The organism is Amycolatopsis sp. cmx-11-32 (assembly GCF_047608695.1).
Classification (GTDB): Bacteria; Actinomycetota; Actinomycetes; order Mycobacteriales; family Pseudonocardiaceae; genus Amycolatopsis.
This window is the reverse complement of record NZ_JADNQN010000020.1, coordinates 1-57,671: the sequence shown is the minus strand read 5'-3', so window position 1 is coordinate 57,671 and position 57,671 is coordinate 1. Positions and strand designations below refer to the sequence as shown.

44 protein-coding genes, 1 tRNA gene and 1 pseudogene (1 of these 46 running past the window's edge) are annotated in these 57,671 nt (G+C 67.7%); 20 read left to right on the top strand and 26 right to left on the bottom strand.

Going from position 1 to position 57,671, the window contains the following annotated elements; all coding sequences use genetic code 11:
• Both ACM6LR_RS37165 and ACM6LR_RS37160 read right to left on the bottom strand, forming a co-directional pair.
• Positions 1-2,229: the 5' portion of an ATP-binding protein gene (locus tag ACM6LR_RS37165; RefSeq protein ID WP_414945462.1), read on the bottom strand. 213 nt of this gene lie to the left of the window's left edge; only the first 2,229 of its 2,442 coding nucleotides appear in the window; the start codon lies at positions 2,227-2,229; its stop codon lies beyond the left edge, outside the window.
• A gap of 215 nt (positions 2,230-2,444) precedes the next feature.
• A complete protein-coding gene (locus tag ACM6LR_RS37160; RefSeq protein WP_414941852.1) occupies positions 2,445-3,563 on the bottom strand; it encodes a BTAD domain-containing putative transcriptional regulator in 1,119 nt (372 codons plus the stop codon).
• Between the two features lie 207 nt (positions 3,564-3,770).
• Here ACM6LR_RS37160 and ACM6LR_RS37155 point away from each other — a divergent pair, with 207 nt between their 5' ends.
• On the top strand, positions 3,771-4,802 hold the full coding sequence (locus ACM6LR_RS37155) for a hypothetical protein (protein WP_414945461.1): 1,032 nt from the start codon (positions 3,771-3,773) through the stop codon (positions 4,800-4,802).
• Complete coding sequence (locus tag ACM6LR_RS37150) at positions 4,802-6,031, top strand: hypothetical protein (protein ID WP_414941854.1); 1,230 nt, start codon at positions 4,802-4,804, stop codon at positions 6,029-6,031. The genes ACM6LR_RS37155 and ACM6LR_RS37150 overlap by 1 nt, the downstream gene beginning before the upstream one ends.
• Before the next feature lie 14 nt (positions 6,032-6,045).
• Here the strand turns inward: ACM6LR_RS37150 and ACM6LR_RS37145 are convergent, their stop codons facing one another.
• The 4 genes and pseudogenes from ACM6LR_RS37145 to ACM6LR_RS37130 all read right to left on the bottom strand — a co-directional run bounded on the left by ACM6LR_RS37145 (position 6,046) and on the right by ACM6LR_RS37130 (position 9,614).
• Positions 6,046-7,431: a serine/threonine-protein kinase gene (locus tag ACM6LR_RS37145; RefSeq protein WP_414941855.1), complete on the bottom strand. Its 1,386-nt coding sequence runs from the start codon at positions 7,429-7,431 to the stop codon at positions 6,046-6,048.
• Between the two features lie 27 nt (positions 7,432-7,458).
• A pseudogene (locus tag ACM6LR_RS37140) lies at positions 7,459-7,760 on the bottom strand (DUF2238 domain-containing protein).
• A 203-nt stretch (positions 7,761-7,963) separates the two neighbouring features.
• Positions 7,964-8,893, bottom strand: a complete 930-nt coding sequence (locus ACM6LR_RS37135) for an SMP-30/gluconolactonase/LRE family protein (RefSeq protein WP_414945460.1) — start codon at positions 8,891-8,893, stop codon at positions 7,964-7,966.
• A 79-nt stretch (positions 8,894-8,972) separates the two neighbouring features.
• Positions 8,973-9,614 (bottom strand): TetR/AcrR family transcriptional regulator, encoded by a 642-nt coding sequence (locus tag ACM6LR_RS37130; RefSeq protein ID WP_414941858.1) that lies wholly within the window; start codon positions 9,612-9,614, stop codon positions 8,973-8,975.
• A gap of 76 nt (positions 9,615-9,690) precedes the next feature.
• On the opposite strand from ACM6LR_RS37130, the gene ACM6LR_RS37125 reads away from it, so the two are divergent.
• Positions 9,691-11,463, top strand: a complete 1,773-nt coding sequence (locus ACM6LR_RS37125) for an AMP-dependent synthetase/ligase (protein WP_414941859.1) — start codon at positions 9,691-9,693, stop codon at positions 11,461-11,463.
• Positions 11,464-11,593: 130 nt separating this feature from the next.
• Here ACM6LR_RS37125 and ACM6LR_RS37120 read toward each other — a convergent pair whose 3' ends face one another.
• From ACM6LR_RS37120 to ACM6LR_RS37110, 3 genes are all read right to left on the bottom strand, one after another.
• On the bottom strand, positions 11,594-12,367 hold the full coding sequence (locus ACM6LR_RS37120) for an isocitrate lyase/PEP mutase family protein (RefSeq protein ID WP_414941860.1): 774 nt from the start codon (positions 12,365-12,367) through the stop codon (positions 11,594-11,596).
• A gap of 230 nt (positions 12,368-12,597) precedes the next feature.
• Positions 12,598-12,852 carry a hypothetical protein gene (locus tag ACM6LR_RS37115; RefSeq protein WP_414941861.1) on the bottom strand — a complete coding sequence of 85 codons (255 nt, stop codon included), beginning with the start codon at positions 12,850-12,852 and terminating at the stop codon, positions 12,598-12,600.
• Between the two features lie 127 nt (positions 12,853-12,979).
• Positions 12,980-13,135, bottom strand: coding sequence for a hypothetical protein (locus ACM6LR_RS37110; RefSeq protein ID WP_414941862.1), 156 nt, complete (start codon positions 13,133-13,135; stop codon positions 12,980-12,982).
• Between the two features lie 264 nt (positions 13,136-13,399).
• Here ACM6LR_RS37110 and ACM6LR_RS37105 point away from each other — a divergent pair, with 264 nt between their 5' ends.
• Positions 13,400-13,732: an effector-associated constant component EACC1 gene (locus ACM6LR_RS37105; protein ID WP_414941863.1), complete on the top strand. Its 333-nt coding sequence runs from the start codon at positions 13,400-13,402 to the stop codon at positions 13,730-13,732.
• A 157-nt stretch (positions 13,733-13,889) separates the two neighbouring features.
• Positions 13,890-14,111 (top strand): hypothetical protein, encoded by a 222-nt coding sequence (locus tag ACM6LR_RS37100; protein ID WP_414941864.1) that lies wholly within the window; start codon positions 13,890-13,892, stop codon positions 14,109-14,111.
• A 256-nt stretch (positions 14,112-14,367) separates the two neighbouring features.
• Here ACM6LR_RS37100 and ACM6LR_RS37095 read toward each other — a convergent pair whose 3' ends face one another.
• Positions 14,368-15,612 carry a PucR family transcriptional regulator gene (locus ACM6LR_RS37095; RefSeq protein WP_414941866.1) on the bottom strand — a complete coding sequence of 415 codons (1,245 nt, stop codon included), beginning with the start codon at positions 15,610-15,612 and terminating at the stop codon, positions 14,368-14,370.
• An 88-nt stretch (positions 15,613-15,700) separates the two neighbouring features.
• Here ACM6LR_RS37095 and ACM6LR_RS37090 point away from each other — a divergent pair, with 88 nt between their 5' ends.
• Genes ACM6LR_RS37090 through ACM6LR_RS37080 form a run of 3 tightly spaced genes read left to right on the top strand, consistent with a single transcriptional unit; the run spans position 15,701 to position 18,938 of the window.
• A complete protein-coding gene (locus ACM6LR_RS37090) occupies positions 15,701-17,194 on the top strand; it encodes a flavin-containing monooxygenase (RefSeq protein WP_414941867.1) in 1,494 nt (497 codons plus the stop codon).
• A complete protein-coding gene (locus ACM6LR_RS37085; protein ID WP_414941868.1) occupies positions 17,191-18,090 on the top strand; it encodes an alpha/beta fold hydrolase in 900 nt (299 codons plus the stop codon). The genes ACM6LR_RS37090 and ACM6LR_RS37085 overlap by 4 nt, the downstream gene beginning before the upstream one ends.
• On the top strand, positions 18,087-18,938 hold the full coding sequence (locus tag ACM6LR_RS37080; protein ID WP_414945459.1) for an SDR family NAD(P)-dependent oxidoreductase: 852 nt from the start codon (positions 18,087-18,089) through the stop codon (positions 18,936-18,938). The genes ACM6LR_RS37085 and ACM6LR_RS37080 overlap by 4 nt, the downstream gene beginning before the upstream one ends.
• Here ACM6LR_RS37080 and ACM6LR_RS37075 read toward each other — a convergent pair whose 3' ends face one another.
• Together ACM6LR_RS37075 and ACM6LR_RS37070 are read right to left on the bottom strand one after the other, a co-directional pair.
• On the bottom strand, positions 18,939-19,595 hold the full coding sequence (locus ACM6LR_RS37075; RefSeq protein WP_414941870.1) for a TetR/AcrR family transcriptional regulator: 657 nt from the start codon (positions 19,593-19,595) through the stop codon (positions 18,939-18,941).
• Positions 19,596-19,830: 235 nt separating this feature from the next.
• Complete coding sequence (locus ACM6LR_RS37070; protein ID WP_414945458.1) at positions 19,831-21,141, bottom strand: lipase family protein; 1,311 nt, start codon at positions 21,139-21,141, stop codon at positions 19,831-19,833.
• 223 nt (positions 21,142-21,364) lie between these two features.
• Between ACM6LR_RS37070 and ACM6LR_RS37065 the strand changes: the two genes are divergently transcribed.
• Positions 21,365-21,724 (top strand): helix-turn-helix domain-containing protein, encoded by a 360-nt coding sequence (locus ACM6LR_RS37065; RefSeq protein WP_414941872.1) that lies wholly within the window; start codon positions 21,365-21,367, stop codon positions 21,722-21,724.
• A 343-nt stretch (positions 21,725-22,067) separates the two neighbouring features.
• On the opposite strand, the gene ACM6LR_RS37060 is transcribed toward ACM6LR_RS37065, so the two are convergent.
• The gene (locus ACM6LR_RS37060; protein ID WP_414945457.1) at positions 22,068-24,911 is read right to left on the bottom strand and encodes an ATP-binding protein; all 2,844 of its coding nucleotides are present in this window, start codon (positions 24,909-24,911) and stop codon (positions 22,068-22,070) included.
• Positions 24,912-25,328: 417 nt separating this feature from the next.
• Here ACM6LR_RS37060 and ACM6LR_RS37055 point away from each other — a divergent pair, with 417 nt between their 5' ends.
• The gene (locus tag ACM6LR_RS37055) at positions 25,329-26,540 is read left to right on the top strand and encodes a hypothetical protein (RefSeq protein ID WP_414945456.1); all 1,212 of its coding nucleotides are present in this window, start codon (positions 25,329-25,331) and stop codon (positions 26,538-26,540) included.
• Positions 26,541-26,877: 337 nt separating this feature from the next.
• On the opposite strand, the gene ACM6LR_RS37050 is transcribed toward ACM6LR_RS37055, so the two are convergent.
• On the bottom strand, positions 26,878-28,866 hold the full coding sequence (locus ACM6LR_RS37050; protein ID WP_414941875.1) for a tetratricopeptide repeat protein: 1,989 nt from the start codon (positions 28,864-28,866) through the stop codon (positions 26,878-26,880).
• 243 nt (positions 28,867-29,109) lie between these two features.
• Positions 29,110-30,267, bottom strand: a complete 1,158-nt coding sequence (locus tag ACM6LR_RS37045) for an MFS transporter (RefSeq protein WP_414941876.1) — start codon at positions 30,265-30,267, stop codon at positions 29,110-29,112.
• A 69-nt stretch (positions 30,268-30,336) separates the two neighbouring features.
• On the opposite strand from ACM6LR_RS37045, the gene ACM6LR_RS37040 reads away from it, so the two are divergent.
• Positions 30,337-31,080, top strand: a complete 744-nt coding sequence (locus ACM6LR_RS37040) for a helix-turn-helix domain-containing protein (RefSeq protein WP_414945455.1) — start codon at positions 30,337-30,339, stop codon at positions 31,078-31,080.
• A gap of 54 nt (positions 31,081-31,134) precedes the next feature.
• Here the strand turns inward: ACM6LR_RS37040 and ACM6LR_RS37035 are convergent, their stop codons facing one another.
• On the bottom strand, positions 31,135-32,292 hold the full coding sequence (locus tag ACM6LR_RS37035; RefSeq protein ID WP_414941878.1) for a Cys-Gln thioester bond-forming surface protein: 1,158 nt from the start codon (positions 32,290-32,292) through the stop codon (positions 31,135-31,137).
• A 324-nt stretch (positions 32,293-32,616) separates the two neighbouring features.
• On the opposite strand from ACM6LR_RS37035, the gene ACM6LR_RS37030 reads away from it, so the two are divergent.
• Both ACM6LR_RS37030 and ACM6LR_RS37025 read left to right on the top strand, forming a co-directional pair.
• Entirely contained in the window at positions 32,617-33,801 is a 1,185-nt protein-coding gene (locus tag ACM6LR_RS37030; protein WP_414941879.1) for a PQQ-dependent sugar dehydrogenase, read from the top strand.
• Between the two features lie 384 nt (positions 33,802-34,185).
• Complete coding sequence (locus ACM6LR_RS37025; RefSeq protein WP_414945454.1) at positions 34,186-35,478, top strand: SON protein; 1,293 nt, start codon at positions 34,186-34,188, stop codon at positions 35,476-35,478.
• 307 nt (positions 35,479-35,785) lie between these two features.
• Here the strand turns inward: ACM6LR_RS37025 and argG are convergent, their stop codons facing one another.
• A complete protein-coding gene (gene argG, locus ACM6LR_RS37020) occupies positions 35,786-37,234 on the bottom strand; it encodes an argininosuccinate synthase (RefSeq protein WP_414941881.1) in 1,449 nt (482 codons plus the stop codon).
• A 724-nt stretch (positions 37,235-37,958) separates the two neighbouring features.
• On the opposite strand from argG, the gene ACM6LR_RS37015 reads away from it, so the two are divergent.
• Both ACM6LR_RS37015 and ACM6LR_RS37010 read left to right on the top strand, forming a co-directional pair.
• Entirely contained in the window at positions 37,959-39,527 is a 1,569-nt protein-coding gene (locus ACM6LR_RS37015) for a molybdopterin-dependent oxidoreductase (RefSeq protein ID WP_414941883.1), read from the top strand.
• An 88-nt stretch (positions 39,528-39,615) separates the two neighbouring features.
• The gene (locus ACM6LR_RS37010) at positions 39,616-40,287 is read left to right on the top strand and encodes a fasciclin domain-containing protein (RefSeq protein ID WP_414941884.1); all 672 of its coding nucleotides are present in this window, start codon (positions 39,616-39,618) and stop codon (positions 40,285-40,287) included.
• A gap of 71 nt (positions 40,288-40,358) precedes the next feature.
• On the opposite strand, the gene ACM6LR_RS37005 is transcribed toward ACM6LR_RS37010, so the two are convergent.
• The 6 genes from ACM6LR_RS37005 to ACM6LR_RS36980 all read right to left on the bottom strand — a co-directional run bounded on the left by ACM6LR_RS37005 (position 40,359) and on the right by ACM6LR_RS36980 (position 44,727).
• Complete coding sequence (locus tag ACM6LR_RS37005) at positions 40,359-40,664, bottom strand: hypothetical protein (protein WP_414941885.1); 306 nt, start codon at positions 40,662-40,664, stop codon at positions 40,359-40,361.
• Complete coding sequence (locus tag ACM6LR_RS37000) at positions 40,661-41,062, bottom strand: Asp23/Gls24 family envelope stress response protein (protein WP_414941886.1); 402 nt, start codon at positions 41,060-41,062, stop codon at positions 40,661-40,663. The genes ACM6LR_RS37005 and ACM6LR_RS37000 overlap by 4 nt, the downstream gene beginning before the upstream one ends.
• Positions 41,052-41,618 carry an Asp23/Gls24 family envelope stress response protein gene (locus tag ACM6LR_RS36995; RefSeq protein WP_414941887.1) on the bottom strand — a complete coding sequence of 189 codons (567 nt, stop codon included), beginning with the start codon at positions 41,616-41,618 and terminating at the stop codon, positions 41,052-41,054. The genes ACM6LR_RS37000 and ACM6LR_RS36995 overlap by 11 nt, the downstream gene beginning before the upstream one ends.
• A complete protein-coding gene (locus ACM6LR_RS36990) occupies positions 41,609-42,190 on the bottom strand; it encodes an RNA polymerase sigma factor (protein ID WP_414945453.1) in 582 nt (193 codons plus the stop codon). Before ACM6LR_RS36990 ends, ACM6LR_RS36995 begins: the two co-directional genes overlap by 10 nt.
• Before the next feature lie 154 nt (positions 42,191-42,344).
• The gene (locus ACM6LR_RS36985; protein WP_414945452.1) at positions 42,345-43,523 is read right to left on the bottom strand and encodes an FAD-dependent monooxygenase; all 1,179 of its coding nucleotides are present in this window, start codon (positions 43,521-43,523) and stop codon (positions 42,345-42,347) included.
• Between the two features lie 58 nt (positions 43,524-43,581).
• Complete coding sequence (locus tag ACM6LR_RS36980; RefSeq protein WP_414941890.1) at positions 43,582-44,727, bottom strand: CaiB/BaiF CoA transferase family protein; 1,146 nt, start codon at positions 44,725-44,727, stop codon at positions 43,582-43,584.
• A gap of 74 nt (positions 44,728-44,801) precedes the next feature.
• Between ACM6LR_RS36980 and ACM6LR_RS36975 the strand changes: the two genes are divergently transcribed.
• From ACM6LR_RS36975 to ACM6LR_RS36960, 4 genes are all read left to right on the top strand, one after another.
• Entirely contained in the window at positions 44,802-45,116 is a 315-nt protein-coding gene (locus tag ACM6LR_RS36975; protein WP_414941891.1) for a TetR/AcrR family transcriptional regulator C-terminal domain-containing protein, read from the top strand.
• Between the two features lie 75 nt (positions 45,117-45,191).
• Complete coding sequence (locus tag ACM6LR_RS36970; RefSeq protein ID WP_414945451.1) at positions 45,192-46,289, top strand: alanine dehydrogenase; 1,098 nt, start codon at positions 45,192-45,194, stop codon at positions 46,287-46,289.
• Positions 46,290-46,344: 55 nt separating this feature from the next.
• Positions 46,345-46,470, top strand: a complete 126-nt coding sequence (locus ACM6LR_RS36965) for a hypothetical protein (RefSeq protein WP_414941893.1) — start codon at positions 46,345-46,347, stop codon at positions 46,468-46,470.
• A gap of 584 nt (positions 46,471-47,054) precedes the next feature.
• Positions 47,055-47,128, top strand: a tRNA-Ile gene (locus tag ACM6LR_RS36960).
• Between the two features lie 751 nt (positions 47,129-47,879).
• Here ACM6LR_RS36960 and ACM6LR_RS36955 read toward each other — a convergent pair.
• From ACM6LR_RS36955 to ACM6LR_RS36945, 3 genes are all read right to left on the bottom strand, one after another.
• Positions 47,880-49,586 carry an arabinofuranosyltransferase gene (locus tag ACM6LR_RS36955; RefSeq protein WP_414945450.1) on the bottom strand — a complete coding sequence of 569 codons (1,707 nt, stop codon included), beginning with the start codon at positions 49,584-49,586 and terminating at the stop codon, positions 47,880-47,882.
• Between the two features lie 172 nt (positions 49,587-49,758).
• Positions 49,759-51,609: an FG-GAP-like repeat-containing protein gene (locus tag ACM6LR_RS36950; RefSeq protein WP_414941897.1), complete on the bottom strand. Its 1,851-nt coding sequence runs from the start codon at positions 51,607-51,609 to the stop codon at positions 49,759-49,761.
• 137 nt (positions 51,610-51,746) lie between these two features.
• Positions 51,747-52,232 (bottom strand): hypothetical protein, encoded by a 486-nt coding sequence (locus ACM6LR_RS36945; protein WP_414941898.1) that lies wholly within the window; start codon positions 52,230-52,232, stop codon positions 51,747-51,749.
• A gap of 361 nt (positions 52,233-52,593) precedes the next feature.
• On the opposite strand from ACM6LR_RS36945, the gene ACM6LR_RS36940 reads away from it, so the two are divergent.
• A complete protein-coding gene (locus ACM6LR_RS36940) occupies positions 52,594-56,508 on the top strand; it encodes a hypothetical protein (RefSeq protein WP_414945449.1) in 3,915 nt (1,304 codons plus the stop codon).
• Positions 56,509-57,671 lie beyond the last annotated feature (1,163 nt).

Here is a 57,671-nt window from a genome sequence, read left to right as displayed (position 1 = left end):
CCTGTCGCGGGCCGTCACGCGCTCTCCCTGCCGGTGCAGCAGCCTGCCGCTGGCCTGGAGCGCGCGGGCCTGGCCCATGAGCGCGCCGTGGCGCCGGAACAGCTCGAGCGCTTCTTCGCACTGTCCGAGCGCGGTACCGAAAGCGTTGAGCGCGGCCAGGTTCTTCGCCGAACGCAACAACAGATACGAATAGTTGGTGTCGTCGACGGGCGTGTGCGGGCCCACTTGGATTTGCCTGAAGTAGCGGACACAGAGGTCGAACTCCGTGGCGGCTTCGTCGAAATCCCCGTTCGTGTGCCGGTAGGTGGCCCGCATCGCCCGCGCCACGTGGAGGCCGAGAGGATAGTCGGCCTCGGTGAACAACGTCACCGCTTCGTCGAACGGTCCTCGGGAAGCCGGCGTGCTGCCGCCATGGAGTCGCGCGCTCGCCAGATAGACCCGCGCCCAGCCCTGTTCCCGCAGATCGCCCGCGTCCACCGCGGCTTCCCACGCCTGCTGGGCCATCCGGACGGCGTCGTCCGGGTGACCCATGAGGGTGGACAGCACCCAGGCCAAGAAGTTGCGCTGCACCGCTTCGTCGCGCTTACTGCCGATCGCGAGTGCCGATTTCAGGGCGAGCTCGAACACCTCCTGCCAGGTGCTCGCGGTGCCGCCGATCTCCGAGTACCAGTGCATGGCCTCGGCCAGTTCGAGGACCTGCCGGTGTTCGCCGCGTGCGGCGGCACTTCTCAAGGCGGCGGACCAGTTCTTCGTCTCCACCTCGAGCCAGCGGCCCGCGCCGGTGTGGTCGCCGAACGACGAGGTCGTCACCGCGGGCGTGGTCACCTGGTCGGACGGCTGGAAGTACCGGCCCGCGGCCGTCGCCGTCCGCACCAGCCAGCGGTTGAGCCGGTTCTCGGCCTCCTGCACGGCTTCGGAGGTCTCCTCCCGGGTGAGTCGTTCCGTCGCGAACACCCTGAGGAGGTCGTGGAACTGGTACCGGCCGTCGTGGAACGACGTCTGCAGCAGACTGGCGTCGGCCAGTTCCTCCAGGAAGATCGCCGCCTCGTCCTCGTCCGGCGAGTCGACGAGTTCCTTCGCCGCCCCCACCGAGAAGTCGGCGGCCGGGACGAGCGAAACCCGGCGGAAGACCTTGGCCGCGGTCGGGGTGAGCTGGCGGTAGGACAGTTCGAACACGCTGCGGACGTCGAGATCGCCCGCGGTGAGCGTCGTCAGTCGCCTGCCTTCGTCCCGGAGCTGGTCGACGAGCCGGGAAAGCGGCCACACCGGACGGCTCGCCAGCCGGTTGCCCGCGATACGGAGCGCGAGCGGCAGGCGTCCGCACAGTTCGACCAGCTCGATCGCCGCGGCGCTCTCCCGCGCCACCCGAGCCTGTCCGACGATGCTGGTCAGGAGTGCGACGGCGTCGTCCCGCCCCAGCACGGTGAGCGGGATCCTGCTGGTCCCTTCGAGGCCGACCAGCATCTGACGGCTGGTGATCAGCGTCAGACAACGCCGCCCGCCGACCAGCAGCGGACGGACCTGCGCTTCGTCGGCGGCGTCGTCGAGGACGATCAGGGTGGCGCGCTCCTTCAGCAACGCCCGGCACAGGCTCATCCGGTGGTCGAGTTCGGCCGGGATCTGGACCGCGTCGACACCCAGTGACCGCAGCGCGAGGTGCAGCACGTCCGCCGGTTCGCTCGGCTCGGACGACATCCCGCGCAGCTTCAGGAAAAGCTGGCCGTCGGGGAAGTGCCCGGCGAGTTCGTTGGCCGTCCTCACCGCGAGGCTCGTCTTGCCGGTGCCGGGCGGCCCGCTCAGCACCGCCACGTGCCCGGAGCGCCGGCGGCCGCCGTCCAGTTCGCCGGCGAGAGCGCGCAGCGCGCCGAGATCGGGTTCGCGCCCGGTCAGATCGTCGAGGTCGGCGGGCAGCACGCCGACCGCGGGAGGACCGTAGAGCTGGGCCGGTGCGGTCACGGGTGTCGTCACCGCCGCCCGTGACCGGCCCCGTTTCGCGACCTTCTGCAGCTGAGTCAGCTCGTCGTCGGTCAGGGCCAACGGGGCGGCGAGTGCCTCTATCGTGCGACGTTGGGGGCTTTTGGCGACGCCGCGCTCCATGTCGCTGATCGCGCGGACGCTGACGCCCGAGCCTTCCGCGAGTTCTTCCTGGGTGAGGCCGGCACGAACGCGGTAGTGATGCAGAAGCGCCTTGAAGGTGGCTGAACCGTCGCTCAAGGCCGCGTTCGTCATGCCGGAATTATCCACGCGGACGGGGCCCGCTCAAGGCTGGCCCGGCGTGATCCAGAACGCCGAACCGGTGCGTTAACCCGTCTGGACGATCAAGTTTCGGCGAGGTGAAATGCGGCTGAAGGGGACTTTCCCCGCGTCTGACGCGGTGAAGGGCGCTTTCCCCGCATGGCATGCGGGAAAAGTCCCCTTCAGCCCTGCCGGGCGGACCACCGGAGTTACGAGCGGGTGGTCCCGTCCACCGCGCTGACCGGCGCGCCGCCGTTCGTCACCGCCAGTACCGTGTCGCCGCAGCGGACCAGGTCACCGGTGGCGAGCGGGACCGGCCCGGTGATCCGCTCGCCGTTGTGGAAAGTTCCGTTGCGGGAACCGAGATCCGTCAGAACGGGATCGCCCGCCTCGATGGTGATTCCGGCGTGCTCGCGGGACACGGCGCCGTCGTGGCGCAGTGCCACGTCGGCACTCGCGTCGCGGCCGATGACCAGGCGCCCCAGCGTGGGCAGTTCACGCAGGCGGGCCCGGCCGGCGCCGTCGACCCAGGTCAGCGCCGGTTGCCCGGATCCGGCGGCACCGGGCGCGGCGACTCGCAGCAGTGTCGCCGTTCCGGCGTGGGCGAGGACAGCGCGTTCCAGTTCCCGCAACGCCGGACCCGGATCGACGCCCGCTTCCTCGGCCAGCACCCGCCGCGCCTGCCGGAAGCGGTCCAGCGCCTCGGCTTGGCGTCCGTCCTGGTAGAGCGCGACCATCAGCTGACCCCAGAACCGTTCCCGCAGCGGATGATCCGCGACCAGTTCCTCGAGTTCCCGCACCAGTCCGGGCACGTCCCCCGCGCGCAGGTCCGCGGCGATCCGCGCCTCCAGTGCCTCCCAGCGCATTTCCGCGTAGAGAGTGCGCGCGGGGTCGAGAGCGGTGTGGTCGGGCAAGTCGGCGCAGAACGGGCCCCGCCACAGTTCGAGCGCCTGCCGGTAGCCGGCCGCGGCGCCCCCGGTGTCACGGGCCCGTTCGGCGGCCCTCGCCCGGCCGATCCGGTCTTCCGCCTCGCGCAGGTCGGCGCGGACGCCGAGAAGCTGATAGCCCGCTGGTCCGTGCCGCAGGGATTCTCCGTGCGTACCAAGGGTTTGCCGCAGATTGTGCACGTGGACCTGTACGGTGGAGCGAGACGCGGGCTTACCGGTGTCGGAGTAGATCGCCTCCGCCAGTTTGGCCGCGCTGACCGGCGCTCCACCGGAGGCGGCCAGCACGGCGAGCACCGCGCGGGGCCGCAGCCCGCCAGGGGTGGCGGGCACGCCGTCGACGGCCAGCTCCACCGTTCCCAGCAACCGCACCTCCACTGTCACGGGCACGATCATCACACGGCCTGGGCCGTGTTTCGCAAACTGGGGTTGGCAGGTTGGGCGAGGGCACGCGCGTGCGTTTTTCCGGCCGGAGGTCTCGGTTTGCGGAGGCGGGCCGTTGAGACGGCTGGATGAGGGGTCAGCCGAAAGCGCGCTTCGAAAGACACGGCCTAAAGCGATCTTGAAGCGAGATGGGTTTAACTGACCGCCATGACCACATTGACCGCACTCGAGAACGTGGTGGACCGGCACGGGCGCGACGCGCTGTCCGACTCGATCGTGCTCACCGGCGCGCTGCGCAGTCTTCCCGACCCGCCACCGGACGCCGAGATCAGCGCGCTCGCCGCGGCGGCGGGCGCGGGCGCGGCCGAGCGGATGCGCGCGGTACTCGAATCCGGAGGTGGCCCGGCCGAAGCGCTCCGGGTCGCGACAGCGGCTTGCGGCGCGGCCCCCGGGGCGGAATGGGCTTGCGGACAACTCGGCGCGGCCCTCGGCTATCTTCCAAGGGACACCGGCGCCGACGAGCCGACCACCGCGTTGACCACCGTCCTGGCCGGGGAAAAGCCGAAGCGCGGCAAGCGGATCGCCGTGATCGCCGGTGTCGTCGTCATGGTGGTCGCCCTCGTCGCGGCGGGCGTGACGCTCGCGCTCAGCGGTGGCGACGAGCCGAGCGCCGCCGACAAGCCGCCGGTCGCGCCGCCGTCTTCGTCCGTGCCTTCGTCGGGGCCGCTGGGGTCGGCGCCCCAGTCGGAACCCTCTCCGTCACCAGTTCCCGAGGAAGCGGCCGCGGCCTTCGAGGATCCGGAGTTGCTCGCTGCGGCGAAGCCGTACCTCGATCGTCCCGACGTCCGTTGCAAGCAAGCCGAATCCATCGTGAGTGTCCGGGAAACCGTCAACTGCGACCTGGGTTCCGGCATCATCGCCAGCTTCCGCGTGCTGTTCTTCCCCAAGCAGCTCACCTCGCTGCGCAAGGTGCTGCAGACCGACAACGACGGCGCGCGGCCCGGCTCGATCCGGACGCTGCGCTGGGAGTACGTGCCGGGACAGCCGGGAATCCGCGCGGGTATCCCGGTCGGCACCCCGCGCGAAGGGCACGGCACCCGGATCCGGTTCCTGGAGCCGGAAAACGGCTACGCCCGGCTCTATTTCGACGAAGACTCCACCGGGGTCGCCGTCTACATGCAGGCGGGCACCGACGATCAGCAGGTGCTCCGCAAGTTCTGGGCGGATCCGGACGCGTGATGGACGACCACGACCCCCGCCTCGCCGAAGTCGCGCGCCGCTTCGGGCGGCACGCGCTCACCGATCCCGTGGCGCTCCGGTCCGCGCTGGAACAGTCCGGAAACGCCTTCAGCCCGGCGGAAATCGACGCGCTCGTGGTCTCACTGCGAGGTCCGGGAACGCTGGAAGCGTCGTTGCCGCACGATCCCGACCCGACCGGGCCGCCGCTGAACCCGACACTCGCGGAGAACCGGCTCACCTGGGGCGGCCCTCAGAACCGCTCGACACGGCAGCTTCCTTCTCGCGGACGCAAGAAGTGGTGGTTCTTCGGCGCCGCCGTCCTGCTGGTGGCCGCGATCGCGACCGGAGCGGTGATCTTCGTCCAGGGCAAGGAAGAACCCGCGGCACCGCCGCCGGACCGGTACGCGCTCGACCAGGTCGCCGGCCGTTACCGCGCACTCGGCGCCCGTCTGCTCGACGGCGCGGTCCGGTGCGCGCAGCAGGCCGCGAAACCCGGCGAGACGGAACGAGTCGGCTGCGATGCCGGGCTGTACGCGCTCACGCTGGTCACCTACGACGTGCCGGGCAGGCTCACCGAGTCGCGGAAACTCGCCGACACCGCCGGTGCGGTGCGTTCGGCGAACAGCGCCGGCCCGGGCGCGGCGTTCGCGATGCGGGAACTGGCCTCCGGCGAATCGTCGATCTACTGGGACGTCGACAGCCCCCGCGCGGTCAGCGCGACACTGACCGCGGCCAAGACCGGGCTCCCGGCCTTGGCCGAGTTCTACGACGCGCGGAAGTTCGGGGTGTTGAAACGTCCGGAGGTGCCGGGGGCCGCGTTCTCCTCCGGCACACTCTGGGAACTCGCGCAGGCGCACGTTCTCAACGAGCGGTCGGCGGACTGCAGGGCGGTGCCCGCCACCACCGGCACGGCCGAGACGGTCAAATGCCCGCTGGCCGACGGCGCGATGCTGGTGTTCAGCACCGCGTCCGACCACGAGGCCCTGATCAAGCTGCGCACGGAGAATTCCTCCAACGGCGGTGTGGTGCCCGGCACCGTCGAGGTGAGCACCTGGAACCGTCACGGCGGTCCGGTCGTCGGCCAGTTCATCCGGTTCGTCACGGCGGACGACCGCAGCCCCACCCTCTATTTCGACGACGACGCGAAGCTGGTCTACGGCTACTACTTCGGCGCACCTGGTTCTGCTCCGGAGGCGCTGCTGGAGCGCTGGCAGCGTGGCTCGCGGTGAATCAGCCCTCGCGGTTAATGAGGCAAGCGGAGTGCCGCGAAGAAGTCCTCGACGGCGCGGAGATCGGCGGGGTAGGGCGTGCCGACCTTGCCGTCGAGCACCGAGACGGTCGCGTGTTCGTCGTCGGTCCAGGCGTACCGGGTGGTCGTGCCGAGCACCGTGCACACGAGCGTGCCCTGGTGCCCGTCGCGTGACCAGGACTGCTTGGCAGGCAGGTCGCCGGGGCATTTGCCCGCGGTGAGCCCGGCCGGATCCGTTCCCGCGCCGGTGCGCAGGTAGGCGGTGGCCGCGTCGGCGTCGTCGAGCGCGGAGATCCGGAGCTCGCCGGTCTCGCCGCCGGTCTGGCAGACGACCTGCGCGCGGACGCCCTCGCCAGCCGCCGTCACCGGCGCGCAGGTGAGCCCGGTGGGCGTGCTGCGGCCGACGCGGTCGGCGGCGGGCGGTCCCGTCGACGTCAGGAAGACCGCCGCCAGGACGATCGCGACGATCAGCGCGGCTCCGGCCACGAGGCCCGCCACCAAACCGGTCCGGCGGCGGCGAGGCGGCTCGACGGCGACCGCGGCGAGTGGCGCGTCGGCGCGGATGGCCCGGATGCGGTCGCGTACTTCGCGCACCGTCGGACGGTCACGAGGATCCTTGGCCAGCAACGATTTCAGCAGGCCGTTGACCGTCGCGGTACGCGGATCGTCGACCGTGAGCTGCGGGATCGGTGCCCGGTCGTGCGCGACGATCACCTCGGGCTGGCTGCCGCGATAGGGCAGCTCACCGGTCAGGGTCACCCACAGCAGACAACCCACCGCGTAGACGTCCGAAGCGGCGGTGGCGGGTTCGCCGCGAAGACGTTCGGGAGCCATGTAGCCGACGGTGCCGATCACCCCGCTGGTCTCCGCGCCTTGGTCGATCTCGGCGGAACGCGCGATGCCGAAGTCGCACAGGTAGGCGAAGTCCTCGTCGTGGTGCTCGGCACGGGGCCGCAGCAGGACGTTGCCGGATTTGACGTCACGGTGCACGACGCCGATGGCGTGCGCGTCGCCGAGCGCGGAGACCACCTGATCCACCACCGACAAAGCCCGGTCCGGGCTCATCGGCCCGGCTTCGAGCACCTTGGCCAGGTCGGGCCCGTCGACCAGCTGCATCGCCAGGTACAGGCAGCCGTCCACCTCACCGTGGTCGTGGATCGCGACGACATGCGGCGAATCGAGCCGGGCCAGCGCCGCCGCCTCGCGGCCGAAGCGCTCGCGGTAAACCGGGTCTTCGGCGTAATGGGGCGGCAGGACCTTCAACGCCACCGGCCGTCGCATGCGGTGCTGCCACGCGCGATAGACCACGCCCATACCGCCGCGGCCGATGATCCCGTCGATCCGGAATCCGCCGAAGTCCTCGCCGACCCGCGGCGTCATACGGTTCCCCCAGTCACGCGGGCCACTCTAACCCGCGGTGAGGTGCCGATCGTGAACCCGGCGCCAGACGAGCAGGGAAAGGACCGCACCGCAGAGGCAGAGGACCATGTCCCACTGCGTGTCCCAGACATCTCCTTGCGTGGCGAGGAAATCGTCCGCGCCGACCCGGCGGCCAGCGCGCTGAACCATTCCACGAACTCGACACAGGCGGCGATCGCCAGGCAGACGCATACGGTCAGGAACGTGACCCAGCCACCGGGCCGCAACGGGGTCCGGCGCAGCAACACCTCGCGCACGGCGATCGGGGGCCCGGCCAGTCCTGTACCCATTCCCCGGCAGGCGCTTCCGTGTAGGTGTACTGACCGCCGTCAGGGGAAAACGTTTGCGCAGCGCCACCACCAGCGGCAGCCCGATCAGCACCCAGACGACTTCCCCTGCAGCGACGTGAACGGCTCCGCCGGTATCTGATGTCCCCAATGCGACATGGGGGACAATGACCGCGAGGCAGCGGGGCGGCGCAGCGGGTAATCCGTCACTCGCCTCGGCCAGGGGGGACGAGCCGTCGCACCGCACCGTCGAATCCGGTGCTGTACAGGCTTTCCGGGTCCCAGCCCGGTCCGGCGCCGAACCGCACGGACGAGCCAAGGTGGACGCCCGTCGCGATCGCGCAGGTCGCGCCGGAGTCCGGGTCGACGCGGTACACGATGCCGTGTTCGCCCGCCGTGTAGAGCCGCCCGTCGGGGCCGATGGTCAGGTCGTCGATGATGTTCAGTGGCCACGGTGCCTGAAGCCGGATCTTCTTCGCGGGCGCGGAGGGGTTCGCGAGGTCGATCGCGGCGATCTGGAAGTCCGGGCCGCCGGTGTTCGCCACGTACAGGGTGCGGCCGTCGTTGCCGACGACCATGCCGTTGGGGCCGAGCAGGTCGGGCCCGTACCGTTCCGGGGCCGACGGATTCTCCTCGCGTACCAGCCAGAGTCCACGCTTCGGCCCGATCAGGGTGCTGATCACCGCGTCGCCGTTGGGCAGCACCGTGCCGCCGTCGGGCATCGTGAGACCGGTGGCCCACGTCCGCCGTTGCCCGGTGTCGAAGTCGTAGATGTCGATGGTGCCGGTCTTCAGGCCGAGGACGCCGTCGAGCGTCTCGTGCCCGGTGTTGACGTACAACTCATTGCCGCGCACCGAAAGCGCGCCGGGGCCGGATACCGGCAGCAGGGTGTCCACCGCGCCGTCCGGGGTCACGCGCTCGATGGACCCGTTGTCCGCGAACAGGGTTTTGGAGACCAGCAGGCCGCCTCGCCCGTCGAAGGCGAGGTTCTCCAGCGGGAGACCGAGTCCGGTCGCGACGGTGCGCACCTGCCACGGTCCGCAGGCCGACGCGGCCGCGGCCGGGGCGCTCGGTGCGGTGAAGGCCGCCGCCATCACGATCGTCGCGGCGACGACGCCGCGGATACGCCCGGTCATGAGCCTCCACATCCACCGAACTAGTACATATGTATCAATCAGCTTGAGACGGGAGTATTGATCAGACGGCGGGAACGTGTCAATCGACGAGCGGGACGCTGGTCCGCCGTCGCAGGTCGTCGGCGTCCATGGCGAAGGCGAGGAAGAGCCCTTGCAGTGCGCGCTTCGTGAGCTCGGCGTCTTCTTCGGTCGGCTGCGGGTTGGCCAGCCGGTGCAGCGCCAGGCCGTCCAGCAGGGCCATGAAGGCCTTGGCCGCGCGCCGGGAATCGGCGATGCCGAGGGAGGTGAGCAGGGGAGCGGCGGACGCTTCGAAGGTGCCCATCGCCTCGTCGACCACGTCGCGCATGGCCGGGTTCCTGGCGGCTTCCATGTACAGCTCGTACTGGGCGACGGTCACGCCGAACTTGCCCGCCACCAGGGCCTGGGTGAGCCGTTCGCCGACCTCCAGCACGGATTCCGCGTCGCGCACGATGTCGGCGAGCAACTCGCGCACGACCTCGATCCGCTCGTGGATGTGGAACCGCAGGGCCTCCGCGATGAGTTCCTCGCTGGTCGCGAAGTAGTACCCCGCCGCGGCCTGCGGCAGCCCGGCGCTGGCGGAGACCGCGCGGTGGGTCACCGCCTTGACGCCGCCGTCGCAGATCAGCCACATCGCGGCCCGGAGCAGCAGTTCGCGGCGCTCTCGGCTCCGCGCCTGCTGTTTGCCGCGACTACCGGTCATTGACTTCCCCTTCGGTCGAACCGATACTAACGTCTCACTCTTAATTGATACGTTTGTATTAATCTTGGGAGGACGGATGAGCGTCGGCGCGGCCGAACTGCGGGAGATCCCCAGCCTGTGCCACGTTTTCCAGCGCACGATCGCGGAGTTCGGCGACGTGGTCGCGCTGCGGACGCCGGACGACGCGGTGTCGCTCACCTGGCGGCAGTTCGGCGAACGAGTGCGGCGGCTGGCGGCGGGGCTGCACGCGCTCGGCGTCCGGCGCGGGGACACCGTGGCGCTCATGCTGACCAACCGGCCAGAGTTCCACCTGGTCGACGTCGCGGCGTTCCACCTTGGCGCCATCCCGTTCTCGATCTACAACACCAGTTCCGCCGAGCAGATCGAGTACCTGTTCGCGAACGCCGGCAACCGGATCGTGGTCTGCGAGGAGCGGTTTCTCCCGCGGGTGCGGAAAGTGGACCGCGTCGTCTGTGTGGACGGCGCCCCCGAGGGCGTGATTTCCCTCGCGGAACTGGAAAACACCGAACCGCCGGAATTCGATTTCGACGCTACGTGGCGCGCCGTCGGCCCTGACGACGTCCTGACACTGATCTACACCTCCGGCACCACGGGACCGCCGAAGGGCGTCGAACTCACGCATCGCAACCTCGCCTACAGCATGGGTGCGGCGCTGGAGTCGCCGGATATCGCCGGCGCGGTCGACAACGGACGCGTGCTCTCGTTCCTGCCGGACGCGCATCTCGCCAACCGGTACTTCGCGCACTACTTCCCGATCGCCTCCGGGGCGACGGTCACCTGCGTGGCGGATCCCAAGGCCGTGGTGGCCACCCTGCCCGCCGTCCGGCCGACGGTGTTCCTCGGCGTGCCCATGCTCTGGTACAAGATCAAGGCAGGGGTCGAACAGGCGCTCGCGGCGCAAACCGGGGTCCGGCGGTCGATCGCCGGATGGGCGCTCGGCATCGGACTGTCCACGGTGCACTGTGAACGCCCTTCCCGCTGGTCGCGGCTGCGGCACCGGCTGGCCCGGCGGCTCGTCCTCGACCGGGTGCTCGCCAGGATGGGGCTGGACGCCTGCGTGCTCCCGATCAGCGGCGCCGCCCCGATCGCGGTGGACACACTGGACTTCCTGATGGCCGTCGGCCTGCCGATCTGCGAGGGCTGGGCGATGTCGGAGACCTCGGTCCACGGCACGATCAACCCGCGGCACGCGATCCGGCCGGGCACGGTCGGCAAGGCCCAGTACGGCGTCGAACTACGGCTCGCCGACGACGGCGAGTTGCTGATGCGCGGCCCCGCCGTGATGCGTGGCTACCGGAACGACCCCGAACGGACGGCCGAGGCGATCGACGGCGACGGCTGGCTGCACACCGGCGACGTCGCCACCATCGACCCGGACGGTTACGTGTCCATTGTGGATCGCAAGAAGGAACTGATCATCAACGCGGCAGGCAAGAACATGTCGCCGTCCGCCATCGAGAACACGCTCAAGTCGGCGGGTGCGCTGATCGGTTCGGCCGTCGTGATCGGCGACCGTCGGCCCTGCGTGGTCGCGCTGATCACCCTCGATCCGGACGCGGCGGCGGCCTTCGCCGAGCGTCACGGGCTCCCGGCCGATCCCGCCTCCCTTGCCGGGAACGCGGTCATCCGCCAGGAGGTCGCCGCCGTGGTCGAACGGGCCAACATCAGACTGTCCCGCGTCGAACAGGTCAAGGACTTCACCGTGCTGCCGGTCCACTGGGAACCGGGCGGCGCCGAGCTGACGCCGACCATGAAACTCAAGCGTGCCTCGATCGCGGAGACCTACGCCACCGAGATCGACGCGCTGTACGGAGGCCCCGCGCGGTAGGCGTGTCGACCGCGCGCCGGAACCACGGCCCGGCGGGCAGACCGTCGACCTGCGCGGCGCCGGCCGTTCCAGGCCCATGCGTTCGACGACGGTGCGCCGTCGAGCTACCCCATTCCGGGCAGCGCTGAGGTCAGTTCAGCTTGCGGGTGTCGGCGGGCAGGCCGCCGCCCGCGTAGACGTCCTCGGCGAGCTTGGCCAGCGCGGTGAGGGCGACGTTCTGGCTCCACGGCCCGTAGGACACGCGGGAGACGCCGAGGTCCCGCGCGGTGGCCAGCGGGATCGAACCGGGGATGCCGATCAGGTTGACCTTGCGCTCACCCAGCGCCTCGACCAGCCTGCCGACCTGGGTTTCGTCGAGCTTGCCGGGCACGAAGAAGTTCGACGCGCCCGCGTCCAGGTACGCGCGGCCCCGGGCGATCGCCTCGGTCAGCGCCTCCTCGGGGTCGCCCCCCTTGAGGAAGGCGTCCGTGCGGGCGTTGACCACGAAGTCGACACCCGCGGACTGAGCGGCGGCGACGGCGGCCTCGACGGCCTTCACCGACTCGTCCAGCGGCTTCATCTGGTCTTCGAGGTTGCAGCCGACCGCGCCGGCCTCGATCGCGCGGGCGACCGTGCCACCCGGGTCGCCGTAGCCCGCCTCCAGGTCAGCGGTGACCGGCAGGTCGCCAGCCGTCCGGACGATGAGGGCGACCTCGGCGACCATCAGGTCGCGGGGGATCTTCTCGCCGTCGGGATAGCCGCGGGAGGCGGCGATACCGTGACTCGGGGTGGCGAGCGCCTGTGTACCGGCGGTCTCGGCGACGACCTTCGCGGTGATCGCGTCCCAGACGTTGACGACGAGCAGCAACTCGGGGTCGGCGTGCAGTTCCTGCAGCCTGGTGGCCTTCTCAGCGGTGGAAACCATGTCCCCAATCTAGAGGCCGTGACCGGTGCGGGCTGTGCCGGTAGGCAGGCGAAGACCACTCCACCCTGACCCGAATCGCCACTCACGACCCACCGACCCGCATAACCACTGTCCCCAATGCCGCATTGGAGACGCTCAGTGTCCCCGATGCCGCATTGGGGACATCGGCCCGGCGGTGCCGCTGGGGACATACGCCGTCCGGCTCTGAGCTGCCCCGGCCAGCTGAATCGTCACTCGTAGCCAACCGCTGCCCGAGCTGTCCTGAAGGCCGCACGGGTGACCCCGCGAGCACTCACGAAGCCGCGGTAAGCGCTCCGAGCCCGCGTCCGCCAGTCGGCCTGGTTCGGCGTCCCGCCCGCCCAGCGCCGTCCGATCCGGTTCAGCGGGTCGCGATCGGACACCCAGAGCGAGTCGGCCTGCCGCCGCGCGAAGTCCTGGTACACGGCCGAATTCGTCGTACTCGCCAGCTCGGCGAGGAAGCGCATGAAGATGCCCTTGAACTGCTTTTGGTTGTCGTCACTGGAGTTCTGCCGGTATCGCGGGATTCGGTGAGTGCACCACTTCTGGTCAGGACCGGGCCGGTCACCGCCGCGTCGGCCAGTCGCCGTCCGCCTAATTCGTGCCGTCGCAGACCTTCGGGTGAATCCATTCCGTACAAGTGACCCAGGCGGCGTCTCCGCACGCGCGGATCAAGCCGCGCCGGTGCTTGCCGGGATCGGTCCAGGTGCCGGGAATGCTCGCCTTGCCCAGCAGGCCTTCCCAAGTCATGTCGCCGTCCCATGACCGGTCGAGTCAGATCGAGTCGCCTGCCACCGGTTTCGCCGCCGGTACGGGAATCGCTGTCAGGCTCAGGGAAAGGACGAGATGGCTCAGCGAGAACAGCATTTTCCGCACTCGGGATGTCTTTCGTGGTCCGGGTTTCATCACCGGCCGGTCAACGGGAACCACCGGTCAGGTCTCGGGGCGGGATTCTTGTTACGCCCTGAGCCCAGGCCGCGATGTCTACGGAAGTCACTTTCGAGTGGAGGTCCCGTGGAGCTGACGATCAACGCCGCCGGCGACGAACAAGGGCTGAAAGAGTTCTACGACTGGCTTCGTGAGGACGCCGACGTGCTCCGCTCCGCGACGATCAGCTCGGCGGGGTCGGTGGATTCGGATCATATAGGGGCCTTCGAGGTCATCCGCATGTCCATCGGCTCGCTGACCGGGCTGGCCAATCTCGGCATCGCGTGGGGCAATTTTCTCCACTACCGCAAGGAAACACCCCCGTTCACCATCGCGATCGAAGGTGAGCCGACGGCCGAGCAACACGCCATGCTCCGGAACCTGGACCTTCCGCTGGCCGGTCCGGAGGACGTCGAGTGACCGATCGGAAGTTCCGGCGCCGTAACGCATTCCCTGGTGATCGCGACTCCTACGGCGAAGGAGATTAGGTGCCGGTGAAGCGTTTCGCGGTGGCAGTGGTGGCGCTGGTCTTCGCGGCGACCGGCGGAAACCGGTCTCGCCGACGAACGGGGCGACCGTGGACACCGCGCGACATCTCGAGGTCAGCGTCCCGGAGGGAGCGGTGAATCACCCGGCGATGTTGTCGGTGGTGTCCACCGCTGTCCCGCCGCCCGAGCGGCCGGGCTTCGTTCTGGCGTCCCCGCCGGTGGTCCACCGGGCGCGCTACCCGTCGTGCTGCACCACGACGCCGAAACAGGTTGATATCCGGTCGAAGTCGGTGATCCGGGGAAGCCGGTGACGGCGGAACGGGCCAGCCTGTCGCCGTTCGCGCTGGGCTGGATCACCGACGCGGTCGGCTGGATCACCGATCATCTGGTGGGCCACGGTGATCCGCCGACCTGCCTGGCTGGGGCACCGCCGTGGGCGCGGATGGCCGCCTCGAAGGTCGACCTGGTGACGTCTATGCCGGCGGCTGGCGACAAGGCCCGGCCCTCCCGTACGGGCACGGCTTCCGGCTCTCCTCGTCCTCCAACGAGCAGTTCTGACACGGTGCGTCACGCGCCATTTCCCAGCCACCGCAGCGTCTCCAGCGCGACGGCCACGTTCACCGCGTTCTCCGCCAACGGCCGGGGGAGCAGTTCGTCGGCGCGCGCCAGCCGCCGGACGACGGTGTTCCGGTGGGTGTAGAGCCGTTCCGCGGTGCGCGTGGTGTTGCCCAGTTCGCGCACGTAAGCCCGGACGGTCTCCCGGGTCTCGGCGTCCGCGTGCCGCAGTTCACCGAGGGTGTCGGCGACGAATTCGTCGGCTTGCGCCGGGTCGACGGTGAGCAGTGCGAGCAGCTGGATGTCCTGGTACCGCGCGATCTGCTGCGGTGAGGTGAGCCGGGCGAGCATCCGCTGGGTGGCGGCGGCGTCCAGATGGCTGCGGCGGAAGCCGTCGATGCCACTGCCGGGTCGCCCCAGCGCCACCCGGACGTCGGGATGTGGCGCGAGGTCTTCGGCGAGCCGGTCGGCCCGCGGCGGGGTCCGGCCGGGCAGCCAGACCCACAGGGCGGCTGCGCTGGCGACGACGGTCAGCCGGTGTGAGGCGCCACTCGCCCGCATGAGCGTTTCCGCGGCGCTTTCGAGCTGCTGGGACGACGGCGTGGCCGACCCGCTCCACACGATCGCTGCCGTATGCGGACCGGCGAGCGGGTAGCCAAGCTGGGCTTCGGCCCGCGAGCGGCTGATGGGCGCACCTTCGAGCAGCAGCGTGACCGCGGCGCGGCGTTCGGCGTGGGCGCCACGGGTCAGCTCGGTGCGTTCGGCGGCCATCCGCTCGGACACCGCCGCCACGGTGTCCTCGATGAACGTGGTGATGGACAGCGACGAGACGTCCAGCAGTTCGCGGAGCAGGACGGGATCGGCGGTGAGATCGAAACAGATCTCGATCCACCGGCGCCAGGCCACGCCCTGCGCCCGCCGGTAGGCGTCGAGGCCGCCGGAATCGAAGCCCCGGCGCACCATGTCGCGCGCGCCGTCCAGCACTTCCTGGCTGAGGTTGGCCAAGACCCGCTTGCCGGGATGTTGCACGTTGGCGGCCGCCCAGTGCAGCAGATTCGCCAGATTCGCGCGTTTGGTCCCCTCGGTGAGCACGGGGTCCTCGGCGACGGCGCGCATGCTGCCCCCGCCGAGCGAGGCCTCGTGCAGTTCTTCGATCCACTCGGCGCGCGGATGCAGGACGATCTCCGCGCCGCGCCGGAAGAGAGCGCGCGCCTCCGGCGACAGGGTCGGCCACGGCGTTGCGGCACTTTGCACCATGGGCCCATGATGATGGTGCAGATAGTGCTAGCGCAATCCCTCGGTGGACCCGCATCGTGGGGTATCCGAGACGAGGCTGGAGTACCGCATGACGACGAGCACACCCGTCGAGCACCTCGACGTGGTCATCATCGGTGCCGGAATTTCCGGGATCGGGGCCGCGCGCTACCTGACGACCGGGCTCCCCGGCAAGAAGTTCGCCATCCTGGAGGCCCGCGGCGCGTCCGGCGGCACCTGGGACCTGTTCCGCTATCCCGGCATCCGCTCGGACTCCGACCTCCACACCTTCGGGTACGAGTTCAAGCCGTGGCGGGACAAGCAGTCCATCGCCGACGCGCCCCGCATCCTGTCGTATCTGCGCGAAACGGTCACCGAGAACGGCCTCGAACCCAGCATCCGCTACCACCACAAGCTGCTCTCGGCGGCCTGGTCGAGCGACGAGGGGCGCTGGCTGCTCGAGATCGAGCGGACCGACACCGGTGAGCGCACCCAGCTGAGCGCGGGCTGGGTGTTCAACGCCGGCGGCTACTACCGCTACGACGAGGGCTTCACCCCGGACTTCGCGGGCCGTGACCGCTTCACCGGCACGATCGTGCATCCGCAGCACTGGCCGGAAGGCCTCGACTACGCGGGCAAGCGGGTCGTCGTGATCGGCAGCGGCGCCACGGCGGTCACCCTGATCCCGGCGATGGCGGGGACCGCGGCGCACGTGACGATGCTGCAGCGCACCCCGACCTACGTGATGCCGGTGCCGCGCGAGGACAAGATCGCCAACGGCCTGCGCAAGCTCCTCGGCGACGAGCGGGCCTACTCGCTCACGCGCCGCAAGAACATCCGCAAGGGACTCGCGGTCTGGCAGTTCTGCCAGAAGTTCCCCAAGACCGCCCGTTCGCTCATCCGCTATGTCAACAAGAAGCAGCTTCCCAAGGGCTATCCGGTCGACGAGCACTTCAACCCGCCGTACGACCCGTGGGACCAGCGGCTGTGCGCGGTTCCGGGAGGCGACTTGTTCGCCGCCATCCGCAGGGGCAAGGCCGATGTCGTCACCGACAAGATCTCGACCTTCACCGAGAAGGGTGTCCTGCTCGAATCGGGCCGTGAGCTGGAGGCGGATATCATCGTCACCGCCACCGGCCTGAACCTCCAGGTGTTCGGCGGGGCGACCTTCAGCGTCGACGGCAAGCCGGTCGTCATGCCGGAAACCGTCGCGTACAAGGGAATGATGCTTTCGGACGTGCCGAACGCGGCTTTCGCGATCGGCTATACGAACTCGTCGTGGACGCTCAAGATCGGCCTGCTGTGCGAGCACTTCTGCCGCCTGCTCGCCCATATGGACGCCCAGGGCTACGACGTCTGCCGTCCCGTCCTCGCCGATCCGGACATGCCGACGAGACCTTTCCTGGACTTCGCCGCCGGGTATGTCCAGCGTGCTCTCGACCAGCTGCCGCGCCAAGGCGACCGCATGCCGTGGCTGACCTCGATGAGCTACCACTCCGACATCAAGTTGCTGCGCGCGGACGACATCACCGACCCCGAACTGCACTTCTCCCGCGCCGAGGTCCGGGAACCGGTGAGCTCGTGACCGACCACTTCGCCGACCTTCCCGGCGGCCCGCGGCTCTGCTACCGCGAGGACGGACCCGCCGACGGCACGCCCGTGATGCTGATCGCCGGGCTGGGCCTCGACCTCACGTCGTGGCCGCGGGAAATGATCGACGGGTTCACCCGCCGTGGTTTCCGCGTCATCCGGTTCGACAACCGGGACGCGGGCTGCTCCGACCGCATCAAGGCGCCGAATCCCGGCAAACTCCGGCAACTGCTGGCACGGCCCCTGCCGGATGCTTACGACCTGGGGGACATGGCGGCGGACACCGTCGGCCTGCTGGACCACCTCGGCGTCGGGGGAGCGCATCTGGTCGGCATGTCGATGGGCGGCATGATCGCCCAGACCGTCGCCGCCCGCAACCCCGGCCGCGTCCTGTCGCTGACGTCGATCTTCTCCACCACCGGCCACCGCCGGGTCGGGCGGCCGGCGCGGTCGACGTTGCTGCGTATGGCGAGGCGGCCCGCCCAGACGGTCGAAGAGTCCGTGACCGGGCATCTGGCGATGATGGGCCACCTCGGCTCGGCCACCTTCCCGCTGGACAAAGACGTCGAAACGGCCTGGGCGACCGGACTGTGGGAACGGGCGGGCGGGAGGCGGGCACGCAGCGGCATCGCCCGCCAGATCGGCGCGATCCAGGCCAGCGGCGATCGCACCGCCGAACTCGGCCGTGTCACGTGCCCGACGATCGTGGTCCACGGCGACACCGACCGCATGGTCCACCACACCGGCGGACGGGCCACCGCGAAAGCCGTGAACGGCGCCCGCTACGTCGAAATCCCCGGTATGGGCCACCACATCGCGCCGGACCTCGTCGACCGGCTCGTCGAACTCACCGCCGGACTGGCGCTGGACCCCACGGGAGAGCAGCGATGAGCAGCGTTCGCGGCAAGGTCGCCGTCGTCACCGGCGCCGGTTCCGGCATCGGCCGTCAGCTGGCCCTCGAACTGGGCAGGCGCGGAGCACGTCTCGCAGTGTCCGATGTGGACGAAACCGGTCTTGCCGAGACCGTCGCCGAGGTCAAGGCCCTCGGCATGGAGGTGCGGGGCGCCGCGCTGGACGTGAGCGACCGCGTGGCCGTCCAGGAGTACGCGGCCACGGTCGCCGGGCGGTTCGGTGTGGTGCACCAGATCTACAACAACGCCGGGGTCGCCGGTGGCGGGCAGACCGTCCTCGACGCCGAGTGGGAGCTCTACGACCGGACGCTCGCGGTCAACCTCTTCGGCGTCATCAACGGCACCAAGGCCTTCCTGCCGCATTTGATCGACTCCGGTGAGGGCCAGGTCGTCAACATCTCCAGTCTCAACGGCTTCATGGCCCAACCGACGCTCAGCGCCTACTGCGCCAGCAAGTTCGGCGTCCGCGGGTTCACCGAGGCACTGCGCACCGAGATGATCGCGGGCGGGCATCCGGTGCGGGTGACGGTCGTCCACCCCGGCGGGGTCAAGACCGGCATCGCCTCGTCGGCGTTGAAGGAAGCCCAGGCCCGCGGAATCGAGCCGACCGCCGAGCAGGTGGAACGTGTCCGGCTGTACAACGAAAAGCTGCTGAAGATGCCCGCTGACCAGGCCGCCCGCATCATCGTCGACGGGGTCGAAGCCGGGAAGCCGCGTGTGCTCGTCGGAAACGACGCGAAACTGGTAGACAAGCTCGTCCGGCTGCTCCCGCGCCTCTACCCGAAGCTGATCGTCGACTTCGAACGGCGGCGGTTCGCCCGCCGGTGATCAGGCGTCGACGCTCCGGTGCCCGAACAAGCCGAGCAGCCAGGTGTAGCGGACGGCTTCGCGTGCTTGACCGTACGCGTCCTCGGTGCCGTTCCAAATGGCTTGCGTGATCAGTTCGATCGTGGCGGCGACGACCGTCCGCGCGGTGAACGGCGGCGGTGACGGCAGCGCGGGATCGGTGGCACGCATCCATTTCGCCGTCCGGTCGAAGACGGTCTCCCCCGCGCGCAAGGTTCTCTCCCGCGCTTCGAGGCCCGCGTCGCCGAGCGCGTAGATCTCCAGCAAGACGGCGCGGACGGCCGTCGGGCGGCGATGCACGTAGTCGACGAGGAAATCGCAGCAGGCGGCCACGGCGTCCAGCGGAGTCGCGGCTTCGGCGCCCGCCGCGACACCCTGCTCGATGAACTCGGTGGTGATCTCGCGATAAGCGGCGAGGAACGCGTCCTGCTTGTCGGCGAACTGCTCGTAGAACGACGTGCGCGAAACGCCCGCGGTGGCGGTGATGTGGCCGATGGTGGTGGCGACGTAACCGCGTTCGCCGGTGTTCTCCAGGACAGCCTCGATCAGCCTCGCGCGCTGGGTGCCTGCGACCTCGTCACGGCTGAGGTTGTGCGGCCCCTTCGGCAGTTTGCGGGTGGCGCGGGCTTGCTCGGTCACGTGCGGCACGGTACCGCTTCAGGTGGTGCAGACAATGGTCTCGTGAGTGGTACTCACCGCAGTGGGTCTCGTCGCGCCTACCCCGGTGGCCGTGTCGCGAAAGCCACTTTCAGGACATCAGACGTCGCGAAAGTGGCTTTCGCGACACTCGGGGTGGGGGCGAGTCACGCCAGCCGCACTCACAACTGTGCCCGACCGTGGGGCACGGCCGGGCACAGTCAGTGGGCGAGCGCGGTCAGCCGACCGGCACCTCCGGCGCCAGTGAGTTGCCGGGTGCGATCTTCCCGCAGGTGGACGGCGCGGACTTGCCCGCGAACCGGTCGTTGAGCCAGAGGATGGCCTGCGGCGCCCAGGCGACGGCCGCCCCGACGTGGCTCAGCGTGTTGTACTGGTCGTACCTGATCGACTTGTTGCCGGTGTCGCAGTACTGCCGTGCCAGGGAGCGCACGTCACCCGCGACCATCACGCCGTCACCGGTGCCGATACCCGGCGGGTTGCCGAAAGTGCCTTCCACGACGCCGTTGTTCCCTTGCGCGATGAAACCGGGGATGGTGGGCGTCGGCGCCGAACCGAGATTGACCTTGTTCACGGCCTCGATGTACGGGAGCACCGTGTTCGGGTTGATGTATTCGGGCTTGACTAACTTTTCCCACGTCAGCCCGGGATAACGGCCGAGCGCGTCGACGATCGACGCCTTTTCCATGTCCTTGAGCACCTGGCGGCCGTAGGAATTCGCGTACGGCGTGAGATCGATGTCGAAGGACCGGGTGACGCCGATGAGAGCCATCGGGATGACCCCCGTCCACGCGAGGCTTCCGTTGACGTATTCGAGATTGTGCGACGGCTTGACGAGCACGCCGCCTTCGGTGAATCCGACGAGGTTCTTGTTGACGTCGAGCGCGTAATCGGGCGCGAGCGCGGCGGCCCAGCCGGTCGCGATGGCACCACCCGAATAGCCGAGGAGCCCGAACCGGGTCTTGTCGTTCATTCCCGTCTCCGGTGCCCGTGTCGCGGCGCGGATCGAGTCCAGCGTGTTCGTCCCGTATTCCGGCCCCGCCGCGAAGTTCGCGTCCTGGCCTTCGGTGTCGGGGATGACGACGTTGTAGCCCTGCAACAGGGAAGGAGCGATGAGGAGAGACTCCGCGTTCGCGATCAGGCCACCGAGCGAGACGTCACCGGCGATCGCCCGTGACGGGCCGTGCTCGGGGTTGAGCGAATCGTAGAACGACTGGTACGAAACGGCTTTGGTGCTGTCACCGGTGAGGCTGCGTACCACGGAGGTGACGTTGGCGGACGGCTTTCCGAGCGCGTCGGTGGTCCGGTAGAGCAGCTGGGTCACCTTGAGCGGCGTGGAAATACCGATGACGTGGTAATTCAGCGTCCGGGTTTTCAGTACGGTTCCGGGGCTGTATGACGACAGCGGTTCGCTGCCGTCATAGCTGTAGAAGGGATCTGTCCTGGGGGCGGCTGTGGCGGCGGGCGCGGCGGCGAAAGTCAAGATGAGCGCGAGCACGAGGGCCAGCAGACGAGCGGGCTTTCTGATCATGACTCCTCTTTGAATCATGAAGTGGATCACGTTTTGGATGTCCGGAACCTACCAGCCGGTAACCGGTGATGTACAGACGCGTACATGATTATTGACGCGACCTTGATGTCTGTTTTGGCAATGCTCGAGCGAAGAGAACCTGTACGGGTGCTGGATTTGCGAGGGTAGGCGCGCGACTGTGGTGGGGGACGGGTCGTACCAAGAGCGGGGTGGTGGCCTTGAGATGACGGACCCGGGCGATTCCGACGCCCGTGGAGAGGGTCGTGAACTTGAGGTCGACGCCGAGTTGGTGCGAGCGTACGAAGGCGGCGCCACGATCACGGAACTCGCCGCCCGCTTCGGGATGACCTACTACAAGGTGCGCGCCTTACTCATAACGGCTGGAGTAGAGCTGCGACAAGTGGGGCCGACGACGCCGCCGGCCCCACCGGGCCTCGTCGAGGCATACCTCGGCGGAGCGAACATTCACGATGTGGCGAAGAGATTCGGGCTGAGCTTCGGGGTCGCCCGGCGGATGCTGCTGCAGAACGGGGTGCGGCTCAGACCCAAGGGAGGTGGCTCGAAAGGTAGCGGTCGCCCCTAGTGTCACTATCCGTGTTCACCACCGGCCTGTGTCGCCTCAATATGTGCGCCACCAGTCGTTGAACACCAGCACGGAGGCGGTCGCGAGCAACATGGTCATCGCAGGCATGGAACGCAGGAACTTGTTCAAGTGCAATCCTTTTCGGGGGTTCGGGAGGCACGCCATCCGAGTCGATCAACTCGGATATGCCTGAGCAGCGTAGGGCCGCCGAGTTGTCTTACGCAAGCATCAACTGTGGAGTCTTGACAGGAGGCGCTCTACTGAAAGTTGCGTCATCGCACGCGCTAGCTGCGGCTATCAACCGAAAGACGGGCGCTCGCTACCTCACCGCGAACGGGCGAATTCACCGATCTGTGTACTTCTTGCCTGCCCGGCGGGCCGGCGGCAGCATCGCGACCGTGTCCTCGTCGCCTTTCCGTGTCGCTGGAATCGTGCCAGGGAGCCCAGCCACTTTCTTGCCTAGTTCGGCGATCCGCTGCTCCAGTTCGGCCGCCTTCACATGCCGCCCCCGATCGCGGTAGAGACCTGCCGCGCGGTCGAGAACCTCCCGTGCATCCGGAGAGTTCCCTCGCTCGGCGAGGATGCGTCCCAGGGTGGCGAGCGCCCGAGCCTGACCCGTCGCGTGGTGGGTGCGTTCGGCGAGATCGACGGCGTGATCCGCGTACTGGAGTGCCTCGCGGTCCTTGAGTTGCGCGTGCGCGAGAGAGGCGAGCACCGTGTACAGCTTCATGGTCGCCGGTAGATGGTGGATCTCGTCGGCCAGCAGCAAGGCCTTGTTGCCGTGCAGCGTGGCCTCGTCGTACCGGTTCAGGTGGGTCAGCACGCCCGCCAAAGCCGTGTGGACGGCCATCTGCCCGGAAGTGTCGCCGGTTTCCCGGCGATGTCCCAGCGCACGTCGATAGTGTTCGACGGCGGTATTGTGCTCTCCCGCGACTTCGAGGGCGTTTCCCAGTCGATGTTCCGCGGTACCGAGGTGGCCCGAATCACGTACGACGTGTGCCAGTTTGAGGCAATCGCGATATCGGGTGATCGCCTCGTCCTTGCGGCCGGCGTGGTGGTGGCGCCTGGCCATGTTGAGGAGGACGGTGAGCCTGCCGAAATCGTCGCCCTGTTGGAGTACGAGGTCATACGCCATCTTGAGATAGCGATCCGCCGTCCGGTCATTCCCGAGGAGCATGTGGACCTGACCGAGGTCGTTGAGCGTGCTCGCTTCGGCGACCGGATCCCCGGTGGCCGAAGCCGACCGGGCGGCGATCGTCAGCCCGTTCACGATGTCGTCGTAGAATCCGTACCTGTCGTAGATATCGCTGGTGACATGGGGGATCCGCCAGGCGTACTCGTGGAGTCCATGGACGTGAGAGTCCTCCACCAGCGCGTTGAGGTTGCTCCTCGCGTTCAAGCACCACTGGCGGGCGGCGGCCGGTGATTCGAAGTCCAACGGCATCGCGCCGGGCTCGACAGGAGGCATCGGTGGACGAGGTTTATGGGGATAGACTGTCATATGGGCGTTGAAGGCAGTGTGCAGGTAGAACGACAGCAATCGCCGCCGAGGGCCGTCCCCGTCACTTTCGCGGTCGGCGAGGGTCGCCGCGTACCGGTGGAGGATGTCGTGCATGCGATAGCGGTCGAGATCGCCGGGATGCTGGATCAGGTGCGCGGAGAAAAGCGCGTCGAGTGACCTTCGCGCGGCGGCGACGCTGATCGCTCCCGCCGAGGCGAGCGCCGCCGGACTCATCTCCGTGCCGGGGTGCAGGCCGAGAAGGCGGAACATGCGCTGCTCGGCCTCCTCGAGCGCGTTGTAGGACCACGAGTACGCGGACTGCAGGTGGATTCCGGCACCGTCCCCGTCGTCGCCGATCGTCAGGAGGGTCTCCGCGTCCTTCAGCTGATCAGCCAGTGTGTGCAGGCGCAGTCCGCCGCGGGTCGCCGCACGGTCGGCCACGATGCTCAAGGCGAGCGGGATGCCGTCGCACAACCGCGCGAGCGCCTCGAGGACTTCGGGTTCGTGCTGCCCGCGTTCTCGCATGCGGTGCGACAGCAGTTCGCACGACTCGGCAGGCGACAACGGTTCGAGTGAGATCGACGGGACGTTGTGCAGGGCCGTCAGTGGGGTCAGACGCCGTCGGGAGGTAAGGATCACCGTGCACGAGGTCAGCGTGTCCAGCAGCGGTTGGACGTGGCCGAAGTTCTCCACATTGTCCAGTACGACGAGTGCGGGTCGCAGGGAAAGGAGTGTGGTGAGCTTCGCCATTCGCCCTGCCGGGCTGACGATTCGGTCGACGGCGAAGTCGAACACCGCCGAAAGCAGGATATCCACGACGTCGGTGGCTTCCAGGCGCGGAGTCCGGCTGAACCCGTGCAGGTCGATCATGATCGCGCCGTTGGCGAAACGGTCGGCGGCGCGGTGGGCCCAGTGCCCGATGGTCGTCGTCTTGCCGACCCCGGGCGGGCCGGTCACGCAGACGATCGTCGCCAGTGGTTCGCCCGTCGCGCCGATGGCCAAGGAGTCGAGATTCGACAGGATGTCCTCGCGGCCCACGAAGCGGTCGATATCACGCGGCAGTCGCCGTAGTGGGACGACGCTTTCCTCGACTTGCTCCGGTTTTCTGTCAGCGTTTCCGGCGTTGATATGAATGGATTTTGGAATCGGGGGCCTGAGCGCTTCGTGGAAATCACGGAGTTCATCCGCGGCCTGTTCGTCGCCCTCGGCGCGGAACGCTCGATACTTCCTCAAGTAGAACGCCGGGATTTCCCCGCGACGGCCAGTCGAGTTCAGTGCCTTGATTCGAAGTTTGGCGAAGCCGAGTTCTTCCGGATGGTCGTGATCGAGGTCCTCGAGACGGTGCAGGGCGGCGATCGATTGTTCGGTGGCGATCAGTTTGTCGAGCAGGAAGGCGTTCGCGGGAATCCAGTCCGTCTGGATGAACGACGTACGCCAGTCCTCGGCAGGGCGCGTCGTGAGATCGGCCAGCGGATGCTCTCGCCACAGTGCCACCGCCGCGGCCGCGGTTTCGCACGCACGTCGAAGTTTCCCGCTGTCGCCGAGCGCTCTGGCGTTCGCCATCGTCGTACGGAAGGCCACGTAGTCGATCAGTGAGGGATCGACGTCGAGGGTGTACCTGCCGTTCGCGGTGACCAGTGCCGCCGGTGCGTGCACTTCCCGGAAAAGGTGACGAAGGCGTGTCACGTATTGGTACATCGTAGATCGAGGGTCGCGTGGACGTTGTTCTTGTTCGTCCCAAACCCATTCGACTACGTTTTCTATCGAAAGGCGACGGCCTGGTCGGGTGAGGAGTGCCGCGAGTATCCCCTGTTCGCGCGGCCGTCCCCAATTCGCGGCCATATTCCCGTGCATTCGCACCGTAGTCTGCCCGAGAACTCCGAAGGCAACTTCCATGGAGGCCCCCTTCCCATCGGCAGTGCGTGCTGCCGCCCCTCGCCTCGCTCTCCAGTTTCACATTCTTTTCCGTTTCGAACCAGGGTGACCTGTGTGGACCGGACGATCGGTGATCGTTTGTCAGGAGTTTCAACCGCCGGGCGAAAGGTCGGTGTCAGGGGACGGGGCCACTCTCCTTCCCACGTTCACCGACGAAAGGGGAAGTTCGTGAGCAGGGAAATGTGGATTCGGGGGCCGGTCGGGGCGGGTGCGGAGGCACGGGTGACGCGAGCCGGGTGCCGGACGGCGCTCGTCGTCGTCCCGACGATGACCGCGGGTACCCGGCTGCTGGACATCGTGCCGTTGCTCGAATCGGACCATCGGGTGCAGGTGGTGTTCACCGTTCCGCACACGACCGATCACTGGCCGGGGGTCGAGGAGTTCGTTCGCGAGCAGCACGGCCTTCTCCTGCCGTGGGAGCAGGCGGTCCAGCACACGTTCGACCTCGTCCTCGCGGCGAGCCATCGCCATCTCGAGCAACTCCGGGGGCCGATCCTGCTGATCGGGCACGGCGCGGGGACGATGAAGTCGCATCGCTACAGCCGAAAGGCCGAAAGGCCGTCGTTGCCCGCCACTGGCCTGGACCGCGAACTCCTGACCTATCGGGGCCGGATCCTGCCTGCCGTCCTCGCGCTGGCCACGGAGGACGAGAGGGCGGCACTCGGTTCCCTCTGCGCGGAAGCATTACCCGCCGCCGTCGTCGCCGGTGACATCTGCCTCGACCGGATGGCCTCGGGGACGGAGTTCCGTGAGCATTACCGGCGGGAACTGGGGCTGAGTCCGCGGCGACGGCTGGTCACGATCAGTTCGACCTGGTCGTCCGACTCGATCTTCGGCCGGGTGCCGAGTCTGTGCCGGGCGGTTCTGGACGCCCTCCCTCCTGCCCGGTACGCGGTGTCGGTGGTATTGCACCCGAACGTGTGGACCGTCCACGGGCGCAGGCAGGTGACGGCCTGGCTGTCCGACTGCGTCGAGGCGGGGCTGCTGCTCATCCCGCCGGATCGCGGCTGGCAGGCGACCATGATCGCTTCGGACTGGGTGATCGGTGATCACGGATCGACCACCGCGTACGCCGCCGCGATCGGCCGCCCGGTCACCCTGGCCACCGAGCCGGGGGGCGGGCTCCGCGAGGGCAGTATCGCCGATCTCGTCCGGGAGCACGCTCCGCCTCTGGACGGGGGGTCGTTGCCGGAGCAGGAAGCCGAGGCGGTTCGCCGCCGGGATCGACTGTCTTCGGTCGTGGCGCGGGCGATCAGTTCCAGACCGGGTGAAGCGGCCGCGATCCTGCGGTCGGCGATGTATCGGCTTTTGGGAATTCCGGAACCGGACGCTCCGCCGGTCGTCCCGATGCTGCCCGCGCCTCGTCCGATCGAGATGTGAAGCCATGACCATCTTGGGTTCCGTTCACCGCCTGGTCTTCGGCGTGGCCAGGATTCGCTTGTATATCGACGATTTTGCTGGCGATGCCCTCATTGTCGCGGTCGACGCCGTACCAGAGGGGTGGGCTGCCGTCGGAGACGTTCTTCTTCGAGAAGACTGCGAGACAGCCGACGAGGCGCAGTGTGTCGCCAGCGGCGCTCTGCGCCGCTGGCCCGGTGCGAGTTCCGCGGTCGCCGCTCATCCCGGCGGTTACGTCATCGCCACCCGCACGACGGGAATCACCGCGGTGGCAACGGAACCACGGCGGTCGCCGGAGCGCTGGAGCACCCGGTTGAGCTCAGTCGCCGAGTTCGACGGTTCGGGGATCACCCAGTTCGGCGTAGAGGGTTCGAGCTTCGGCGAGATGGCCGGCGCCCTCCTTCTCGCGGCCGTTCTGCAGCTCGATCTCTCCGAGGGTGGCGAGGATTTCAGCTGTGTAGTAAGGGGAATCGAGTGCGCGTACCGTCCGTAGCGAGTCGGCCAGCCGGGCGATCGCGTCATCGGCGTTCCCTTCCGTGGCATGGATCTTGGCGAGCGCCATGACGGATCGGGCGTGCTGGGCGGCATCACCGAGTTCGGCCATCATGGTCGCCGCCGCGGTCAGTTCGATCATGGCTTCGCTGTGCCTGCCGAGCTTCGCCAGTACCTCACCCTGGCGGCGTCGGCACAACGCGACGCCTCGGGGGATGCCCAGTCGCTCCTGCAGGTCGGCGGCCTGGCGGTAGAAGTCGAGCGCGCCGTCGAGATCCCCCTGCCCTCGTGCGGCTCTGCCGAGCTGTGAGAGCGCGGTCGCCTGGGTCGGGCCGTCGTCCTCACGCTGTCCCAGGCGAAGCGCGACAACGTTCTCCTCGGCAGCCTTGTCGTACCACCCGAGTCCGGCGTAGGCGAACGCGAGCTGGCACCTGAGCCGTGCTTGCACCAGTGGCAGATTCACCCGGGTCGCGGCCAGGATGCCGCGTTCGAAGGTCGCGATCCACGACAAATAGTCCCTGTGGTGCAGGAAGAAACCCCACGACGCTTCGCAGAGTTGCCAGACGATGTCATCCCACTCCTGCTCCACCGCCAGAGTGAACACCGAGCGGATCACGGGCAGCTGGTCCCGCCACCAGGCGAGTCCTTCGGCGCGCCCGGCGAAATCTTTCGATCGTGCTTTACGTGAGGCGAATCTCGCACGGTGGGGATGGATGACCTCGTCGGCCGCCAGCACCCGGTCGAGATACCAGCGGGCGAACGAGTGGGCCAGCCGATCCCGCTCGTCGGCCGACAACGAGACGGCGGCGCGCGTGCGCGCGTCACTGCGCAACACCATGTGCTGGATCAGCCGGTCTTCGCCGGTTTCGGAAAGGAGGTTCGCCTCGATCAGTTCGTCGATGTCATCCTCGACCGCGCCGGCCGGACGGCTGAGTGCCGCGGCCAAGGCTTCGGTGGAGAAGTACGGACCTGGGTGCACACCACAGGCGAGGTACACGCGCGCCGCGCTCTGAGGGAGCCCTTCGTAGACGACCTCGAAGATCGCGTTCAGCGAAAGTGCCTTGTCCGCCGCCCGTTCCGACGACGTCCAGCGTCCGTAGGCGGCGGCTTCACGGGCAAGGCTGCGCCGGGGCCGGGTCCTCAGCCTCGCCGCGACCAGCGTCAGCGCCAGCGGGAGACCGCCGCAAGAGGCCGCGATCTCGCGTGCGGCGGGCGGATCGGATCGGACGCGTTCGGTTCCGGCGTACCGCTCGAACAACTCCCGGGCCTGAGGCTCGGTGAGGGGCGGGAGATCGACGAACTGTGCCCCGTCGATGCCGAGATCGGTGAGCCGCCATCGGCTGGTGACGACGACGACCGCCGCCTGGCCGGCGGGGAGGAGCGGGCGGACCTGGGCGACGGACGCGGCGTCGTCGAGCAGGACTGCGATCCGCCGCGACGCGGTGGCGGTGCGGAACGCGGCGGCTCGCTGATCCAGGCTCATGGGGATCTCCGCGGGCGAAGTCCCCAACGCCGTCAGGAAGCCGTACAGGACTTCGCTGGGGTCTTCCGGTGGCTGCTCGCGCGCGCCGCCGAGGTCGCTGTACAGGATGCCCTGTGGGAACTCGTCAGCCTTGCTGTAGAGCCAATCCAAGGCAAGCGAGGTTTTGCCGACACCACCCACTCCGCTCACCACCACCAGATGCCGTCCAGTGCCTTCGCTCCAGAGCCGGTCCAGTTCGGCGGTGAACCGCTCACGCGCTTCGAACACCACTGGAGGAGCGGGAACCTGCCATGGCCGCTCCGCGGGAAATCCGGGGCCGGCCGGGGCGGTCATATTCTGACCCCACCGCTTTTCCAGGCTGCTTCCAGCTGATGCAGGCGCCGTCCTGGGTTGTTCATGCGGTGTCCCCCCGTTTGGTATCAGTAGGCCAGTCTCTCCAATGGTGCGGTTGCAGGCGAGAAAGTGTGGGACGCGCCATCTTAACTCAAGGGGTGATGCACGTGCGTCAGCACAGGCGTTTCCGGCCGATCGCTTCGAAAACCGTAGCCTGTCCATAGTGGACCAACGAATTCGTTGTCATCGTGTCAGGTTCTCCTGTCGATATGCTTTCACGCCTTCGAGGGGTTCCGACAATGAACGGGTCACGAGCCAGCACAAAGCGGGCAGTGCGATCAGTGGCAGCAACGCCGTTCGAAGGGACGTGTGGTCGGCGATGGTGCCGAGGAGGGGGCTCGCGAGGCCGCCGATGCTGACGGTCAGACCGAGGGTGACGCCACTGGCGGTGCCGACCCGGTTGGGGAGGTAGTCCTGCGACAGCGTGATCTGCAGGGAGAACGGGACGTAGAGGCCGACGGCGGCCAGGAGGACGAAGGCGAAGAAGCCAGGGCCGGTGATGAACACGACGCCGCCGACGGCGAAGACGGTGCCCAAGTACGACCAGCGAACCAGGGCGATCCGGCCGCAGCGCTCAGCCAGCCTGCTGCCCAGCAGCGTGCCCCCGGCCCCACCGAGGTAGAGCAGGAACAGCGCGGCACTGCCCGTCGTCGTGCCACCGCCGACCCGTTGCTGCGCGTAGAGCGAGACGAAAGTGCTCAGCCCGACGAAGACGATCGACCGGAAGACGACGGCCAGCGACAACTTCCCGAACGATCGCCAGTCGTCGGTCCTCACGATGACGGCACCGTGACCGCCTGCCGGGCCGGGCCGGGTTAGCGCACGCAGTACGGGCAGGCAGAGCACGGCACCGGCCATGGCCGGGACGACGAGCAGCGGGGACGCCGTCAGGCCGCCGATCGCCATGACCGCGGTGACGAGCAGGGGAGCGGCCGCGAAGCCGATGTTCCCGCCGAGGGAGAACCAGCCCATCGCCGTATGGCTGCCACCGCTCGCGCTCCTCGCGGCCCTGGCTGCTTCGGGGTGGTACGCGGCGACACCGATTCCGGACACCGCGACGAAAGCCAGTGTCAGCGCGTAGGACTCGACGAGCCCGCCGAGGCCGATACCGAGACCGCCGAGGATCGTGCTCGACGGGAGCAGCCAAGGCATCGCCCACCGGTCGGTCAGCGCGCCGAACACTGGCTGAGCCACCGACGACAGCAGTGACGCCGCGAGAACGATGCCCGACACCGCCGCGTACCCATAAGCGCGCTCGGCGGCGAAGAACGGCACCAGCGCGGCCACCGAACCTTGGTACACGTCGACGCAGGCGTGCCCGGCCGACAGAAGAATGATCACCCGGTTTTTCCCCACCCCGCCATGTTCGGCGCGGGCCGCCGTGTCGCGCTTCCGATAAAATGACAAACAATGACGGAAATCCGCCACTTGCCCGCCGCGCCGACACAGGTCCGTTCCCTGGCCTCCGGCACGGCGATCGACGCGCACCGCCACGACGACCACCAGGTCGCGTACGCCGCCCGAGGCGTCCTGGCCATCACCACAGACAAGGGTTCCTGGGTCGCTCCGGCCACCAGGGCCGTCTGGATACCCGCCGGGACCGCGCACGCCCACCAGGCGCACGGCGACCTCGAACTCCATCTGGTCGGCCTGCCCGCCATCGAAAACCCGTTGCGGCTGAACGAACCCGGCGTACTGGCCGTCGGACCGCTCTTGCGCGAGCTGATCCGCGCCTACACCGGCCGGCCGCGCGAGGACACCCCGGAACGGCGGCGGCTGCGCGCGGTCTTGCTCGATCAGCTGCGCGCCTCACCGCAGGAGCCCCTGCACCTGCCGACGCCGGAGGATCCGCGGCTACGCGAACTGTGCGAGATCTTGAGCGCCGATCCGGCCGACAACCGGACGCTCGCCGCCCTCGGTGCCAGGGTCGGGGCGAGTGATCGCACCCTGGCGCGGCTCTGCAAAGCCGATCTGGGCATGACGTTCCCGCAATGGCGCACCCAGCTGCGGCTCTACCGCGCGCTGGTGCTGCTGGCCGACAACACCCCCGTGACCGCGGTGGCGCACGCCTGCGGCTGGTCGTCCACCAGCGCGTTCATCGACGTCTTCCGCCGGGCCTTCGGGCACACACCGGGCGCGCACTACGACCGGTGAACGAAGAAACGGAGCCGGTCCACAGTGGACCGGCCCCGTTCTTCGGTTCGCTTCTTACGCCTCGCTACGGCGACGACGCACCAGCAGCACCATCAGCGCACCCGCGCCGAGGAGTGAGCCGCCGATGACCAGCGGCAGGGTCGCGGAAGCACCGGTGTTCGCCAGCTCGTCGCCGCCACCCGACTCGGCGCCACCGGGCGTGGAGGGGGCGGGGGCTTCGGTCGTGGGCACGCCGCCCTGCTTCCAGCTCACGGTCGCGTTCGCGACGACCGAGGTCTTCTCGGACTCCGCGACAATCAGCGACTGCGCGGGGACCTTGGCGTAGTTCTCGCCGACGAACAGGCGGCCGGTGTCGAGGTGGCCGCTGACCTTCAGCGTGAACGAGCCGTTGCCTTCCTTCGCGTCTTTGGGGACGTCGATGAAGACCTTGGTGCCGTCCTTGATGGCGGCGGCCTTGATCTCCTTGCCGTCGGCGTCGGTGACCTTGACGCCCTCGGGCAGCTTGCTGGTCAGCTCGGTGATGTCACCGGTGGTGGCGACGCTGAACGGGCCGATCTGGGTACCGGGCGTGCCGTTGGCCTTGGCCGGGCCGATGTCGAGGGTCGGCTTCGGCTGGCGGCCGATGCCGGCGTTGTCCTTGCCGGTGAGGTAGTCGTAGAGCGCCAGCACGTCGGCGGACGCTTCGGCATTCCCATCCATCAGCGGCTTCTCGCGGTTGAAGTTCTTGCCATCGCTGAAGTGCCAGACGGCGGCCTGCGTCGCGGTAACGGCCTCGCCGAGGGACAGTCCGCCGTTGAGCTTGGCCCCGTTCTTGCCGAGGGTGCCTTCGAGGGCTTTCAGGCCGGCCGCCGGGTAGCCGTGGTGCAGCACCCAGTTGATCTTCTCGCTGTTCTTGTTGAACGGCGAAGCGGTGTCCGGATACTTGTTCCACGGGCGCTCGATCATGTCCTGGTCGGTGCGCATGCCGACCTCGACCTGGACGCAGTACATCCTGAGCTTGCTGCCGTCGGAGAGCTTGAGCTCGAACAACTCCGGGACGTAGTGCTTCTTGTCCCCGAAGTTGACGCTGTAACCCCTGTCGCCCGCGCGATCGACGACCCGGCCCCGCGCCGCGCCGTCATCGGCGAGAGCGGCCGGAGCGGCCATCGTCAACGCGACGGCCGCGGAAGCCACCGCGATCCCGCCGCGAACCAGAACTGACCTGCCGTGCATATGTCTCCTATCCCGATACGGACCATGAATGCCAGTGCCGCGTGCGACCACAGGCGCCGACCGCAACGGCTCGCCCAGATGGGGGATAAGTACTCCCATCGAGCGAGAGCGGAGCATACAGAGGTCACACGTGTGGCTACTCCGGGGTATGGCCGATGTCCGAATTGCCCCGAAAGAAGGATGAACATCGCGAGAACGTTCTCGGTTGAGTAGGGAACGAGGTCCGAGGGAAAGAAGCCGACGAAAGCTCGCGGATGGAGGTACCACCACTGCTCCGGCCGCTGTTGAATTGGACCAGACCATTCAACGGTGATTGGAGTCCACATGACGCGACGGCATCTTCGCCAGGGGTTGTCCCTGGTGGCCGGGTTCGCCTTGGCGGGAGCACTCCTCCCGGCGGCGAGCAGCGCGGAACCGCGGGAAGCAAGGGGTGTCCCGCTCGGCGAGCTGACCGCCACGGCGACCCAGGTCGCTTCCGGACTGGTGAACCCGACCGCCATCACGGCGCTCAACGACGGGAGCGGCCGGATCCTCGTCGTGGAGAAGCGGGGGGTCGTCCGGGCCTACCATCCCCGGACCGGCCTCGCCGCCAGGCCGTTCCTGGACATCAGCGACAAGGTGAACGGCGGGGACGTCGAGCGCGGGTTGCTCGGGTTGGCCATCGCGAAGGACAGGCGCGTCTACGTCGCCTACACCCGCAAGTCCGACAGCGCGGTGACGCTGTCGCGGGTCCGGCCGGACACCGGCGAGGTCACCGAACTGCTGACCCAGTCGCATTCCGAGTTCCCCAACCACAACGGCGGCCAGCTGGCGTTCGGTCCGGACGGGTTCCTGTATTGGGGGATCGGCGACGGTGGCGGCGGGGGTGACCCGCTGGCCAGCGGGCAGCGGCTGGACACGCTGCTGGGCAAGATCCTGCGCGTCGACGTCAACCGTGCGTGCCGTCCGCTGCGGTACTGCGTCCCGGCGGGCAACCCGTTCGTCGGTGTCGCGGGCGCGCGTCCGGAGATCTGGTCGTACGGGCTGCGCAACCCGTGGCGGTTCTCCTTCGACCCCGCCGACGGCTCGCTGTGGATCGGCGACGTCGGTCAGGGCCGGTTCGAGGAGGTCGACCACATCGCGAAGGGCAAGGGCGGCGCGAACTTCGGCTGGTCCTGCAAGGAGGGTCCGGTCGTGTTCGACGAGACGCGGTGCAAGGACGGCGTGACCTACACCGAGCCGGTCTTCCACTACATCTCCGGCGCGGAGGGCTGCGCGGTGATCGGCGGACACGTCTACCGCGGCAAGAAGTACGCCTCGCTCGCCGGTGGGATCTACCTCGCCACCGACTTCTGCCAGGGCACCGCCTGGGCCGTCCGCAAGAAGATCGACGGGACCTACGAAAGCGCCCGGATCGGGGAGTTCCCGCTCGAAGCCACCACGTTCGGCGCCGACCAGAACGGTGAGCTGTACCTCGCCGACGAGACTCCCGGCGGGCTGCACCGGATCTCGTTCCAGCGCAAGCGTTAGTCAGGGAGGGCGAAGGTGTTCGTGGGCGAGGCCGGAGGTGGGTCTCGTAAGTGCCGAGTCACGTGTCTCAGCCCAGCGCGAGCGCTGCGAGGCTGATGCCCCCAATGCCACATTGGAGACGTTCAGCGTCTCCAATGTGGCATTGGGGCCTTCGAGACAGCTGAGCCCGGCGCGGCCGGGGGCTCACCCTCGCCGCGCGCCGACGACGGCGACGGCTCGGGCCACGGTTAAGGACCCACAGCAACAACCTGTTCGCGAAGGCCGTCCGATTCGCGCTGAGCACCGGCTCCCGCGCCCTACCGATTCACCTGATCGCGTTTCATCAAGTTTTCATCCTTCCTCCCTAGCGTGACGTCGTCTGGTGATTTCAGCGATGGAGGCGACGTGGAGCAATCATTCCCACCCGGAGGCGCGCAGTGGCCGCCGCCGCAGGGCTGGGTTCCCCAACCGGTACCGGCACCACCCGCCAGGAAACCCCGGCGGTGGCTGCTGTTCGGCGGTATCGCCGGGCTGGTGCTGGTGCTCCTCGCCGGACTGACGACCTGGCTGCTGTGGCCCTCGAAAGCGGGCCGTGAGCCCTTCGAGCAGGCGCTGGCAGGCCTTTCCTCGGCGCCGGCGGTCCGGAACAGCACCTCCGCGGTCGGCGGGATGATCAAGACCGACGTCAAGACCACCGCCTTCGGTGAGACGTCGGGCACGATGTCCTTCCAGGGCAGGAAGATCGAGATCCTCGTCGTCGGCGGCAAGGTCTACTTCAAGGCGCCCGACGGCATGCTGCCGGGGTCGCGAGTGGACTCGTCGGCGGCCGAGGATCTCAAGGACCGGTGGATCACCGGCGAGGAGGCGTTGTTCGGCCCGGTCCTGCAGCAGTTCGAGGCACCGGAGAAACTCGCCACCCGCCTGCGCGAGGCGCTGGAGCGGGCGGACGAGATCCCCGGCGACCAGAACGAGACCGTCCGGGACGTCCCGGCGCTCAAGGCCAGTACGTCCGCCGGTGATCTGTACGTCTCGAAGGAGGCGCCTCATCGGCTCCTCCGCTACTCCGTGAAGGTGCCCGGCGGGATGCCGTCCGTCCCGCGGCTGCCGACGATGCCCGGCCCGGAGTCCCGGCCCCAGATGCCGACCGGCGGCAGTCTCGGCGAGTCCGATGTGGACGCTCTGTCCCCACAGGAGACCGACGCCGTCTACGAAGACCTGATGTCGAACACCAAGAAGCTGTCCGGCGCGGTCGACACCGGCGTGCGGTTCGACATGGACGGCGCGGCCACGGTCGCGTGCAGCGCCTCGGGCTGCACGGTCACCGCGAACGTGTCCAACTCCGCGTCGGCGAACGGCGGCGGGAAGGTCACCGGCCAGGTCAACGCCACGATGACCGCGAACGTGACCATCGGCGGCCGTTCGGCTGGCAGCTGCCAGAACACGGCGACTTTGCCGCTGAACGGCTCGGGCTCGATCAGCTGCGTCAACGGCGGGGCAGGCGGTGTGTTCTCGTCCGTCGAAGCGGAAAAGAAGGCGGACGCCGAAGCACAGTCGCGTGCCGCGGGCGGGGTGCCGGTCCAGTACCGGATCGAGAGCATCGCGACGGTTTCCGTACTGGCCGAAGCGATCGGTCAGGTCGAGATCACCCGGCTCGTCGACGAACTCTCGGAGCGGCGGTCGAAGCTCGGCGGCGGGTGATCCGGGAAACTGCGGGATGGAGTACGTCAAGATCGTTCCGGAGGCGGAGGGTTTGCTTCGACCCCGCCGACTACCTGGGACCTGCCGGACCTGGCAACCGAGCTGCTGCCGGGTGCGGCCCGGTTCGCCACCGACCCTCGTCTCGCTCGTCCGCGGCAGGGTCCGCGGTGCTGGCGGCCTCGACGGACGCGTCCGGCGTCGCGGCCCTTGTCCTTGACCGGGTAAAGAAACAGCGCCGGGCGAACGGCTTCGATGCCGCGCGCCCGGCGCTTTCGCGTCCCGCTTGTTCGGGTCGGTCCGTGTTGACTCAGTCCGTGCCGGATTCGATCGCGGCGTGGTCGAGCAGTTCGTCGTCGCCCGAGGCCTTGCCACGCGAGGCGATCACCTGCGCGCCCCCCGCGTCCATCGCCCCGATCAGGCCGGTCGACGCGGCTTGCGCGGCCCCGATCAGCGTCGGGTGCCCGCCGCCGACCATGCCGAGCCCGGCGTACTGCTCGAGTTTGGCACGCGAGTCGGCGATGTCGAGGTTCCGCATGGTGAGCTGGCCGATCCGGTCCACCGGGCCGAACGCCGAGTCCTCGGTGCGCTCCATCGACAGCTTGTCCGGGTGGTAGCTGAAGAACGGGCCGGTGGTGTCGAGGATCGAGTAGTCCTCGCCGCGCCGCAGCCGCAGGGTGACCTCGCCCGTGACGGCCGCGCCGACCCACCGCTGCAGCGATTCGCGCAGCATCATCGCCTGCGGGTCCAGCCAGCGGCCCTCGTACATGAGCCTGCCGAGACGGCGGCCCTCGTTGTGGTAGCTGGCGAGGGTGTCCTCGTTGTGGATCGCGTTGACGAGCCGCTCGTACGCCGCGTGCAGCAGCGCCATCCCCGGCGCCTCGTAGATACCGCGGCTCTTGGCCTCGATGATCCGGTTCTCGATCTGGTCGGACATGCCGAGCCCGTGCCGCCCGCCGATGGTGTTGGCCTCCAGGACCAGGTCGACCGCGGTGGCGAACTCCTTGCCGTTGATCGTCACCGGGCGGCCCTGCTCGAAGCCGATCGTGACGTCCTCCGGCGCGATCTCGACGTCAGCGTCCCAGAACCGCACGCCCATGATCGGGTTGACGATCTCGATACCGGTGTCGAGGTGCTCCAGCGACTTGGCCTCGTGGGTCGCGCCCCAGATGTTCGCGTCCGTGGAGTAGGCCTTCTCGGTGCTGTCCCGGTAGGGGAGGCCGTGGCCCTGCAGCCACTCGGACATCTCCTTGCGGCCGCCGAGCTCGCTGACGAACGCGGCGTCCAGCCACGGCTTGTAGATCCGCAGGGACGGGTTCGCGAGCAGGCCGTAGCGGTAGAACCGCTCGATGTCGTTGCCCTTGAAGGTGGAGCCGTCGCCCCAGATCTGGACGTCGTCCTCGAGCATCGCGCGCACCAGCAGTGTGCCGGTGACCGCGCGGCCGAGCGGGGTGGTGTTGAAGTAGGTGCGGCCACCGTTGCGGATGTGGAAGGCGCCGCAGGCCAGCGCCGCGAGTCCTTCCTCGACCAGCGCGGCCTTGCAGTCGACGGCGCGCGCGACCTCGGCACCGTAGGCCTTCGCCCGGCCCGGGACCGACGCGATGTCGGGTTCGTCGTACTGGCCGATGTCAGCGGTGTAGGTGCACGGCACTGCACCCTTTTCGCGCATCCACGCGACCGCTACCGAGGTGTCGAGGCCGCCGGAGAAGGCGATCCCGACGCGTTCGCCGACAGGCAGAGAGGTGAGTACCTTGGACATGATGGAAGTATATGCATAGTCGTGTATGACCATGCAAGCCGGGGTAAGCAGGGCAACCCGGGCGGGTGGTCCTGCTCACCCCGGCCGGTCCGCCGGCCGGCCGTTCACCTGGCCGTGAAGGCCTCCTCGCCTACCCTGAGGGTGGTGAAGGAGTACTTCACCACCTGCCGATGTGGTTCTGGTGACACTGGGGCGGCCGTGACGTCGCGTCCTGTCCTGGAGTCCTTCATGGACTCGCCACCCGACACGGCACCTTGGCTGTCGTCTGCTGGGCGCCCTGGTCGCCTGAAGTACCTGAGGGCCCCTTCCTTGCGCCTAGCGCAGGGTCCCGGCAAAGTCGAGGTCTTGCGGGTCAGGCGGTTATTCGCCGCTGTGTGGGGCTGACGATGGAGGAGTTGGGACGTCGAGTGTCCCCATTCCTCCATCGTCGCGGGATCACACCGGTTGCGAACCTTGACCAACAGAGGTTCAGGGACATCCCCCCGGCACACGCCCGAGCCCCTGCAGGCACCAGAAACATCAAGCCCGGACTACCACCAGCAGCGCAGACCAACAGCTCTGCGACTTCGCCGGAACCCTGCGCCCAGCACAAGAGGGGCCTTCCTGTATGTGGGGAAGGGGGTGTCCGCGGACGAATACCGGGTGACCGCCTCTGCTGCATACAGGTTCTTCTTTTTGTGAAGAGAAAACCAGTCCGCGGGCCGACCGGCTGCGAATACCTGGCATGAAGACTTCGCGAGCCGATCAGGAACCCCGCCTCCCGCTGTTCGGGGCGGCGGCGATCGGTGTCGTGGCGCTCGCCGCGGCGCTGGCGGCCGGCCACCTGGTGGCCGGGTTCATCGGCGCCAACGCCTCGCCGTACCTGGCGGTCGGCAACGGGGCGATCGACCTGACCCCGGTGGAACTGAAGGACTTCGCGGTCCGGACATTCGGCGTCTACGACAAACTCGTGCTGCTCGGCGGAATGGCCGTGGTGATGGTGCTCGCCGCCGCCGCGGCGGGGGTCGCCTCGCGGCGTTCACCCATTCCGGGGGTGGTGCTGATCGCCGCCTTCGGCCTGCTGGGTGGATTCGCCGTGTCGCAGCGCCCCGACCTCACCTTGGTCGCGTTGCTGGCACCGCTGGCCAGCCTGATCGCCGGTGTCGGCGTCTTCCTCTGGCTTCATCGCCTGGCCGCGGCCAGGGCGCACGCCAAGGTGGAGACCGCGGGCGATGCCGCGTCCCCGTCGCGACGGTCGGTGTTGCTGGCCGGGGCGGGTGCCGTCGTCGCCGCTGGAGCGGCGGGCGCCGGAGGGCAACTGCTCGCCGGAACAAGGGACGCGGAGTCTTCACGGGCGGCCATCGGCAAGCTCGTCCCGGTCAAGCCGGCGCCGCCGATCCCGGCCGACGCGGATTTCGCCAAACTGGGTACGCCTTCATTCCTCACCTCGAACCGCGACTTCTACCGCGTCGACACCGCGTTGTCGGTGCCGCAGGTCAGGGCCGAGGACTGGAGTCTTCGGCTGCACGGAATGGTGCGCAACGAAAAGCGGTACAGCTACGCCGACATCCGTGATCGGCCGCTGATCGAGCGCACGATCACCATGACGTGCGTGTCCAACGAGGTCGGCGGGACCTACGTGTCCACGGCGAACTTCATCGGCGTGGACCTCGGCGATCTGTTGCGGGAGGCCGAGGTGCTGCCCGGAGCCGAGCAGCTCTTCTCCACCAGTGTCGACGGCTGGACCTCCGGTAGCCCGGCCGTTGCCGCGCTCGATCCGGAGCGGGGTGCGATGCTGGCGATCGGGATGAATGGGGAACCGTTGCCGGTCGAACACGGTTTTCCCGCCCGGCTGGTCATTCCCGGTCTCTACGGATATGTGTCGGCGACGAAATGGGTCAAGGATCTCGAGGTCACGACTTGGAAAGCGCGCCGCGCGTACTGGCTCGACCGTGGTTGGGGCGAACAGGCCCCGATCAAAACGCAGTCCAGGATCGACAGTCCTAAAGGGTTCGAAACGGTATCCGCCGGCAAGGTCCGGATTTCCGGTATAGCGTGGGCGCAGCGAACCGGGATCGAGCGGGTCGAAGTCCGGTTCGGCGCCAACGGGAGCTGGCAGCCAGCAACGCTTTCCCGCGAGGTGGGTCTCAACACCTGGCGTATGTGGTGGACCGAATTCGACGTTCCGGCGGGAAGTCATCAGGTCACCGTCCGGGCGGTCGACAAATCCGGCTACACACAGACCGACGCCCGCGCCGGAACCGTTCCGGACGGCGCGACGGGCTGGCACGTCATCAGCTTTACCGCACGGTGATCGGCGTCACCCGAAAGAGTGGCAATCCGACTTCGCAGCGGTTCCGAATACCCGGTAAGAGTCCGAAAAACAAATGGAGTGATTTTCCGTGAGCAAGCTTCGTGTCGCAGGAATCGGTTTCACCGCGGTCGCCGCGCTGGCCCTGACCGCCTGCAGTGGTAGTGACAGCGCTTCGTCCGGCAGTTCCAGCAGCGCCCCTGCCCCGTCCCCGTCGATGTCCGCCCCGATGTCCAGCGCCGCTTCCGGCGAGGGTGTCACCACCAACGCCGACGTGTTCGGTCCGGCGTGTTCGCAGCTGCCGCAGGGCAGTGAGGCCGGTTCGCTGGACTCGATGGGCCCGCAGCCGGTCGCCAGCGCCGCGTCGACCAACCCGTTGCTGACCAAGCTGGTCGCCGCGGTCAAGGCCACCAATCTGGTGGACACCCTCAACAGCCAGCAGGCCATCACCGTGTTCGCCCCCGCGGACCCGGCCTTCGCCGCCTTGGGTGACGCGAAGTTCAACGAGCTGGCCGGCAAGCCCGCCGAGCTGGCCCCGATCCTGCAGTACCACGTCGTCGGCAAGCGCTACGACGCCAAGGGCCTGGAGTCGGCCAAGACGCTGGAGAGCCTGAACACCGCGGGCGGCCCGCTCAAGATCGAGGGCACCGGCGACGCCATGACCGTCAACGGCGCCAAGATCCTCTGCGGCAACATCCCCACCAAGAACGCCACCGTGTTCGTCATCGACAAGGTGATGACCCCCGGCACCAACAAGAACTGAGCCCCCACGCCATGATCGCGGTGACCACACCCTCGGGTGTGGTCACCGCGATCATCGTTGTGTCAAGGAAATCAGGGCACGAGGGCGGCGGCGTCCACATCGGTCACGACAAGGCGCAGACTCGCGTTCTCCCAAGCTGTCCCGGTCAGCACGGCACGCAGGACGGCACCGGCGGTCTCCGTCAGCGGCGGGATCGGGACCTCCAGCGCGACGACGCGGATTTCGACGACGTCCTCGGTGATGTCGACGGCCATGACGTCGAGGTCCCACGGCACCGCGGAGGCCGCGGCCGTCGTGGACGGCGTCGCCGCACGCAGCCCCGGGATGTCGCGGAGCGCGCTGAGCAGCGACGCGGTCAGTTCGGAACGTGCGGTCACAACAGCCCTCCGCGGATTTCGATGTCCAAAATGGACACCGAGACGGCCGAGGGCGTGAGCCCGGTCGCCTCGGTGACCGCCCGGCTGACGGCACGCTGCACCGCCTGCGCGGTCGCGGCGGCCTGGTCCAGGCCGGAGAGCGAGAGATCGATCTCCACCCGCACGTCGGGCGGATCGTGTTCGACGAACGCGCGGACCCCTTCGGTCGGCGCCGGTTCGAGACCCTTGATCCGCTGCCGCGCGATCCGGGTCAGCGAACCGGCCAGCCCGCGCAGCCCGGGTTCCAGGCGTACCACGCCGGGGACCTTCGCCGCGGCATGCGCGGCGACCGCCGCGACCACCGGCGGGGCGATCACCGTTTCGACCAGTTGCCCGGCCGGCGCCTGTTCACGCGTCATAGAGGTCCTCCACCACCAGATCCAGCCGAGCCAGCCGGAGGCCGACGCGGGCACCCGCGGCCGCGGTGACCCGTTCCCGAACGACGTTCAGGGAGTCGCCCTCGAAATCGTGTGCGATCGCGAGGTGCAATTCCACATCCACGGCCAGCGCGTCGATGTCTTCCACCGATCGATGGACCCGGCAGTGCCGCGCGCGGACGCCGTCGACGGAGTCCGCGGCGAACCGCAGTACCGCGGCGACCGCCTGGTCGCTCACCTGGACCTCGCCCGGTTCGGGGCTGGACAGGGGCACCAGATCACGGCGCCGTACCTCGGCGCGGACCGCGGCCATGATCCGGCTCGTGAGATCCGCCGACGGCCCGGCGTCGTCTTCGGCCAGCTCCGTGGTCAGCCCGCGCAGCACCCGGAGGCTCTCGCGGGTCGCCCGGCAGTGCGGGCAGCCGAGTTCGTGCGCGTCCGCCCGGCCGGCGTCGACCTCGTCGAGCCGTTCCCAGACCTGTTCCACATCACGGCCGCACGGCAGCAGGTAGTCCTGGGTCGCGTGATTCATCGCCATGGCGCCATCACCTCCGCCAACTGTGCTCGTGCTCGTGCGATGCGTCCGCGCACCGCGGTGGTGGTCGCCCCGATCGCCTTCGCGATCTCCTCGTAGGAGCGGCCGTGGACCTCGCGCAACAGCCAGCAGGCTCGCTGCTCGCCGGTCAGCTGGTCCAGAGCCGCGGTCAGCGCCGTCATCTGCGCGCTCGTCTCGGCCGCGCGATCCGGACGGCCGACCGGGCCCTCGGATTCCCGCAGGTCCAGTTCGACGTCGGCCACCGGTTTCCTCGCGCGGATCACGTTGAGGCACCGGTTGGTCGCCGTCCGGTAGAGCCAGCCGACGAACGCCGCGTCCTCCTGCAACTGGTCGAGCCGTCGCCAGGCGGTGAGGAACACCTCCTGGACCACGTCCTCGGCGTCGCCCTTGTTCGCCAGCATCCGCAGCGCCAGCCGGTACATCGGCCCCTGGAAGCGCAGGACGAGCTGCTCGTACGCGCGGATCTCGCCGTCACGGGCCCGCGCCACGAGCGTGGCGTCGTCCAGCACCGTTTCCCCGGCCGCGGGCGCGTCCTCTCTCGCTGACGTCGTCATCCAGCGCACCTGTGCAGTGACGCCATCCGAAGCTCCCTTCACGCCACCTTCGTCGGGTGACTCCCGTAAGACACGTCTTCCCCGGAAACGTCACGCGGAAAACCCTGTCCAGCCGACCACGGCCCGGTGGCGTGCGCACGCCGAAGCCGGGTGGTCACGCTCGGTGGGTGAGCGCGGGGTAGTCGTCCAGGGTGATGTCGGTGGCGAACTTGTCGGTCACCCACAGCAGCCAGCGCAGCATGAACGGGCGCCGGAACATCTGGTTGCGCAGGCTCATCCGCAGCTTCGTCGGCGGGGCGAGGAACGGGCCCGCGTTGGCGCTGCGCGCGATCTTGGCGTAGCCGCTGAACTTCTCCTCGTACCGCCGGAAGGCCACCTCGTGGTCGCCGTCCGCCGCGGCGAGCTCACCCGCGATGACGTAGGCGGCAACGACGGCGAGGCCGGTGCCGAAGCCGCTCAAGGTGTTGCCGTAGGCCGAATCGCCGAGGAGCGCGACGCGACCGGTGGAGTAGCCGTCCATCGTGACGCGGCTGATCGAGTCCAGGTAGACGTCGTCCGACCGCTTCACCGCCTCCATCAGTTCGGGCAGCAGCCAGCCGCCGTCGGCGAACGCGTCGGCGAGGATCTTCTTCTGCTGCTCGGCGTCGTACCGGTCGTAGGCGATTTCGGGGGAGGCGAACACGAAGAACGCGGCCGCTTTGGGGCCGCCGGTGGCGGCGAGGCGGCCGGGCTCGTTGTACATGATCGAGGTGCCGCCGGGGCCGCGGAAGTCGTCGGTCTCCCCGGTCTCGACCAGGGCGTAGTAGTGGCCGAGGTGCTTCACGTAGTCGGCCTCCGGGCCGAACGCCAGCCGTCGCACGGTGGAGTGGATGCCGTCCGCGCCGAAGACGAGGTCGAACCGTCGCGGCGCGCCCCGTTCGAACGTGACGTCGACACCGTCGGCCGTCTCGGTGAGCGACGTGAGCGAGTCGCCGAAGACGTACTCGCAGTCCTGGGCGGTCTGTTCGTGGAGGATCGCGGACAGGTCGCCGCGCCGGATCTCGACGTCGCCGCCGGTGAACTCGCCGGGCAGCACGGCGAGCGGGCGTTCCGTGGCGTCGATGATGGTCTGGTCGTGTCCACCGGTCTGGCGCCGGTGCACCTCGTCGAGGATGCCCATCCGCTCCAGCACGGCGCGGTGGGTGGCGCCCTTGAAGTCGACCGCCTGGCCACCGGTACGGAGTCCGGCTGACCGTTCGACCACGGTGACCGCGTAGCCCTGGCGGGAAAGCCAGAAGGCGAGCGCGGGTCCGGCGATGCTGGCACCGGAGATGAGGACTGTCCTGTTCGTCATGGCCGGAAGCTTCGCGGCCGTCGTTGACGAAGCGCTGACAGTCCGCTGACCGTCGCTGTCAGCTCCAACGGGGCAGGGGAAGGGTGAGCTGCCCAGGGTCGTCCGGCGGTGCGGTCTCGTAGCGGGGCGGCGTCGCCGACAGGCCGATCGGGTTGCGGGTCAGCCGCACGGAAGTGCCGTCGGGCCGGGGGAGATCGACCGTCGGGTTCAGGCCGAGCCGGTCCGCGAGGGCGAACGCGCCCGCGACGTCGTTGACCTCGCCGGCGGGAACTCCGGCCGCGCTCAGCTCGGCCGCCCATGCGGCGGCCGGACGTCGGCCCAGGTGCTCTTCCAGTAGCTCGCGCAGTTCGTCACGGTGCTCGACCCGCGCCGGGTTGGTCGCGAACCTGACCTGGTCCGGGAGTTCCGGCAGTCCGATGACCCCGCACAACGCCGCGAACTGCCGGTCGTTGCCGACGGCGAGCGCGATCTCGTGATCGGCGCACGGCACGAGTTCGTAGGGGGCGATGCTGGGATGCCGGTTGCCCATCCGCGCCGGGACCGCCCCGCCGGAGGTGTACGCGCTGCCCTGGTTGACCAGCGCGGCAAGCAGGCTGGACAGCAGGTCGATCTCGACACGCTGGCCCTCGCCGGTCCGGTCGCGGTGGCGCAGGGCGGCGAGGATCCCGACGCTCGCGAACAACCCGGCCAGCACGTCGACGAGCGCGACGCCGACCTTCTGCGGTTCGCCGGCGGGGTCGCCGGTGATGCTCATCAGCCCGCCGACGGCCTGGATGAGCAGGTCGTAACCGGGCAGCGCCGCGCCCCCGCCGGAGCCGAAACCCGTGACGGAGCAATAGACCAGCCCGGCATTCGCCGCCCGCAGGGGCTCCGGGCCGAGGCCGAGGCGGTCCATCACGCCGGGCCGGAAGTTCTCGACCACGACGTCGGCTTCCAGCGCGAGCGCGCGGGCCTTGGCGAGATCGTCCGGATCGCCGAGGTCCAGCGCCACACTCGTCTTGTTCCGGTTCACCGACTGGAAGTACGTCGCCTGGCCGGACGCGTCATACGGCGGTCCCCAGCTGCGGGTGTCGTCGCCCGTGCCCGGCCGCTCGACCTTGACCACCGTCGCGCCGAGATCGGCGAGGAGCATCGTGGCGAACGGGCCGGCGAGCACCCGCGAAAAGTCGAGGACGCGCAGCGGGCCGAGGGCGGTGTCGGACATAGCCTGACCCTAAAGGGCGGCAAAGGCGGCAAGGGCGGCAGGCGGAGACACTCGGCGACGCGCTGGGCGAGCCGGTGCGGTTCACCGATCCGTCGCTCTCGTGGCGGGATCGCGTCCGGGCGTTCGCCCTCGAACTGCGGTCAAAACTGCGTGCCCATCCCGGCTTGGTGTACCTGATGCTCGGTCACCCGCTCGACGGGCCGAACGCACGCGCGGTCGCCGGGACCCTGCTGCCGATCCTCGCCGAGACGGGCCTCGCGACCGGGTTCTCAACGGACTCGCCGCGCTGGTCTGACCGTGCTCCGACCCAGGCCGAACAGGCCCGGATGGGGCCGAGGACGAAATGCTCTCGCCCCTTGCGTTTACGCTGGTCCCGGTCTTGTGCTTAAACTGTGGTCTAGCTAAGGGGCCCACGTGGACCAGCTCCCTCTCGGCGTCGTTTCCCGCTCGCGCAAAGAAAACGAGTGGCGGCTTCCGATCCATCCGCGCCACCTCGAACGGATCGACCCCGAACTCCGGAAGTACATCTACCTCGAACACGGCTACGGCGAACGCTTCGGCATCCCGGACGAGGACCTGGTGCTGCTCGTCGCCGCCTGCGGCCGAGGGAATGGCTCATCGCGGAATGCGACATCATCCTCCTGGCCAAACCGCTCGCGGACGATCTGGCCGAACTCCGGCCGGGACAGATCCTGTGGGGCTGGCCGCACTGCGTCCAGGACGACAAGCTCACCCAGCTGGCCACCGACCGGAAGCTGACGCTCGTCGCCTTCGAAGCGATGAACCACTGGCGGGGCGACGGTTCGTTCGGCTTGCACGTCCTTCACAAGAACAACGAACTGGCGGGCTATTGCTCGGTGCTGCACGCGTTGCAGCTGATCGGCTCGACCGGCGACTACGGCCGTTGTCTCCGCGCCGTCGTGATCGGCTTCGGGGCGACCGCGCGGGGTTCGGTGACGGCGCTGAACGCCCACGGGATCCATGACGTGCACGTGCTCACCCATCGCGGCGTCACCGCGGTCGGTTCGCCGATCCACTCCGCGAACATCGTGCACCTCGACCACGATCTGAACGGCCCGGCCGATCTCCGCCGCAGCCACGCGATCACCGAGACCGGCCGCGTACCGCTGGCGGACTTCCTCGTGGGGCACGATGTCGTCGTCAACTGCGTGCTGCAGGACCCCAAGGCCCCGTTGACGTTCCTCGATGAGGAGGATCTCGCCGGGTTCCGGCCCGGAAGTCTCGTCGTCGACGTTTCCTGTGACGAGGCAATGGGTTTCAGCTGGGCGAGGCCGACGACGTTCACCGAGCCGACCTTCCAGGTCGGCGGCGTCACCTACTACGCCGTCGACCACAGCCCGTCCTATCTCTGGGACTCGGCCACCTGGGAGATCAGCGGCGCGCTGCTGCCGTATCTGAAGCGGATGCTCGGCGGGCGATCCGCTTGGGCAGGCGACGAAACGTTCGAACGCGCCGTCGAGATCAGCGAGGGCACGATCCGGTACACCGACATCCTGTCGTTCCAGCGCCGCTCGCCGGAATACCCGCACGCGCGTCTGTGACTCCGGCTTGATGAGAAAGTTCTCATCGAGTCCTCATCGGCGGCTCACTCCCGCCGTGATCGCGGCCACCGAGGCCTCGCCGCCCGCCGTCGTCCCGCCCCGGTTGGCCGGGCACGACGACGACCCCGATGATGACCCTGATGACGGTGACGACCACTTCGACTTCGACCTCGACGACTGAGCGGGGCCGCCGCCGATGAGTGCCCGCGCCCGGATCCTCGCGTGGGTCCTGCTGGTCGTGCTGCTCGCCCTCGCCGGGTCCGCTGCTGGCGACCCGGACCGTGCTGCACAACCAGCTGGACCAGCGGCTCGACAACGAGATCGCGCACGAGACCGGCAAACTTCGGGCGTTCCTCGCGTCTCCGGACGCCCGCCCGGCAGGGCGGCCCGCCACCGTCGAGGCGGTCCTCGGCCGTCACCTGGAACGGAACCTGCCTGAAAAGTACGAGACGTTCTTCTCCGGTCGTCGACGGCATCGCGTCGAGGCGCAGTGCCATCGAGCCACCGGTCCGGCTCGACACGGACCCCGAAGTTCGCCGGCGAGCTGTCCCGCGTCACGAGCCCGGTGTACGGCACGGCGCTCGGCGTTGGTCCTTGCAACCTAGACGAGCGGACACCGTCCTGTGACGGAAACCAGCTGTTCGGCCTAGGCGATCGTGGCAGGTGAGCGTTGTGATAACTTGGAGCGAACTGGGACTTCTGTGCGTTAGCAAACCCGCTGGCCGGGCTGGGGCGACTCTTGCAGAGGTATCAGGACACCCCTTGGGGCCGGTAGCTCAGTTGGTTAGAGCAGGGGACTCATAATCCCTTGGCCGTCGGTTCGAGCCCGACCCGGCCCACAACATCAACATCGCCGTCGACCTGCGGAAATGTTGGTCCTGCGGCGGCATTTTCGCCTTGGCGTTGATCGTGGCTGGGCTCCGTTATGTCTCCGTTTGCTCCGGTGTGCTCAGAGGTGGAGGAGTGTTCTGCGGTGCCGGTTGGTGGCGTAGCAGCCTTTCTGTTTCCTCGTCACAACCGCTGCGGTAGGGACCTGCGGTAGTGGACGCGTGCGTTGCTTGTCGATACCTGCTCACGAAGTGGTCAGCTCTGGATTGTTGTCGTTGCAGGAGGCGCGCCTGACGCCTTCGCCTGCGACTGTGGGTAGTCGGCTTCGACAGTGCGTGTTGTCTCGTGGGAATCTCTGAGTCGCTTAGATGACAGCTTTCTGATCTGCGAGAACAGCAATTCTGACCCCCTCACTGCCAGTGAGGTGCTGGTGGGCCTCTGACCTGCGGTTATTGGGAAACCGCAGGTCGGTAGATGTGATTGGCTACCCTTATCCGCCGTTCGGCGCTGTTGGCTGCGATTCTGACTGCCACCGTGCCCCAGGTTTGCCCCAGGGAAATTCGTGTGAATTCGTGGTGCTGTGCCAGTGCGGTCGATCAGCCATGTGGATACGTCGGATGCGCACGCTCCTACGCTGGCAGCAGGAGCGTGCGTTCGCCGATGGGTAATGAACTCGGGATGGGGGCATTTCACAACCTGCAGCCCGGCGAGCCACTGTCATCCGCAGGTCTGTGCGTTCGCGGGGTTGCGGTCGAAGCGCAGTCAACTTCGGCCGACCGCGTGGATCAGATTCTCCCAGAACCGTTCGAAGGTCAGCGGTGCGCGGACGGAGTCGAGCATCTCGTGGTTGTGCGGACATGCCAGTGTTTTCCGGATCGCGTCGAGGTTGTCCTGTTTGTACTGGCCTCGTGCCGCCAGCTCCTCGGTCGTCCCGTCGGCGAGGCCGGCGACTTCCCAGTTGGAGCCGGCGAATTTGCTGTGGCCGATCCGCCGTCCCGGGATGGTGGTGCTGTGTGCCGCGACGGGGTTGGCGAGTCCGATCGGGTCGTGCACCCACGCGTCGAGTTGCAGCAGCATGCCGGGGCCGCCGATGTTGAAGTAGGTGAGTACGTCACGGCCGTTCGCCGAGGGATACGCGACCCAGCCCGTCGACGGCGCATACACATGGACGGCCGGGAGCTGTTGCGCGGCAAGCTGCTTATGCGCGTCGTCGGCCATCTCTACGAACAACCGGAAGTCACCCGCCAGGATCGGATACTCGGTCCCGCTGGCCGCGACGTAGGCGGCACGCTCGTCGGCGATGACCTCACGCTCGTCGATCGGCTCCTCCAGACCGGCATACGGGGTTCGCAGCCAGCCGCCGGCAACCACGGCCCAGGCGGCGGCCGCGACGACCGGCACGAAGGTCAGCTTGGTCACCCGGATCGCCATCACCGGAAGCAGCAAGCAGAACGTCGCTGGAAGCAGCATCCGCCCGTGCATGAAGTCCCCGCCGACCCGGATGACATATGCCGCCAGCAGGACGGCTCCCACCAGTGGCACGGTCACCAGCACCACCATTCGGCGGTTCACGGACCTTCGCCACACCAACGCCAGTCCGGCGAGCAGGCACGCGGCGACCGGGATCCACAGAAGGTACGGATCGGTGAAGTCGCCGAAGTAGGCCCATCCGCTGTCCCACAACGCCTCGGAGGCTTCCTTCACCAGTGCCGTGTTCGGGGTGATCAGACCGTAGTAGCCCATCCGGAACAACTGATACAGCACCGGCAGCACGGCCGCAGCGGCCAGCGGAACCACAATGTGGCGCCAGCCTCGCCAGGTGAGCACCAGCAACCCGGCCATGGCGACCACGCTGAACAAAGCGAGGTCCGGGCGAACGAGCGGACCCAGCCCGATGACCACCGCGGTCGACCACATCGGCCCGAACGGCTGCTCGGTACCACGCCGCACCAGGAGCCACCACGTTCCGCCGAGCCACAGGCTGATCAGCCCGGTCTCCAGGCCTGAGGTGGCGAAGTCACGAAACGGCGGCAGCGCCAAGACGACCAGCGCACCCGCGGGAAACACGAAGGTGGACGTGGCAGGCCCGGCCAGCCGCCGGGCGCCGTCGAGCGCCAAAAGCAAGCCACCTGCTGAGAACAACAGCCCGACGATCACCGCGATCCACTCGAGGCTGACGCCGGGGATCCAGCCGACCAGCACGAGCACCGCCGTCCACAGCGTGCTGGTGTTGGCCTCAACCCGCTCCCCGATGTTGAAGACCGGACCGTTGCCCACCAGGATCTGCCGGACCGTCCGCAGCACGATCAGCCCGTCATCACTCATCCAGCGCCGCTGCCAGGCCAGCACCACGAAACCCACGACAGTGGCCGCGATCGCGACCCAGTTCCACGCCCGGACACGGCCCCGAACGCGAATTTCGCCGGGTCTGTCAGGCGTGGATACGGATTCAGCGGTAACTGTGCTCAACTGATTCTCCAGGTAACTGAAAGACGAACAATCACCCAGATTTCTGTGACGCGACAACACTGGTTGTGACTGGGCAAGATCTGTAAACGATCTTGCCTCACTCTATCGTGCCCCCGAAAAGGACCGGTGCCGGGCAGGGGCGGTGATGCCCTTCCCGGCACCGGCCGGCTATTCAGAATCCGAGTGCGAACGCCCTTGGTGCAGTGACCTCTTCGCCGAAGGCGAAATCGCCATGCCACAGAACGGACGCACCCACGAACTGCGTCCCGTCGGACGCCCCGACATACACGTCCCCTCTCGTGCCACGCGTGTAGGTGAGGATGTCGGCCTTGCCGTCGCCGGTGAAGTCGCCGATCGCGGGCAATTCGTTCCCGTACGCGAAGTTTCCGTGCCATTTCACGGAATTCCCGACAAACCTCACACCGTTCGAAATCGCCACATAGACTGAGGCCGCCGTCCCACGGGTGAAGACCGCGATGTCGTCCTTACCGTCACCATCGAAATCGCCCGACGCCGGGATCTCGTCACCGAACGCGAAATCTCCGTGCCACTGCAGAGAGTCACCGACGAACTTGCCACCGTCCGAGAACGCGACAAACACGTCGCCCGCCGTCCCACGGGTGAAGGTGGCGATGTCATCCTTGCCGTCACCGTCGAAATCGCCGACCACAGGCACTTCCGCGCCGCCGGCGAACCGTCCGTGCCACTTCACCCCGTTGCCTACGAACTTCTTGCCGTCCGACAACGCCACATAGACCGAAGCCGTCGTCCCACGCGTGAAGACCGCGATGTCGTCCTTGCCGTCACCGTCGAAGTCACCGACCGCGGGAATCTCCTCGCCGAACGCGAAATCGCCGTGCCACTGCTGCGAGTCGCCGACGAACTTGCCTCCGTCGGACAGCGCCACATACACATCACCCAGCGTTCCCCGAGTGAAGGTCACGATGTCCGTTTTGCCGTCCCCATCGAAGTCACCGGCGAGCGGTACCTCGTTGTTCGTCGCGAATCGCTCGTGCCATTTGACCGAATTGCCCACGAACTTGGACCCGTCGGACACGGCCGCGTAGACGTCCGCCGTGGCGCCTCGGGTGAAGACGGCGATGTCGTCCTTGCCGTCACCGGAGAAGTCACTCACGGTGGGAATCGGCGTGGTCGCCGAAACAACGCTGGACACCAACTCCGTCCCATTGGCCAACGTCGTGACGACCCGGTAGTACCAGGTCTTCTTGGCGGGCAGCGACTTGTGCGTAAAGCTGGTCCCCGTCGTCGAGCCGATGCGACGAGCTTCAGCCACCGGAACTGACGGCTCCTCTCCCGCGTAGATCCGGTACGTCAACTGCCCCTGCCCCGATACCGGAGCCCATTTGACCGTGATCGCGTGGTCGACCGCCTTGGCCGTCGCGACGAACGTCTGCTGCCGGATCCACTCAGCGAGATCGTCAGTGCGCGTAGCCGTCGTGCCCTGCTGCGTCTCGGACACGGCGAGACACCCGTGTTGCCAGGAAGTGCTCACCACACCGGCCAGCTCCGCGCGGCCGGATACCTCCCGGAACACCGCTCCCCCGGCGTCTCCCTTGCAGGCGTCCGCACCGTTGTCACCGGTGAGCGGGAACTCTGCCGCGGTCGGAGCACCGACGGCGAACAACGCCGAGTGCAGTTTGTCGGGCACCCACTCGGTCGCCGTGCGGCCATAACCCGCCAACCGCAGCTTCTCGCCACTCGCGGCGGCGGCGCCCACGGAAACCGGTGTGATGTCGGTGATCGTCGTGTCGAGCCGCGCGAGCATCACGGCCCGGCTGGGATGGACCACCAGGTTCGTCACCTTGGCGACCACCCCGGCGGTACCAGCGAGATTGGTCCGGCCCACCGTGACCGTGGTCGGCTTGACCGGTACACCGCCCTGCGGATTGCCGGCGAAACAGGACGCCGATGTGATGATCCATTCGGGTGTCACCAGTGCCCCGCTGCAGGCCGCGCCCTCCATGTTGACCTTGGCGGCGAAGCTGTAGCTCCCGTCCACCACCGGAGCACCAACGGTAACGGCGTTTGCGGTCGCGCCAGTCAGCAGACCAGCCAAAACCAGCGTTGCGGACAGCATTGACAAGCCAGCCGCTCTCGAGCGTTGCATCAAGATTTCCCCTCAGATCACTATGGCAGCGGTCAGCCGACCACGTCGAGTTCGAGCAGCGTGGTCGGCTGGTTGTCCGGGCTTGCGCCGACACCGACCGGTGTGTTGCCGCTGGGATTCACGTCGACGACCGTGCGCTGACCGGCATCGGTCGTGAGCTCGGCTTTCGCCTTGTGCCCCGACCCGGCAACCAGGCCGTCACCTCGGATTTCGAACACTGCGGGAATCTTCAACTCCAGATGCCCCGGAACACCGAGGACTTTGAAGCAGACTTGCCCGTTCTGCCCTACGGATTCCGTAGTACGAACCCGGATCAAGCCGATGTTTCCGTTGGCAGGAGTCGCGCAGTCCGCGAACACGATGTGACCATCACCGGAGACCAGCACGACTCCATACTGGGCGAGGATGCCATCGGCGCCCGGGTACGCGAAGTCTTCTACCACCGATTTCGGGCCATCAGCCTCGACTTGCCTCGGAAAAGTGACAGCACCGGCAGCCCAGCCACCGATTGCTGTCATTGCAAATACTGTGGCGAGAATGAGCAAAAGCTTCCGCCTGAGAAGCACGGCGTTCAACCCCCATTCGATCGAGTACGTGCGGACACAGTGCCGCCAAGGGGTATCGGCGGCCAGGCTTGACCATTACCCACTTTTGACGTGATCCACAACACACTTTGCCGCCTAGGAGCGGCCAGTAATCTGCCACTCAGACGCGCAAGCGGAGACGAGTGCGCCGAAAAGCTAACAAAAGGGGGGAATATGGCAATCGAAATTGATTCTCCGCCTCTTCACTCGTGACAGTGTCAACGTTGTCAACTCACAGAAAGTCGAATATTTGACAATGAGATACAGGCGAAGGCAAAGAGCCAGTCTGATTGCATTGCTGATCACCGCACTTCTAGCACATCTCTGTGTCGCCCCGGCCGCAGGCGCTCCCGACGACGGGGCAACACCGGAAGCTACAGTCTCAGTTCAACAGAACTTGAGTTCACGCGCCAAGGTATTGATTCTTTGGCAAAGCGGCGGCAGTCAGGTCAAGGCGGAAGCAGAAAAGGCCCTGCACGGCTCCGATGCCGAGGTTGAGGCGTTCCTTAACGACAATCTTGATCGACTCTCCGGACTGGATGACCGGATTGCGGTCAACCAGATCCTCGCGGCTGGCGGCCCGGCGGTAAAGAGCGCGGCGCAGAAGGCGTTGGATGCGGACGCGTCCGCGCTTCGCGCCTTTCTGAACACGGGATTGTCTGCCGCCTCGAACACTGACCTGCGGATTCGCGTCAACCAGATCCTCGCGGCCGGCGGGCCCGAGGTGAAGAAGGCAGCACAGAAAGCGCTTGACGCCGGTACGGCTGAAGCGCTGAACGAATTTCTGCGTGTTACATCCGTACGTGCCGAAACGAATGACCTACGGATTCGGGTCAACCAGATCCTCTCGGCAGGCGGCCCGGCGGTCAAAGCCGCGGCACAGACCGCGTTGGACCGTGACAACGTTGATGCTCTCCGGTTGTTCATCGTGCGTGAGTGGGAAGTAGCCGAAGCGCGCGATCAAGAAACGGCCGGTATCGCTGAGCTGGTCGCCTCGGCCAAGGTCGCGGGGCGGCAGGCAGCGGAAGAAACGCAGGCTGCGAAAGATTCCGCCGAGAAGGCTCTCGCGGAAGCGGATCTGGCGCGTCAGGCGACCGAACTCGCGCAGCGAGCGGCCGAAGCGGCCAAGGACAACGCCGCAGGCGCCGCGGTCGCGGCAGGACAAGCCGCGGATGCGGCCAACCGCGCCGCGAGCGCGGCGGTCAGCGCGATCGGGGCGGCCAACGCGGCATCAGCGGCAGCCCGCATCGCGGCGAACGCGGCCACACGAGCGGCAGCGGCAGCGGTCAAGGCGGGAAGATCCTCGTCGACCGCGTGGCACTTCGCAGCGGCCGCCCGCACGGACCGGGGACGTGCTGGCGATGCCAGCAAGGCCTCGATCGATGCCGCTGACGCCTCACGAAACGCACAGCAGGCCGTTCAGGCACTCGACCTCGCCCAAACAGCCCTGGGGAAAGCGAAGGAGGCCGTCGACGCGGCCGGTTCAGCAGGGCAGAACGCTACCAAGTCGGCCGACGCGGCAAAGGAGTCCGCACGCTGGGCACGTAGCGCGGGTGCCGACGCGTCCAAGGCCGAAGCCGCAGCAGCGGAATCCCGCCGGCAAGCGGATCGAGCCAACCGCGCAGCCGCATCCGCACGGGCCTACACGGTCGAGGCCGCCGCAGCGGCATTGGTCGCGCGGGATCTGGCATCCCGGGCCGCATTCGACGCAAGCATCGCCGCAGCGGCTGCCGAGGAAGCCGCTGCCCATGCTGGTGAAGCCGAGAACGCCGCCCGGCTCGCCACCGAGCACGCGAATGCGGCCAGCGCAGCAGCCCAGACAACCATCGATGCCGCAGCCCAGGCCAAACGGCTCTACGACGCCGCGCGCAAAGCCGACGGCGAACGGATCACCCTCCTCGCGGAACAGGCCACCGAGTCCGCCCGGACAGCGGCCGCCACGCATGACCGCCTGGGACTGACCCGAAAGTGGAACGCCGCTCAAGAAGAGCAGCGTGACACCGAGACCAAGCAGCTCCTGCAGGCGGCCAGCGCGCCAGATGCCGACCCCGCCCTGGTAGCGACCAACGGGCGCAAGGTCGCGCTGCGCCTGGTGACCGTTGGGGGTTCCTGGACGAAAGCCGCCGCGGAAGGCGCGCTCGCTGGCACCGAGCCGGAAGTCCGGGAATACATCAAGGCAGGTCTCGCGCGGGCTGCCGCACTTGATGACCGGGACACGATCCGTGAGCTGATCGCGGACGGCTCTCCTGCCAAGAAAGAAGCGGGCGAGCGGGCCCTGGCAGGCACCGACGAGGACGTGAAACGGTTCCTGGCGTCACCTACCTACGCTGGTCAGGATGCCGAGTACCGGATCATCGTCAACCAGGCCCTGGCCGCCGCTCGTCAGCGTGGCGACGCCACGGTCGCCGCCGCCGCACAGAAGGCACTAGACAGCCAGGACATCGCGGCGTACCGGCAGTTCCTCGACACCGGGCAGAACATCGCCCGCGAGAGCGACGATCGGATCGCTCTCAATCAGCTCATCGCCAATCCGGCGACCGGCCGAGAAGTGCGGATGCTGTCCCAAGCCGTGCTGGACGGCTCACCCGATCTCATCCGTGTCTATCGTGAAAGCGGTCAGTATGTCGCCGCCCGCCACGACCGAGAGGCAGCCGCACACCAAGCCGCGGTCGCCGGGATGGTGGCGGAGATCACCTCGGTCGCGGCCACCGCCTCGCAAAACGCCGAGACCGCCCAAGCTGTCGCGGCCACAGCACGAAACGCCGCGGCCGAAGCCACCGACCACGCGAACCGCGCCAAAGGCTTCGCCGACGACGCACTCGGCCATGCGCAACGGGCGCGAGAATCCGCCAAGCAAGCGGAGGAATCCGCTCGCCAGGCCGCTCAATCGGCAGCCGTGGCACAACAAGCCGCGACCCGCGCCTCACAATCCTCGGTAAGCGCGACCCGATCAGCGATCTCTGCCAGGGGCTCAGCCAACATCGCGTTCCGCCACGCACGAAGCGCCGAGAGTGCCGCGCGTGCCGCATACCAGGCGGCAAAGGACGCAGGTGCTGATGCCAACGCCGCCGTCGCCGCCGCTAACGATGCCCGCAAGAAGGCGATCGACCGGGCGAACACGGAGATCGCCGACGCCCGGGCAAAGTTCGAGGCCGAAGCCAAGAAGGCATGTGAAGCCGTACCAGCCGGCCCGGACCACGACGACTGCATCAACCGGGCAAAGCGGATGGTCGCCGACCCCAAGGGCGAATCCGAACGCAACGTCGCGATCTGCAACCAATTCAAAGGACACAGCGAAGAAGCATTCAACAACTGCCTGAAAGGCGCCTATAACCCCGCTCTCACATATGTGATCAACAAGGCGATCGCCGATGCACAAGACGAGGCGGACACCGAGCAATTCTGGATCACCGCCGGCGTCATCGTCGCCACCGTCGCGCTCGTCGCCGTCGGGTTGTACTGCGCCGAGGTCTGCAGCGCACCAATGATCGCCGGGCTAGCCGGCCTGGAAGCAGGTTTCCTCGCCGAAGCCGCTGGCGCAGGGCTCCTCATCACCATCGGCGCCGACCTCGTTACCGGATTTGCAGCCGAAGCACTACTCGCCTCCCGGGTCGCCGCACTCAGCGACGCTGCCCTCCTCAGCGGTGTCGCAGTACGGACAGGCCTGGCGCAACTAGACCTGAGCTTTATTCGAAACGGGTTCAAGAACTGTGCCCGGACAGCCCTCCGAGCAACAACCGCGGCCGCCAACACTGAGCTTTGCCTAATTCCGGTCCAGTACGATAGATGGGGAAACGAACTGGCAGACAAAGCTTACAGGTTTCGGGAGGCCGTAGCTAGTATGCGCCCGATCGTTAATGTCGCCGTAGCGAAGCTTCCTGGCTGGGTCGATCCGGTGTTCAAGGATGAGTACGTCAGAGCTTATAGTGGCAAAGGCACGCCGTGGGGCAACAGTATTCACTCCGAGGATCGGATCTTCCGAATAGTCAAGGATGCCAACTTTAAGCTCCCGGATGGGCGAACGCTCCAGCCGAGCGATATCACGGATATCTTCACTGAAAGATCACCTTGCAAAAAATGCACAGAACTCATCCTTGAGTCGGCACCTGGAGCAAACGTGCACTACTCCGTCACGTATCTTGGAAACTCCGATCTCGAAGCCGAGATCCTGTACGAGCTTCTCGACCTTCGCGCAAAAGGAGGCCGGTAATCGGGACGGAAACCCGCCCATCAAGCCGTCGGCAAAGCCCTGCTACGATCTGCCTCAATTTTCACCTACCAGACAAGGTTCAGAATGGTTAGCCCGTTTGAATTCTACAGAGAAGCACAACTAGCCGAAGATGCACTCTTTCGTGCACCTGAGGATGCCGTCACATCCTGGAGCAACCTGGCAGAAAACGTTAGAGATGAGCTGTCGCGGATGGGTTTTCCGGCTTCAATAACATCAGATCAGGACCTGGGCTCACCAAAGATTCCCGGAGCCCAAGTATCTGTCCACTGGGAATTTCCTTTCGGCGTGATCCTCGATTGGCGGGCGCCGCTGCAAGACTCAGATGAATACCGAAGCAGTGTGCGAAAAGGTGACACGCGAGATCGACTCTTCAGCTATGCAACACACTCCCGCAGAATAGTCGCCAAAGCGATGTGCGATGTGCTCAGCGAAGCTGGGTTCTCCACAATGATCGACCACGAAGAGGGTAACCGGTACCGTTACCGGGTCCTGGCCTCACCGGAACATGCGATGATCTAGCAGTCCACCAACTAGTTGCGCTGCCAGGAGCGTCGGATCGGCAGCGGACCTCGGCGACGGCGACCATGGCTAATCAAAACAGTCCACGGCCGCCGTCGCCGACTGCCCCGCCCCGGGTTTGATGGAGACATCGAACACTCGGAGGAATCGCAGTCATGGCGGCACCACGGAAGTACCCGGACGAGTCGCGGGAGCGGGCGACGCGCCTTGCGGTCGAGGCTTGGCCAGGATCCAGTGTCCGGCCGGTGGGCGATCAAGCGGATCGCCGATCAGTTGGGTGTGCACCCTGAGGATTTGTGGACGGATCGCCGAATCGTCCCGTAACCGCGGGCCCTGACGGGGCCTGGACGATCTGGAGATCGGACCGTCGAGTTACAACGACTGGTGCAACAAACCGGCGCCTGCACGGTGAACTCGGACACGTCCCGACCGCCAAGGAAGAGGCGCTACATGTGACGCCCCCGGGTCATCGCACCCCTGGAAACTAGTACTCCAGCCGCACTTTGTGATTGATGGCTTGTCTTCGCTGGTAGTGGGCTTGTCGGGCTCGGTGTTGGTGGCGTCGGCGCCAGTGTGACCATGTCCAGGTCACGGCGCGGTCGGGCGCGGTGGTGATCAGGTGT

What these genes read in the sequence shown, in the direction of transcription:
- ACM6LR_RS37155 (WP_414945461.1), top strand. Translation starts at nt 3,771, where the DNA reads ATGACCACATTGACCGCACTCGAGAACGTGGTGGACCGGCACGGGCGC.
- ACM6LR_RS37150 (WP_414941854.1), top strand. Translation starts at nt 4,802, where the DNA reads ATGGACGACCACGACCCCCGCCTCGCCGAAGTCGCGCGCCGCTTCGGG.
- ACM6LR_RS37145 (WP_414941855.1), bottom strand. Translation starts at nt 7,431, where the DNA reads ATGACGCCGCGGGTCGGCGAGGACTTCGGCGGATTCCGGATCGACGGG.
- ACM6LR_RS37135 (WP_414945460.1), bottom strand. Translation starts at nt 8,893, where the DNA reads ATGACCGGGCGTATCCGCGGCGTCGTCGCCGCGACGATCGTGATGGCG.
- ACM6LR_RS37130 (WP_414941858.1), bottom strand. Translation starts at nt 9,614, where the DNA reads ATGACCGGTAGTCGCGGCAAACAGCAGGCGCGGAGCCGAGAGCGCCGC.
- ACM6LR_RS37125 (WP_414941859.1), top strand. Translation starts at nt 9,691, where the DNA reads ATGAGCGTCGGCGCGGCCGAACTGCGGGAGATCCCCAGCCTGTGCCAC.
- ACM6LR_RS37120 (WP_414941860.1), bottom strand. Translation starts at nt 12,367, where the DNA reads ATGGTTTCCACCGCTGAGAAGGCCACCAGGCTGCAGGAACTGCACGCC.
- ACM6LR_RS37115 (WP_414941861.1), bottom strand. Translation starts at nt 12,852, where the DNA reads ATGCGCTTCCTCGCCGAGCTGGCGAGTACGACGAATTCGGCCGTGTAC.
- ACM6LR_RS37110 (WP_414941862.1), bottom strand. Translation starts at nt 13,135, where the DNA reads ATGACTTGGGAAGGCCTGCTGGGCAAGGCGAGCATTCCCGGCACCTGG.
- ACM6LR_RS37095 (WP_414941866.1), bottom strand. Translation starts at nt 15,612, where the DNA reads ATGGTGCAAAGTGCCGCAACGCCGTGGCCGACCCTGTCGCCGGAGGCG.
- ACM6LR_RS37090 (WP_414941867.1), top strand. Translation starts at nt 15,701, where the DNA reads ATGACGACGAGCACACCCGTCGAGCACCTCGACGTGGTCATCATCGGT.
- ACM6LR_RS37080 (WP_414945459.1), top strand. Translation starts at nt 18,087, where the DNA reads ATGAGCAGCGTTCGCGGCAAGGTCGCCGTCGTCACCGGCGCCGGTTCC.
- ACM6LR_RS37070 (WP_414945458.1), bottom strand. Translation starts at nt 21,141, where the DNA reads ATGATCAGAAAGCCCGCTCGTCTGCTGGCCCTCGTGCTCGCGCTCATC.
- ACM6LR_RS37065 (WP_414941872.1), top strand. Translation starts at nt 21,365, where the DNA reads ATGACGGACCCGGGCGATTCCGACGCCCGTGGAGAGGGTCGTGAACTT.
- ACM6LR_RS37050 (WP_414941875.1), bottom strand. Translation starts at nt 28,866, where the DNA reads ATGACCGCCCCGGCCGGCCCCGGATTTCCCGCGGAGCGGCCATGGCAG.
- ACM6LR_RS37040 (WP_414945455.1), top strand. Translation starts at nt 30,337, where the DNA reads ATGACGGAAATCCGCCACTTGCCCGCCGCGCCGACACAGGTCCGTTCC.
- ACM6LR_RS37035 (WP_414941878.1), bottom strand. Translation starts at nt 32,292, where the DNA reads ATGCACGGCAGGTCAGTTCTGGTTCGCGGCGGGATCGCGGTGGCTTCC.
- ACM6LR_RS37030 (WP_414941879.1), top strand. Translation starts at nt 32,617, where the DNA reads ATGACGCGACGGCATCTTCGCCAGGGGTTGTCCCTGGTGGCCGGGTTC.
- argG (WP_414941881.1), bottom strand. Translation starts at nt 37,234, where the DNA reads ATGTCCAAGGTACTCACCTCTCTGCCTGTCGGCGAACGCGTCGGGATC.
- ACM6LR_RS37015 (WP_414941883.1), top strand. Translation starts at nt 37,959, where the DNA reads ATGAAGACTTCGCGAGCCGATCAGGAACCCCGCCTCCCGCTGTTCGGG.
- ACM6LR_RS37000 (WP_414941886.1), bottom strand. Translation starts at nt 41,062, where the DNA reads ATGACGCGTGAACAGGCGCCGGCCGGGCAACTGGTCGAAACGGTGATC.
- ACM6LR_RS36995 (WP_414941887.1), bottom strand. Translation starts at nt 41,618, where the DNA reads ATGGCGATGAATCACGCGACCCAGGACTACCTGCTGCCGTGCGGCCGT.
- ACM6LR_RS36990 (WP_414945453.1), bottom strand. Translation starts at nt 42,190, where the DNA reads ATGACGACGTCAGCGAGAGAGGACGCGCCCGCGGCCGGGGAAACGGTG.
- ACM6LR_RS36985 (WP_414945452.1), bottom strand. Translation starts at nt 43,523, where the DNA reads ATGACGAACAGGACAGTCCTCATCTCCGGTGCCAGCATCGCCGGACCC.
- ACM6LR_RS36980 (WP_414941890.1), bottom strand. Translation starts at nt 44,727, where the DNA reads ATGTCCGACACCGCCCTCGGCCCGCTGCGCGTCCTCGACTTTTCGCGG.
- ACM6LR_RS36945 (WP_414941898.1), bottom strand. Translation starts at nt 52,232, where the DNA reads ATGACAGCAATCGGTGGCTGGGCTGCCGGTGCTGTCACTTTTCCGAGG.